This is a genomic window from Amycolatopsis ultiminotia, from assembly GCF_039536925.1.
Classification (GTDB): domain Bacteria; phylum Actinomycetota; class Actinomycetes; order Mycobacteriales; family Pseudonocardiaceae; genus Amycolatopsis; species Amycolatopsis ultiminotia.
On the sequence record NZ_BAAAZN010000008.1, the window covers coordinates 1 to 55389 of the forward strand.

General features: G+C 67.3%; 57 protein-coding genes, 1 tRNA gene and 5 pseudogenes. 41 read left to right on the forward strand and 22 right to left on the reverse strand.

Features of this window, described 5'->3' with window-relative positions; translation table 11 throughout:
- Together ABD793_RS19200 and ABD793_RS19205 are read left to right on the forward strand one after the other, a co-directional pair.
- A partial coding sequence (locus ABD793_RS19200) for a TetR-like C-terminal domain-containing protein (RefSeq protein ID WP_344861808.1) occupies positions 1–386 on the forward strand: 386 nt, incomplete at its 5' end.
- Positions 387–641: 255 nt separating this feature from the next.
- Positions 642–905: a putative quinol monooxygenase gene (locus ABD793_RS19205; RefSeq protein ID WP_344861810.1), complete on the forward strand. Its 264-nt coding sequence runs from the start codon at positions 642–644 to the stop codon at positions 903–905.
- Between the two features lie 81 nt (positions 906–986).
- Here ABD793_RS19205 and ABD793_RS19210 read toward each other — a convergent pair whose 3' ends face one another.
- Positions 987–1298 (reverse strand): hypothetical protein, encoded by a 312-nt coding sequence (locus tag ABD793_RS19210; RefSeq protein ID WP_344861812.1) that lies wholly within the window; start codon positions 1296–1298, stop codon positions 987–989.
- A gap of 182 nt (positions 1299–1480) precedes the next feature.
- Here ABD793_RS19210 and ABD793_RS19215 point away from each other — a divergent pair, with 182 nt between their 5' ends.
- The gene (locus tag ABD793_RS19215; RefSeq protein ID WP_344861814.1) at positions 1481–2299 is read left to right on the forward strand and encodes a hypothetical protein; all 819 of its coding nucleotides are present in this window, start codon (positions 1481–1483) and stop codon (positions 2297–2299) included.
- 65 nt (positions 2300–2364) lie between these two features.
- Here ABD793_RS19215 and ABD793_RS19220 read toward each other — a convergent pair whose 3' ends face one another.
- Positions 2365–2883 carry an Lrp/AsnC family transcriptional regulator gene (locus tag ABD793_RS19220; protein WP_344861816.1) on the reverse strand — a complete coding sequence of 173 codons (519 nt, stop codon included), beginning with the start codon at positions 2881–2883 and terminating at the stop codon, positions 2365–2367.
- A 51-nt stretch (positions 2884–2934) separates the two neighbouring features.
- Here ABD793_RS19220 and ABD793_RS19225 point away from each other — a divergent pair, with 51 nt between their 5' ends.
- The 4 genes from ABD793_RS19225 to ABD793_RS19240 all read left to right on the forward strand — a co-directional run bounded on the left by ABD793_RS19225 (position 2935) and on the right by ABD793_RS19240 (position 5835).
- Positions 2935–4026 carry a Glu/Leu/Phe/Val dehydrogenase dimerization domain-containing protein gene (locus ABD793_RS19225; protein WP_344861818.1) on the forward strand — a complete coding sequence of 364 codons (1092 nt, stop codon included), beginning with the start codon at positions 2935–2937 and terminating at the stop codon, positions 4024–4026.
- A complete protein-coding gene (locus tag ABD793_RS19230; RefSeq protein ID WP_344861819.1) occupies positions 4023–4478 on the forward strand; it encodes a DUF2000 domain-containing protein in 456 nt (151 codons plus the stop codon). The genes ABD793_RS19225 and ABD793_RS19230 overlap by 4 nt, the downstream gene beginning before the upstream one ends.
- A gap of 101 nt (positions 4479–4579) precedes the next feature.
- Complete coding sequence (locus ABD793_RS19235) at positions 4580–4816, forward strand: hypothetical protein (RefSeq protein ID WP_344861821.1); 237 nt, start codon at positions 4580–4582, stop codon at positions 4814–4816.
- A 14-nt stretch (positions 4817–4830) separates the two neighbouring features.
- Complete coding sequence (locus ABD793_RS19240) at positions 4831–5835, forward strand: adenosine deaminase (protein WP_344861823.1); 1005 nt, start codon at positions 4831–4833, stop codon at positions 5833–5835.
- On the opposite strand, the gene ABD793_RS19245 is transcribed toward ABD793_RS19240, so the two are convergent.
- The 6 genes from ABD793_RS19245 to ABD793_RS19270 all read right to left on the reverse strand — a co-directional run bounded on the left by ABD793_RS19245 (position 5836) and on the right by ABD793_RS19270 (position 8433).
- Positions 5836–6117 (reverse strand): site-specific integrase, encoded by a 282-nt coding sequence (locus tag ABD793_RS19245; RefSeq protein WP_344861825.1) that lies wholly within the window; start codon positions 6115–6117, stop codon positions 5836–5838.
- A gap of 317 nt (positions 6118–6434) precedes the next feature.
- Positions 6435–6587: a hypothetical protein gene (locus ABD793_RS19250; RefSeq protein ID WP_344861827.1), complete on the reverse strand. Its 153-nt coding sequence runs from the start codon at positions 6585–6587 to the stop codon at positions 6435–6437.
- 7 nt (positions 6588–6594) lie between these two features.
- Positions 6595–7107, reverse strand: a complete 513-nt coding sequence (locus ABD793_RS19255; RefSeq protein ID WP_344861829.1) for an amidohydrolase family protein — start codon at positions 7105–7107, stop codon at positions 6595–6597.
- A 167-nt stretch (positions 7108–7274) separates the two neighbouring features.
- On the reverse strand, positions 7275–7448 hold the full coding sequence (locus ABD793_RS19260) for a hypothetical protein (protein WP_344861830.1): 174 nt from the start codon (positions 7446–7448) through the stop codon (positions 7275–7277).
- Positions 7449–7587: 139 nt separating this feature from the next.
- Positions 7588–7998 carry a nuclear transport factor 2 family protein gene (locus tag ABD793_RS19265; RefSeq protein ID WP_344861832.1) on the reverse strand — a complete coding sequence of 137 codons (411 nt, stop codon included), beginning with the start codon at positions 7996–7998 and terminating at the stop codon, positions 7588–7590.
- Between the two features lie 15 nt (positions 7999–8013).
- The gene (locus ABD793_RS19270; RefSeq protein ID WP_344861834.1) at positions 8014–8433 is read right to left on the reverse strand and encodes a VOC family protein; all 420 of its coding nucleotides are present in this window, start codon (positions 8431–8433) and stop codon (positions 8014–8016) included.
- Between the two features lie 130 nt (positions 8434–8563).
- On the opposite strand from ABD793_RS19270, the gene ABD793_RS19275 reads away from it, so the two are divergent.
- Both ABD793_RS19275 and ABD793_RS19280 read left to right on the forward strand, forming a co-directional pair.
- Complete coding sequence (locus ABD793_RS19275) at positions 8564–9559, forward strand: Lrp/AsnC family transcriptional regulator (protein ID WP_344861835.1); 996 nt, start codon at positions 8564–8566, stop codon at positions 9557–9559.
- A 285-nt stretch (positions 9560–9844) separates the two neighbouring features.
- Positions 9845–10672 (forward strand): hypothetical protein, encoded by an 828-nt coding sequence (locus ABD793_RS19280; RefSeq protein WP_344861837.1) that lies wholly within the window; start codon positions 9845–9847, stop codon positions 10670–10672.
- Positions 10673–11846: 1174 nt separating this feature from the next.
- Here the strand turns inward: ABD793_RS19280 and ABD793_RS19285 are convergent.
- The 3 genes and pseudogenes from ABD793_RS19285 to ABD793_RS19295 form a co-directional block, all read right to left on the reverse strand.
- Positions 11847–12951, reverse strand: a pseudogene (locus tag ABD793_RS19285) (IS3 family transposase); the annotation flags it as partial.
- A 234-nt stretch (positions 12952–13185) separates the two neighbouring features.
- A complete protein-coding gene (locus ABD793_RS19290; protein WP_344861839.1) occupies positions 13186–13695 on the reverse strand; it encodes a VOC family protein in 510 nt (169 codons plus the stop codon).
- Positions 13696–13744: 49 nt separating this feature from the next.
- Positions 13745–14407, reverse strand: coding sequence for a GntR family transcriptional regulator (locus tag ABD793_RS19295; protein ID WP_344861841.1), 663 nt, complete (start codon positions 14405–14407; stop codon positions 13745–13747).
- Positions 14408–14632: 225 nt separating this feature from the next.
- Between ABD793_RS19295 and ABD793_RS19300 the strand changes: the two genes are divergently transcribed.
- From ABD793_RS19300 to ABD793_RS19320, 5 genes are all read left to right on the forward strand, one after another.
- Positions 14633–16810: an alpha-ketoacid dehydrogenase subunit alpha/beta gene (locus ABD793_RS19300; protein WP_344861843.1), complete on the forward strand. Its 2178-nt coding sequence runs from the start codon at positions 14633–14635 to the stop codon at positions 16808–16810.
- A 21-nt stretch (positions 16811–16831) separates the two neighbouring features.
- Complete coding sequence (locus ABD793_RS19305) at positions 16832–18097, forward strand: dihydrolipoamide acetyltransferase family protein (RefSeq protein ID WP_344861845.1); 1266 nt, start codon at positions 16832–16834, stop codon at positions 18095–18097.
- 110 nt (positions 18098–18207) lie between these two features.
- Positions 18208–19359 carry a 3-hydroxyacyl-CoA dehydrogenase family protein gene (locus tag ABD793_RS19310; protein WP_344861847.1) on the forward strand — a complete coding sequence of 384 codons (1152 nt, stop codon included), beginning with the start codon at positions 18208–18210 and terminating at the stop codon, positions 19357–19359.
- Positions 19360–19435: 76 nt separating this feature from the next.
- The gene (locus tag ABD793_RS19315; protein WP_344861849.1) at positions 19436–20584 is read left to right on the forward strand and encodes a serine hydrolase domain-containing protein; all 1149 of its coding nucleotides are present in this window, start codon (positions 19436–19438) and stop codon (positions 20582–20584) included.
- Between the two features lie 102 nt (positions 20585–20686).
- Entirely contained in the window at positions 20687–21439 is a 753-nt protein-coding gene (locus ABD793_RS19320) for an SDR family NAD(P)-dependent oxidoreductase (RefSeq protein WP_344861850.1), read from the forward strand.
- 48 nt (positions 21440–21487) lie between these two features.
- Here the strand turns inward: ABD793_RS19320 and ABD793_RS19325 are convergent.
- Positions 21488–21797, reverse strand: a pseudogene (locus tag ABD793_RS19325) (IS5/IS1182 family transposase); the annotation flags it as partial.
- Between ABD793_RS19325 and ABD793_RS19330 the strand changes: the two are divergent.
- Positions 21795–22611, forward strand: a pseudogene (locus ABD793_RS19330) (IS481 family transposase); the annotation flags it as partial. The pseudogenes ABD793_RS19325 and ABD793_RS19330 overlap by 3 nt on opposite strands.
- Before the next feature lie 245 nt (positions 22612–22856).
- Here the strand turns inward: ABD793_RS19330 and ABD793_RS19335 are convergent.
- Positions 22857–23132 (reverse strand): hypothetical protein, encoded by a 276-nt coding sequence (locus ABD793_RS19335; protein ID WP_344861852.1) that lies wholly within the window; start codon positions 23130–23132, stop codon positions 22857–22859.
- 266 nt (positions 23133–23398) lie between these two features.
- On the opposite strand from ABD793_RS19335, the gene ABD793_RS19340 reads away from it, so the two are divergent.
- The gene (locus ABD793_RS19340) at positions 23399–23809 is read left to right on the forward strand and encodes a peptidase inhibitor family I36 protein (protein WP_344861854.1); all 411 of its coding nucleotides are present in this window, start codon (positions 23399–23401) and stop codon (positions 23807–23809) included.
- Between the two features lie 28 nt (positions 23810–23837).
- Here the strand turns inward: ABD793_RS19340 and ABD793_RS19345 are convergent, their stop codons facing one another.
- Positions 23838–23987, reverse strand: coding sequence for a zinc-binding dehydrogenase (locus tag ABD793_RS19345; protein ID WP_425548725.1), 150 nt, complete (start codon positions 23985–23987; stop codon positions 23838–23840).
- Here ABD793_RS19345 and ABD793_RS19350 point away from each other — a divergent pair.
- The 3 genes and pseudogenes from ABD793_RS19350 to ABD793_RS19360 all read left to right on the forward strand — a co-directional run.
- Positions 23971–24189: pseudogene (locus tag ABD793_RS19350) on the forward strand (hypothetical protein); the annotation flags it as partial. The gene ABD793_RS19345 and the pseudogene ABD793_RS19350 sit on opposite strands and share 17 nt — an antisense overlap.
- A gap of 13 nt (positions 24190–24202) precedes the next feature.
- A complete protein-coding gene (locus ABD793_RS19355) occupies positions 24203–24634 on the forward strand; it encodes a condensation domain-containing protein (protein ID WP_344862474.1) in 432 nt (143 codons plus the stop codon).
- A gap of 56 nt (positions 24635–24690) precedes the next feature.
- Complete coding sequence (locus tag ABD793_RS19360) at positions 24691–25929, forward strand: MFS transporter (RefSeq protein ID WP_344861856.1); 1239 nt, start codon at positions 24691–24693, stop codon at positions 25927–25929.
- Positions 25930–25976: 47 nt separating this feature from the next.
- On the opposite strand, the gene ABD793_RS19365 is transcribed toward ABD793_RS19360, so the two are convergent.
- A complete protein-coding gene (locus tag ABD793_RS19365; protein ID WP_344862476.1) occupies positions 25977–27191 on the reverse strand; it encodes an aspartate aminotransferase family protein in 1215 nt (404 codons plus the stop codon).
- Between the two features lie 320 nt (positions 27192–27511).
- On the opposite strand from ABD793_RS19365, the gene ABD793_RS19370 reads away from it, so the two are divergent.
- The gene (locus ABD793_RS19370) at positions 27512–28156 is read left to right on the forward strand and encodes a DUF2461 family protein (RefSeq protein WP_344861858.1); all 645 of its coding nucleotides are present in this window, start codon (positions 27512–27514) and stop codon (positions 28154–28156) included.
- Between the two features lie 586 nt (positions 28157–28742).
- Positions 28743–29273, forward strand: a pseudogene (locus ABD793_RS19375) (GGDEF domain-containing protein); the annotation flags it as partial.
- A gap of 235 nt (positions 29274–29508) precedes the next feature.
- Here the strand turns inward: ABD793_RS19375 and ABD793_RS19380 are convergent.
- Positions 29509–29958, reverse strand: a complete 450-nt coding sequence (locus tag ABD793_RS19380) for a hypothetical protein (protein ID WP_344861860.1) — start codon at positions 29956–29958, stop codon at positions 29509–29511.
- A gap of 266 nt (positions 29959–30224) precedes the next feature.
- Entirely contained in the window at positions 30225–30800 is a 576-nt protein-coding gene (locus ABD793_RS19385; RefSeq protein WP_344861862.1) for an AAA family ATPase, read from the reverse strand.
- Here ABD793_RS19385 and ABD793_RS19390 point away from each other — a divergent pair.
- Positions 30799–31131, forward strand: a complete 333-nt coding sequence (locus tag ABD793_RS19390) for a hypothetical protein (RefSeq protein ID WP_344861864.1) — start codon at positions 30799–30801, stop codon at positions 31129–31131. The genes ABD793_RS19385 and ABD793_RS19390 overlap by 2 nt on opposite strands.
- Before the next feature lie 51 nt (positions 31132–31182).
- Here the strand turns inward: ABD793_RS19390 and ABD793_RS19395 are convergent, their stop codons facing one another.
- The gene (locus tag ABD793_RS19395) at positions 31183–32619 is read right to left on the reverse strand and encodes an SNIPE associated domain-containing protein (RefSeq protein WP_344861866.1); all 1437 of its coding nucleotides are present in this window, start codon (positions 32617–32619) and stop codon (positions 31183–31185) included.
- Between the two features lie 614 nt (positions 32620–33233).
- Between ABD793_RS19395 and ABD793_RS19400 the strand changes: the two genes are divergently transcribed.
- The gene (locus tag ABD793_RS19400; RefSeq protein WP_344861868.1) at positions 33234–34289 is read left to right on the forward strand and encodes a tyrosine-type recombinase/integrase; all 1056 of its coding nucleotides are present in this window, start codon (positions 33234–33236) and stop codon (positions 34287–34289) included.
- Positions 34290–34684: 395 nt separating this feature from the next.
- On the opposite strand, the gene ABD793_RS19405 is transcribed toward ABD793_RS19400, so the two are convergent.
- Positions 34685–34757 (reverse strand) — tRNA-Lys (locus ABD793_RS19405).
- Positions 34758–35557: 800 nt separating this feature from the next.
- On the opposite strand from ABD793_RS19405, the gene ABD793_RS19410 reads away from it, so the two are divergent.
- The 14 genes from ABD793_RS19410 (at position 35558) to ABD793_RS19480 (ending at position 47541) form a co-directional block, all read left to right on the forward strand.
- Positions 35558–35893: a hypothetical protein gene (locus ABD793_RS19410; RefSeq protein WP_344861871.1), complete on the forward strand. Its 336-nt coding sequence runs from the start codon at positions 35558–35560 to the stop codon at positions 35891–35893.
- 291 nt (positions 35894–36184) lie between these two features.
- Positions 36185–36649: an SDR family oxidoreductase gene (locus tag ABD793_RS19415; RefSeq protein ID WP_344861872.1), complete on the forward strand. Its 465-nt coding sequence runs from the start codon at positions 36185–36187 to the stop codon at positions 36647–36649.
- Between the two features lie 288 nt (positions 36650–36937).
- Positions 36938–37684, forward strand: a complete 747-nt coding sequence (locus tag ABD793_RS19420) for an HpcH/HpaI aldolase family protein (RefSeq protein ID WP_344861874.1) — start codon at positions 36938–36940, stop codon at positions 37682–37684.
- A complete protein-coding gene (locus tag ABD793_RS19425) occupies positions 37681–38412 on the forward strand; it encodes a CoA transferase subunit A (protein WP_344861876.1) in 732 nt (243 codons plus the stop codon). Before ABD793_RS19420 ends, ABD793_RS19425 begins: the two co-directional genes overlap by 4 nt.
- Positions 38409–39080: a 3-oxoacid CoA-transferase subunit B gene (locus ABD793_RS19430; protein ID WP_344861878.1), complete on the forward strand. Its 672-nt coding sequence runs from the start codon at positions 38409–38411 to the stop codon at positions 39078–39080. The genes ABD793_RS19425 and ABD793_RS19430 overlap by 4 nt, the downstream gene beginning before the upstream one ends.
- A complete protein-coding gene (locus ABD793_RS19435) occupies positions 39077–40234 on the forward strand; it encodes a thiolase domain-containing protein (protein ID WP_344861880.1) in 1158 nt (385 codons plus the stop codon). Before ABD793_RS19430 ends, ABD793_RS19435 begins: the two co-directional genes overlap by 4 nt.
- Entirely contained in the window at positions 40231–40629 is a 399-nt protein-coding gene (locus ABD793_RS19440; RefSeq protein WP_344861882.1) for a Zn-ribbon domain-containing OB-fold protein, read from the forward strand. The genes ABD793_RS19435 and ABD793_RS19440 overlap by 4 nt, the downstream gene beginning before the upstream one ends.
- On the forward strand, positions 40626–41549 hold the full coding sequence (locus tag ABD793_RS19445) for a cupin domain-containing protein (RefSeq protein WP_344861884.1): 924 nt from the start codon (positions 40626–40628) through the stop codon (positions 41547–41549). Before ABD793_RS19440 ends, ABD793_RS19445 begins: the two co-directional genes overlap by 4 nt.
- 41 nt (positions 41550–41590) lie before the next feature.
- Positions 41591–42943 (forward strand): MFS transporter, encoded by a 1353-nt coding sequence (locus tag ABD793_RS19450; protein ID WP_344861886.1) that lies wholly within the window; start codon positions 41591–41593, stop codon positions 42941–42943.
- Positions 42944–42964: 21 nt separating this feature from the next.
- Positions 42965–44182, forward strand: a complete 1218-nt coding sequence (locus ABD793_RS19455) for an MFS transporter (protein WP_344861888.1) — start codon at positions 42965–42967, stop codon at positions 44180–44182.
- Positions 44148–45146: a cyclase family protein gene (locus tag ABD793_RS19460; protein ID WP_344861890.1), complete on the forward strand. Its 999-nt coding sequence runs from the start codon at positions 44148–44150 to the stop codon at positions 45144–45146. The genes ABD793_RS19455 and ABD793_RS19460 overlap by 35 nt, the downstream gene beginning before the upstream one ends.
- 34 nt (positions 45147–45180) lie before the next feature.
- On the forward strand, positions 45181–46125 hold the full coding sequence (locus ABD793_RS19465; protein WP_344861892.1) for a DUF6282 family protein: 945 nt from the start codon (positions 45181–45183) through the stop codon (positions 46123–46125).
- A 61-nt stretch (positions 46126–46186) separates the two neighbouring features.
- The gene (locus ABD793_RS19470) at positions 46187–46972 is read left to right on the forward strand and encodes an IclR family transcriptional regulator (RefSeq protein ID WP_344861894.1); all 786 of its coding nucleotides are present in this window, start codon (positions 46187–46189) and stop codon (positions 46970–46972) included.
- A 365-nt stretch (positions 46973–47337) separates the two neighbouring features.
- Positions 47338–47541 carry a hypothetical protein gene (locus ABD793_RS19480; protein ID WP_344861896.1) on the forward strand — a complete coding sequence of 68 codons (204 nt, stop codon included), beginning with the start codon at positions 47338–47340 and terminating at the stop codon, positions 47539–47541.
- 15 nt (positions 47542–47556) lie between these two features.
- Here ABD793_RS19480 and ABD793_RS19485 read toward each other — a convergent pair whose 3' ends face one another.
- Together ABD793_RS19485 and ABD793_RS19490 are read right to left on the reverse strand one after the other, a co-directional pair.
- Positions 47557–48162 (reverse strand): response regulator, encoded by a 606-nt coding sequence (locus ABD793_RS19485; protein ID WP_344861898.1) that lies wholly within the window; start codon positions 48160–48162, stop codon positions 47557–47559.
- A complete protein-coding gene (locus ABD793_RS19490) occupies positions 48159–49334 on the reverse strand; it encodes a sensor histidine kinase (protein WP_344861900.1) in 1176 nt (391 codons plus the stop codon). The genes ABD793_RS19485 and ABD793_RS19490 overlap by 4 nt, the downstream gene beginning before the upstream one ends.
- A 142-nt stretch (positions 49335–49476) precedes the next feature.
- Between ABD793_RS19490 and ABD793_RS19495 the strand changes: the two genes are divergently transcribed.
- The gene (locus ABD793_RS19495) at positions 49477–50922 is read left to right on the forward strand and encodes an alpha/beta hydrolase (protein WP_344861902.1); all 1446 of its coding nucleotides are present in this window, start codon (positions 49477–49479) and stop codon (positions 50920–50922) included.
- Positions 50923–50946: 24 nt separating this feature from the next.
- Here ABD793_RS19495 and ABD793_RS19500 read toward each other — a convergent pair whose 3' ends face one another.
- Entirely contained in the window at positions 50947–51732 is a 786-nt protein-coding gene (locus ABD793_RS19500; protein WP_344861904.1) for a hypothetical protein, read from the reverse strand.
- Positions 51733–51910: 178 nt separating this feature from the next.
- On the opposite strand from ABD793_RS19500, the gene ABD793_RS19505 reads away from it, so the two are divergent.
- Genes ABD793_RS19505 through ABD793_RS19515 form a run of 3 tightly spaced genes read left to right on the forward strand, consistent with a single transcriptional unit; the run spans position 51911 to position 55343 of the window.
- Complete coding sequence (locus tag ABD793_RS19505; protein ID WP_344861905.1) at positions 51911–53617, forward strand: AAA family ATPase; 1707 nt, start codon at positions 51911–51913, stop codon at positions 53615–53617.
- A gap of 3 nt (positions 53618–53620) precedes the next feature.
- The gene (locus ABD793_RS19510) at positions 53621–54469 is read left to right on the forward strand and encodes a DUF7192 family protein (RefSeq protein ID WP_344861907.1); all 849 of its coding nucleotides are present in this window, start codon (positions 53621–53623) and stop codon (positions 54467–54469) included.
- Positions 54470–54491: 22 nt separating this feature from the next.
- Positions 54492–55343: a LysR family transcriptional regulator gene (locus tag ABD793_RS19515; RefSeq protein WP_344861909.1), complete on the forward strand. Its 852-nt coding sequence runs from the start codon at positions 54492–54494 to the stop codon at positions 55341–55343.
- Positions 55344–55389 lie beyond the last annotated feature (46 nt).

The following is a 55389-nucleotide window of genomic DNA, read 5'->3' on the forward strand; positions in this document are numbered from 1 at the left end:
TCGCCGCGGTCAGGGGCTTGACCGATCCGGCGGCGCGCTTCACCGCAGTGGGACGTGCCTACCTGGCCTTCGGACTCGGCAACCCCGAACTCTTCGACCTCATGTTCCGAGCCACGGAACTCGATCGTGACGATCCGGCGCTCGCCCGAGCCCACCGCGAATCCTTCTCGATCCTCGGCGACATCGCATCCGAAACCGCAGAAGGCAGTACCGGGAACCCCACGGACGTCTCCCTGCTGGCCTGGGCAGCCGCCCACGGCCTGGTGCTCCTCGTACAAGGCGGTGCACTCCAGTCACTCACCGGACTCACCACCCCAGACGAGACAGACGCAGTGGCACACCACCTCACCGACACCTTCACCGCACTCGTCCAGCCGCCACATTGAGCCCCCGACGTTCCAGACTCCGGCTCAGCCGAGTCCTCGCTGCTTACTCGACCGAGATACCCGCCAGCGTCGCCAGCTCCGCGCGGCGCAATCCGGGAACTCGACGGGGTGCGTGGTGCGCCAATCCCACCGTCGCGGGATCCAGCCGGTCCCGCCACGCCCGCAAGTGCGGTAACTCCCACCGATGCTTCCGGCGGCTCAGCATTGGCTCCGTGAACAGCGCGACGATGCTGTTCGGAGCCAGGAGGAATCTGCATGACCACCACGTCGAGCCACTGCGTCACCGTGCTGTGGGAAGCCCAAGCCAAGCCAGGGCGGGAAGCCGGGATGAAGGCGTTCATGACCGACCAGATCACCGCATCGCGTGCCGACGCGGGCAACATCGACTACGAGGCCCACGAGGTCGAGGGGCAGCCAGGCGTGTTCATCTCCTCGAGCGCTGGGAGACCCGGGAAGCCCTCGAAGGCCACCTGCAGGCACCCCGCATGCAGGAATTGGTTCCCCAGCTCCTGGAACTGATGGCCGGCACCGTCGAGGACGGGATTCGCTTCCTCAAACCGTTCCGCCCGGCTCGCTGAGACGACTCGAAACCGAAGCAGATCATCGCCGAGGGCTGCCGAGCGGCTGTCCGTAGCGGAGGAACGCACGGCGGTGCCGCGGACGGGTCCTTGGTGGTCCACAGCACCAGTGCGGGTGGTCATCATGGGCAAAGTCGAATCCGGCCTCCTGGAAACTGCTGGTGAGCAGCATTCCTTGGCCCGCGCGCTCGTCCGGATAAGCCCGCGCGATTCTAGTAGCGGCAACGAAAAGCCGCCTGAACGGCCGGAAAACCCCGGTGATCCGCTTCGCTTTCATGTCTGGTTTTGGGACAATGGGAGCAGCCGCGATCACCACGACCAGCAGTTTCAACACTCGATGACCTCGACACAGTACGGGTCGGGATCGAGGGCAGCCACCTAAAGTCCTATGTGGACTCATAACCGGACTGGCGGCTCGCGAAGCGGTTCCACGACGACCTCACCGCCGACCTTGACGACGGCCCCGCCACACTCGACGCCGCCGCACTGGCCGAGGTCGCCGACCACGTCGGCAACGTGATCACCGACGGCGGTCACAACCAGCCCAAATCCCTGATCGAAGCCTTGGTCGCCAAGGTCACCATCACCGGCCCGAACACGCTCACGCCCGTGCTCCGTATCCCCCAACCCCGCAACGCAAACGAGACCGCACCCGCCCTACCAGCGGAAACGGCTCTGAAAGGAATGGTTCGCACAATGACTACATCGGTGGACCCAACGCTCAAGCACGCGAACCGGCGCGACCTACTGGTCGAAGGTCCAGAGATCCAGGTCAGCCCGGTCAGCGAGATCCTGCATCGCCACGGCGTTCCGGTGCGCCGCCGTGGCTTGTCCGAGGAGCAGATCGACGATGCCGTGCGGCTTTACAACCAGGGGCAAGGATCGCCGCCCGCATGGACGTCGCTGCTGGCACCGTTGAGCGTGGCGGCACGATGCGCGACACCCAGGGACAGCCCCGGGCAGGTGCAGCGCGATGACCGCCACACCATCCACCCCGACACACACCGCCGCCCAGCCCCGCGAGCACAGTCGCGGACGGATCGGCCATGCCGAACCACCCCATTCACAACCCTGCCGCACTACGAGCTGGGTGGTCGGCTACAGCGCAGCGAGCTGGTGCCGGGTGCGGCACTGCGCATCCGCCAGCTGGCCGGGCGGTGCCGAGGTGATGACCACCGCGACCGCGGCCGTTATCCAGATCATCACCTCGGCGTCGCCAACCCGAGACCACGGAGCTCGTGCACCGTCGACGCCTTCTGGGGACCTGCCCAGACCCCCAGCTGCGAACCGAGCACATCCTCGGTGTGGTCACCATCGGTGGCCGGCTGCGGATGACGGAACTGACCCACGACCCCGTCGCACAGCCGGCACCAGCGGCCGACTCGAGCCGTCGGAATCTCCTAGCTGCGGCTCGTCCGGGTGGTGCGTCCACTGTTCCGATCGACTTCTCCAACCATGCCGATCGAGCGGAGATTTTCCAGCGAGCGTTTCTGTCCCTGGGTGAAAATGATCGAACTGCGGAACTGGGTCACCTCTTTGCGGTTGCTCAGCTTGTCGACCAGGAACGAGTGCAGCTGCTGGACATCGCCGACGCCGACGTGGAGCAGGAAGTCGTCACCACCGGCCAGCACGAAGACCGCTATCACTTCGGGCATGGCCATGGCATCGTCGTAGAACCGCTCGATGAACTGGCGGCTGAGTGGCCGGACCTGGGTCGATACGAGCGCCTGCACCGGACGCCCCAAGGCCACGAGGTCGACGTCGGCGTGAAATCCGGTAATGATGCCCCGTCGTTCCAGCCGCCTGATGCGCTCGGAGCAGGTGGAGGCCGCCACGCCAACGACCTCGGCGAGGTCCCGCAGCGGGATGCGGGCATCGCGCTGAAGCTCATCCACGATCTGCGTGTCAATCCGATCCATGTTCGACTCATTACCCATATATCGAATATACCTGCGGTCAGCTTGACGCTGATGGCTCGTCCGTCCAGCCTCGACGCTGTGGCTCGAACAGATCGCGTGCGTGACGCACGACAGAGCGAACATGAAGAGGTCCGGATCGTCCGCGGGACGCGCACCGGGGCGACCATCACGGTGGCGGTGTACTCCACCGAGCGAGGGCCGGCCATCGGCGGGTGTCGCATCATGTCCTACCCGAGCTGGCGCGAGGGCGTCCGGGATGCGCTGCGTCTCTCCGAGGCGATGGCGATGAAGAGCGCGCTTGCCGGGCTGCCCTACGGCGGCGGGAAGACGGTGGCGGTCCTGCCCGGGGGAGGGCTGGACACCACCCGGCGTCTCGACCTCATCACCGACATCGCGGAGGTGGTCGCAGGGTTTGAGGGGCGCTACATCGCCGGACCTGACATCGGTTCGACCCCGGACGACATGGCCCTCATCCACCGCCTGGCACAGGGCAACGCCTTTTGCCGGCCAGAGGCCGAGGGCGGCAGCGGCAACTCCAGCGCTGCGACCGCTCGCGGAGTGGTGGCAGCGCTCATTGCCGGTTTTCACCACCGCTACGGAGTCAGCTCCATCGCGGGGAGCAAGATCGGCGTGATCGGTCTCGGGCACGTCGGGCATCTGGCGGCCGAGTCGCTGGCCCGGGAGGGGGCGCGAGTGATCGTGACCGACATCGACTCTTCGCTGCGTGCGGATGCCGAGCGGAACGGGCTCGAATGGGCGACCACGGACCTGCTGCGCGATGAGCTCGACGTGCTGGTTCCAGCCGCTACCGGCGGGATGCTGACCCGTGAGACCGCCTCCACCTGCCGCGCCGGGTTGATCGTGGGGCCGGCCAACAACCAGCTCGCAGACGACAGCGTGGACGCGCTGTTGCACCAGCGGAGCGTCACCTGGGTACCCGACATGCTCGCCGGCGCCGGAGGCATTATCCATGCCGTGTCCCGCGAGAAGCTCGGACTGGACGCCGAGCGAACCAACGCCGTAGTCGGCCAGATCGGCGACAAGGTGGGGCAGCTGCTCGCCTACGCCCAGGAACGGCACGTCACGCCTCTGCAGGCCGCCCGGGAGATCTCGTCCGACACCGACTCGAAGGTGAACGCATGACCGCCGCCGCTTCCGCCGCCGAACCGGGCAGCCGTTCTGCTGAGCTCAAAGTCGTTTTCGTTGTTCGCGAGGGACTTGCGGCCAATATCGCGGTGAATGCCGCTGCGGTACTCGGCGTGAGCATCGGCATCGCCGGCGAACTGCCGCTCGGCTCCGGGGCCGTCGACGCCTCAGGCACCCGCTATGCCGGGATCGTCACGACTCCCATCCCGGTCCTGGCCGCCGCCGCGGAGGACCTGAGAACTCTCTTCCAGAAGGCATCGGCACAGGAAGACAACCGCGTGCTGGCGCTGACCGAGGTTGCCCGGCGCGCACGCACCTATGACGCCTACCTCGCAGACCTCGCGCGGGCCACCGACACCGATACCGACATCGTTGCGCTCGTCATTGCGGGCCGACGCAACCAGGTCACCAAGCTGACCAAGCGCCTGCCGCTGCTGGGGTCCGGGTGAACCTCTCGAGATTCGCTCTCAAAGACTGGATTCACCGATACAGGGCGCGATGCCGGCGCAACATCGCTGGTTCCGATGTGGAGGCTCCGACACTGCCCGAGTTGCTGGAACTCGCCGACGAACAGGCGGCGGCGTGGTGGCGGTCGTTGACGTTGGGTTATGGCCATCCATTCGGCCGTCCCGAACTCCGCGCGGGGACAGCCGGTCACGACGGTGTCGAGGCCGACCGGGCCTGCGTTCTTCCCCGCGCGCCGACACGCTGCGCGGGCGGCTTTTCGGTGGCGGCTGGCACCTCCCACCACGATCGCCGAGCGGCGCACGCCGGCACCGACCACTGAACCGAGAGGCCGACATGTCCTTCATCGACACGCTCCCCAAGGCCGAGCTGCACGTACACCTCGAGGGCACTCTCGAACCCGACGAGATGTTCCGCCTCGCGGCACGCAATGGACTCGTCCTGCCGTGGGAGTCGACCGAAGCGCTGCGCGCCGAGTATTCCTTCACCGGCCTCGAGCACTTCCTGCGCCTGTACTTCGAGGGGTGCAAGGTCCTGTGCCGCCGCGAGGACTTCTACGACCTCACCGCGGCATACCTTCGCCGCGCCGCCTCGCAGGGTGTCCGCCGGGCCGAGATGTTCTTCGGCCCGCAGAGCTTCCTCGAACGCGGCATCCCCGCCGCCGAGCAGCTCGGCGGGATCACCGACGCCATCGCCGACGCCAGCACGGACCTCGGGATCGACGGCGCGCTGATCATCACCGCCCAACGCCACCGCACCGAGGCCGCCGCTCTGGAACTGCTCGAGGCCGTGCGTTCCTTCCAGGACTCGATCCTCGGGGTGGGACTCGGCAGCGCGGAGGCAGGCAACCCGCCGTCGAAGTTCACCCGCTACTTCGCCGCCGCCCGCGCGCAGGGCTACCGCCTGACCTGCCACGCCGGCGAAGAGGGCCCGCCCGCCTACATCCGCGAAGCCCTCGATCTCTGCCACGTGGAGCGCATCGACCACGGCTACACCGCGGCACAGGACCCAGACCTCGTGTCCCGGCTGGCCGACGAGGCCATCCCGCTGACCATGTGCCCGCTGTCCAACCTGCGCCTACAGGTCACCGACGACCTCACCACCTACCCGATCGTGGACTTCATGAAGGCCGGCGTGGTCGTCACGGTCAACTCCGACGACCCGCCCTACTTCGGCGGCTACCTCAACGAGAACTACACAGCGCTCGAGCAGCAGCTCGGCCTGGGCGCGGAGAAGCTGACCACGTTGGCCCGCAACAGCTTCCTCGCGTCGTTCGCCGACCAGGGTCAGATCGACCAGGCATTGTCGGCGGTCGCGGAGCACGCGGCCGCCGCACGGTGATCACGGCGTCGTCGACCTCTCCCTCCGCTCGCTCCTCAGGTCGCGTTCAGGGACGCCGGCGGCGATAGCTTCGGTGGCGAACCCACGGCGCAGGCTCTGCCCGCCCCATAGGTGCGCGTCGTCGAGCCGGGCCGCGTACGCGCGGCGTTTGATGATCTCGGCGATGGAGTTGCGGTGCCGCAACCGCATCCACCAGCAGCGCGTGATCGCGGGCGTCGGCCAGCGATTCCTGCGGGGACCGGGCCGCCAGCCCCGCGGCTCCTTCTTCCAACGCGACTTCATCCGCAAACAACGCGACACAGGACTCCCCGCCATGAACCAGCCACACAGGGATCCACATTAGACCGGACAGATTGTCGGACGAGTCATCATTCCAAGGAAATGTCGAGAACCCGGCACCGGATGAGCACCGAGACGGTGGCCAGCGTATTGGACTCCCTCGGTCGGCCACCCGATCAGAGAATCGGGCGATGCACCGAGTTCCTGGCATTCATCGGACAGCCATCTTCCATTGAGACGAACAGGCACCACGTCCATTGGCGAGCCGCGCCCGGGTACTGGGAAAGGACGGCCTGCACGTGGTCGGCGAATTGGCGGAGTCATTGCCGCCAAGGTCGATCGGGGTCTTCCAGTGGGGTCGGGGTCATGGTGGCGACCCGCTCTACTACCGCAACGACGACGGTCTCGCGGTCGCCGACGTGGTGGTAGATGACGGCCGGAGCGGCGCTCACGGCGGCAGCGAGCTGTCTCATGGTTCAGTCATCGAGTCCGCGGGTTCGGGTCAGGTCGAGAGCCGTAGATGGCGCGGAAACCGTTGCGCACCAAGATCTTCACCGACTCCGCGGACTGCGCGTGGCAGTTGAAGAACACCCTCTCCACGGCCGCCTCGTGCGCGGCGCGGGCTTCGGTGTCGCTGTACTGCGCCATGTGCGAGCCGCCCTCGACGAACTCGTCGTCGTTGCTCAGCAGGAGCTTGACGTTGCCGAACCCGACGGTCGCCATCTTCGGCACGAAAGCCGCCAACCCGTCGGGACTGCCTTCGGCGTCGTACTTGTCACTGCCGTGGCCTTCGCAGTGGTTGTCACGTTCGACGGACGCCGCCCGCAGTCGTGGCCCGGCGACGCACCCCGCCGCCACCTCGTCCGGCAACCAGACCTCGGTGTCCTCCGGCAGGATCGAGCCCGCCGAGTACGCGCTGATGAACCCGAGCAGCAGCCCGGCGTTGCGGGCCGCAGTCTCGCGCAGTTCCTCGGGCGAGTGCTCCCTGAGCACGTACGACAGGATGGAAGCCCGGCTCCGGTGAGCCGACACCCGACGGGAACGTCAAGTGCGAGTGGCCCCCGACCAGACCGGGCAGCACCTCGCAGCCGCTCTCGTCGATCACCACGTCCCCCGGTTCCCCGGGAAGGTTCGGGGCGACCTCGGTGATCCGGTCGCCGTCACGGCCACGTCGGCGGGACGAGCCCCGGCTCGCCCGGCGTCGGCCGCCGGACTGTCACAACCTGCCATTTCGTACGCCCGCCGCCGTACCGCTTGGCATACTGCTCGGCAGCCGTGCGGTCGCCAAATCGGACCTCCTGCCTGCGGTCCACGTGCACGATCCTGACAGCCATGGCCCTCCTCCGCTCCGAACCGATCGCGATTCGACATCAGCCAGGGTCATCTTCGCGCGCATGTTCGACCAGTGGTGGTCGTGGCCAACATGCCTGCGGAAGCAGGACAGCGGGGCGGTTGTCGTTTACCGGCCAGCCGTCAGTGCCCGTTCCAGAAGGTGTCCCAGGCGGCTTCGTCCGCGACGGCTTCCCAGTGTTCCGCCAATTGGCCCGGTCCGCTGAAACGCCAGAAGCCCGCCACTGTCATCTCGAGGTTCTCGCCGTTGCGCGACGCCGTCATGACCTGCGACACGACGGCCCAGTTGTCGTCGGCGGAGTACTCGATGGACGCGCGCCGCAGGGTGCCGCCGCTCAGGTGGCGCAGCAGGGCGATGTGGCCCTTGAACGCCTGGAGCCCGACGAACGTGCCTCCGATTGGGCCGTGGCCGGCAGTGTGCGCGACAAACGGCTCCGTGATCGCCTCGTCGAGGAGCGCCGGGCCCTGGCCGGTCAGCGTCGGGCTGTAGATGCGCTCGAACAGCTTCGCGTGTGGGTGGGTGGTGGACAACATGTCAATCCTCCTTCGTCAGCGTCCCAGCAGCAGCGGGTTCACGTGCTTCGCGGTCAGGCCACCACTGCCGTACGAACGGGTGAGGATCTCCAGCTGGTGCCCGTTCGGGTCGTCGAAGTACAGGCCGCGGCCGTCGTCGAGGTCGTTGATCTCGCCGGGGATCCGGTGCTGCGGGTCAGCCCAGTGCTCGAGGCTCCGCTCACGTACCCGCGCGAAGATCTCGTCGAACTCGTTTTCGGTGACCAGGAAGGCGTAGTGCTGCTTCTCGATTTCCCGGTCGACGGTCATGAAGTCGAAGGTGGTGTCGCCGCTGACCTGCAGGAGGACGAAGTGGCCGAGTCGCGCTGGGGGCTCGAAGCCGAGCATTTCGGCGAAGAACTTCGCAGCCTCGTCGGCGTCGCGGGTCGAAACGATGTGGTGGTTCAGGACAGGCACGTCAAATTCCTTGCTCTCTGGATGAGCTGACAAGTCCATCGTCCGCGCGGGTAACGGTGATCCGCCGCTCGTAATAGCGAAGTGCCCTACAAGCTCCATCCCAGTCCCACAGTGAGAATAAACTGCCAGTATGGACATCGTCGATCAGAAGATCCTCCAAAGCCTCATGCTCGACGGGCGGGTGTCGATGCGGCGCGTCGGAGAGGTCGTCGGCGTGTCCGAGCAGACCGCCGCCCGCCGCTACCGGGCGCTACGCAACGCAGGAGTCCTGCGGGTCCTCGTCCGCCCGGCCGCGGCTTCCGACGCCAGCCGCCTGTGGCTCCTTCGGTTGCAGTGCCGCCCGGACGCCGCCGCTCGCCTCGGTGCCCGGCTCGCCGCCCGCGACGACGTCGGCTGGGTCGCGCTGCTGTCCGGTGGGTCCGAGCTGCTGTGCACGACGAGCCTGCCTGCCGACGCGGCCTGCGGCACCGGCGTGCTGCCCCGGCTTTCGAACACCGCCACCGTCCTGTCGTTCGCCGCGTACTCGGTGCTGCAGTCCTACTCCGGCGGACCGGCCGAGTGGTCCGGGTTCGACACACCCCTCACCGCTGACGCGCAACGCCACCTGCTTGACGGTTGCGAACCCACCCGCCGCGTCGCGCACGGCGAGGTCCCGGTCGAAGACCTCGGCCTGCTGCACGAGCTGAGCCGCGATGGCCGGGCCAGCCAGGCCGCGCTAGCCCGCGCACTGGACTGGCCGATGAGCCGCGTCGCCACCCGCCTGCGGGCGCTGCTCGACAGCGGCGCGGTGGACGTCGACGTCGACTACCTGCTCGAACCCTTCGGCTTCACCACCTCCGCGCACCTGTTCCTGCAGGTCGCGCCCGGCCGGATTGTCGCGGTGTGCGAGGCGCTGTCCGCGAACCGGCTCACAACCTGGGCCGCCGCGATCTCCGGCTCCGCCAACGTCGTGGTCTCAGTGACCTGCCGCACCAGCAACGAGCTCTTCGCGTACGTGACGGAACAGATCGGCGCCCTCGACGGCGTTCTGCACGTCGAGACCCTGCCCCTGCTCACCCGGCTCAAGCAGGCGAACACCCGCGTCGTCAACGGAAAGCTCGAAGCGCCGCCGCTCGTGACCGGCTGAACGTGGTGAGCACCGTGAGCGCGGCCGTGACCAGGAAGGCGGCGCCGAGACCGTAGCGGGCCGCGACCGCGGCCAGTGCTACCGGTCCGATGACCGAACCGCCGCCGGTGACGAGGAACACCGCGCCCAGACGTGCCCGGTGCTTCCCGGAACACCTGCCTGCCCACACCGCCAGCAGGCCGCCGAACGCGGCGAGGACCAGCGCGACGAAGACGCAGTAGCCACAAACAAGGCCCTGCCCAGCGAAAAACGCCAGCCAGGGCCACTAAGGAAGGTGTTCGCACAATGACCAATTTGGTGGGCCGCCAGGGGCTCGAACCCTGGACCCGAGGATTAAAAGCCAGCGGGTTCGATCGCGGTGATCTTGAAACTTGTTCCAATCGCGGAGCTTCTACCTGCGAGTTTGCTGCTATTGACGCTATGTTTGTGTATGCAAACGGTGATGCTGGGCTCGTTATGTCTCTGTTCTTCCTGCTGCGCTCAGAGCGGGGTGAATATGCCGTGTTACCTGGTATTTTACCTCGACTGATGCGCGGTCGGCGGCTGGTTCGCGTCTTGCGGCGAATTCGACACGGGATCTGTGGTCCCCTGCTCTGCCATGTGGGTGGCAGGCGCACATCCTTGGTGGTGGCAGGTGGTATGTGGGGCCTGCCCTGCTCGGGAGACGACATCATGAACACCCGGTCGACGAAACGTCGTATCCGCGCCGCGGCCAAGCGCACCGGCGAGTCCTACACCCGCACGATTCGCGCCAAGGAAGCTGCGCGAGATTCGCGCGAGGAGTTGTCCGGCGCAGCTTTGGCTTTGGCGAAGCCGAATCTCCTGCTCGGCGTTCGAGTCGAAGCCACCCGGCGTGGTAGCGGTCGCGAGACCGTCTACACGGGAGTGATTGTGTCCAGCGCGGTCACCCGGCGCCTGGACATCCGCTGCCGGGTCGCGCTGCTGTCCGTCCCTGACTGGCACGGTTCGGAGAGTGTGGTGGAGATCGACAGCGCGAAGTGGGATCTGCGGCCGACGCCGGAGGAGATCGCCGAGGTCGCGTTGCGTGGTGAGCGACGCTGCTTGAGCACAGCAGGACGTAAGCCAACGCGGTCTACTTGCGCCCCGCAATAGTGGCCGTCGGGTCCAAGCCGTCCCCGAAGATGCGCCGTGCGAGCGCCGAGTCGCACTCCGCGCGAGCACGCTGCCGGCGCCGGACTCGCGGTTCGTGTGGCTGCCCAGCATCCTCGGCACAGACGACATCACACTCGCTTACCAAATCGTGTCGAAGTTGTATGGCCTGTCTGAGAGATCGCGCGGGTGGGAATCCGGTGCACTGACTGTTACCTCGGTCTGCCGACCACGTGACGAGCTGGTGGACTCTTGCGAACGACTGGTGGCCAGCACAGCGGCCACGCTTCCCGCCGAACCTGTCCCTGCCGACGGCGTGCGCGCTGTGCCTGCTGCCGAGCTGAGCTGGCCAGGCGCTGGCTTCACCCACCTGGCGCTCCGGGAGCAGTTTGATGACGTGCTGCCGGTCCCGACCCTCACCGACGAGACCGGCACCATGGAGATGATGGCTCCTCTGCCCGCGCCGTCGTTGAACGATCCGACGCTCGCTGCCCACCACGGTTTGTCCTGGCATGTCGACATCACTTGGGCTGGTAGTCATCTCATTCGCGGTCGCCATGTCTTGGGCAGCGACCTGTTCAGCGCCAAGACTCACAATTGGCTCACGCTGGCGCGCGTCAGCCGCATCGGGATCTCGCACCGTGCTGAGCGCTTCGACTTCGTACCGGCCGGCATCCAAGCCGTCAACCAGCTTGCCCGGCCCATGCTGCGGAACCTCAGCCTGGCCAGCTATCTCGACGCGAAGGCCGCCGAACACGGTATGACCACCCGCACCAGTGATGCCGGGCAACGCACAGCCGCGCTGACCCGGATGCTCGGCGGCCGGCCCAAATTCACCGCGCTGTTTGGCGGCCCGCTACCTCCCGCGTTCCGCGATCTGCTCCCAGCCACCTCCTCTATCACGGAGTCCTATCCGGATGGAGACGGTGTCATTTTGCGCGTTGGAGAAGGGGTGCTGAGCTTCGCCGGTGTCGTCGCCCGCACCGACAGGCTGCCCGATCGGGAGGTTCGTGGCGAGCTCGACCGCGCGTTGCGCGCGCGGGTCCTGCGCCGCGAGCTGGCATTGCGCTGCGCGGTGTGCCAGAGCAAGCAGTTCTTGGTCGTGGACAAGCTCGGCCAGACCTGGTGGCGGGACCCCGGTGATTGCCCAGGCTTTGTGCGAGTTGGTTATCGGTGGGGTGCAGGCGGCGGCGTAACCGGGCGGGGTCTGGTTGCCCAGGCTGGAGTGCCTGCGATGGTGGTTGTATTCGTCTGTCGAGTCGGTGATCACGCCTCTGGCCTGGGTCAAGGACCAGAACAGGGTGATGTTGAGGCATTCGTCGCGCAGTCGGCTGTTGAACGACTCGACGTAGCCGTTGAGCCAGGGCTGGCCGGGTGGAATGAACGCCAGGCCGACCCGTTCTTTGGCCCACCCGCGCAGTGCCGCGCAGCCGAACTCCGGGCCGTTGTCGCTGCGTAACACGGCCGGATAGCCACGCTCCAGGGCCAGCAGGTCCAGTTCGGCGATGCGGTCCTCAGCGGTGATCGAGCGCTCGATTAGGCCGCCGAGGCATTCACGGGTACGTTCGTCCACGATTGACACGATCTTGACCGATCGCCCGTCGGTGGTGGCGTCGAACTGGACGTCCACCGCCCACACCTTGTCCGGTGCCTCCGCGGCCGGGACCAGGCCCGGAGTGGACACGCCGGGGCGTTTGCGGCGCAGGCGCTGCGGGACCCGTAAGCCCTCCTGGCGCCACAGTCGTTGGATCTTCTTGTGGTTGACCTGCCAGCCCTCGCCGCGAGCGTCGTGATAGGCCCGGCGGAAGCGCCACCGCGGATGCGCTCGCGCGTCGGCCTGTAACCACGTCCGCAGCGCGGCGTCCGGGCCGGCGATGGTCCGGGCCTGCGGTGGGCGGCGCTGGGTGCCACGGTTCTGCCCGGTCACGCGGCAGGCGAACGTTCACTTACCCCGAGAACTCGCGTGAGGTGGTGCACGGCCGCCCGGCGGCGTTCCGGGCTCGGAAGTTTCCCTTGGCGATCTCGTTCAACCCCGCCTTCTCCAGCTCCGCGTCGGCCAGCAGGCGTGTGAGGGTGGCGTTCTCGCGTTGGAGATCTTTCAACCGCTCGGCGTCGCCGGCCTTCAGTCCGCCGAACTGGTTGCGCCAGCGGTCGTAGGTGGCCTCGGTGACCTGCAACTCTCGGCAAACCTCCGCGACGTCCTTGCCCTCGGCCAGGATCTGGTCGGCCCGGGTCAGTTTCCGGACGACCTGTTCGGGCGTGTGTCGTTTCCTCGTGCTCATCGGGATCGAGCCTTCCCGCCCACGGCACGGGCCGCAAGGCGCACACTCTGCCCGGATCAATCCAGAGGGGTTACGTCACCGGACCAGTTCCGACTTGCCGTTGGCTGTGACGTTTTGCGTGTCCGACGCGCTGGCCGTCATGGTCAACCGCGGTCTTTGTGAGACGTCAATGGCCACGACACTGGCCATTGACGTGGACCCACTGTGATCGGGCTTCGGTAAACCGCTTGGTCCTCAGATCTTTTCGCTGGCACGGCGGCGTGAAGGAACCTCGATCAGCTCGGCGATGACGCCAAGAAGGTCCTCGGTCTCGAAATAGGCGTAACCGCCGTCGCCGTCAAGCCCCGTTGCTCGCCCTGTCTGGATTGGGTCGAACCCATCCGCCTGCATGGCGGCGGTCGCTTCGGCGATCGAGCCGACATAGAACCCGAAGTGGTGCATGCCGTAGCCATGGCGTGCAATCCACTCGGTGTAGATGTTGGGGCCGTCAAGGCTCTCAATGAGCTCAATCTGTGGGTCTTCTCCGACGAAGGCGAGGATCATTTTGTAGTCGCTCGGTTCACCTCGATACGTGAGCCCCTCGACGTTGTCCGGTCCGTACGTGAAGATCGACCAATCGTCTCTGCCGAGTAAGAGACTGTACTGGGCCATTGCCTCTCGCAGATCCGGAACCAGCAAGCCGACCTGAGCGACCTTCACTGATTGAAGTGTCTTCGGGAGGCGGCGTTCGGCTTGACCTGTCATGCGCTGCTCCTTTCGGAGTGGTTAAGGCCAAAGTGCGGCGGCGTCATCGTCACCTCTCGAAGAGCTCGGGGTGCAACGCCAGCTTGACTTTCGTACGTCGGATGTGGGTCTCGAGGATCGATGTTGCGGTCGCGATGTCGCGTGTTCTGATCGACTCCACAAGCAGGTCGTGCTCGGCGTCGATGATCCACGCCTCGCTGCGGCCGAGCCGAGTGAATGCGCGGCGGTAATGCTGCGTGGTGTCCCAGAGCCGCTCGATCATCGTCGCGAGACGTGGCGCCTGGTGACCACTGTAGGACGTCCAGTGGAATTGCCGGTCGAGGACCAAGAACTGCTCCACGTCGGTGCACCGGCTGATCTCCTGCTGGATTGCCGCCAGGGACTCGATCGCGCGGTCATCGAGTCGAGGAATGCTTTCGGCCAGCAGCAGCGGTTCGATGCGCTCGCGGATGGTGTACGAGAGCTCGCAATCGTGCAGGTCCATGCGAGAGACCCACGCGCCCGCGTTCGCCCGCAGGGTCACGAGTCCTCTCGATTCCAGGATGCGCAGTGCCTCGCGCACGGGCAGCCGGCTCGCGTTCAGCTCCTCGGCGATCTCGTCCTGGATGATGCGCGTTCCGGGGGCCAGCTGGCCCCTCAAGATCCGGTCGCCGATGACGTCGGCGATGCGCTGGCTCGCCACCGGAGAGGTCGAGGAGGGCGTGTCGGTCACCGTCGTTGCTCCCGCCTGGGTCGAGTCGCTGTGTGGACAGGACCCTAGCCCGTGCACCGAGCCCGGCGAGGCAGGTGAGCGGAGAAGTGAGACCGTCATGAAATTCTTGCAATGGGATCCAATCGGTGGCTATATTGACCTGGAAGTCCACGTACACCAGGTTCTACGCAGGCTCGCTACCATCAAATGGATACATTGCTAGGTTGTCAAGGCGAAGGAAGCTCTATGTCGACCCGCAAGAAGCTCTCGGCGCAGTCTCCGTGGGTCGAGGTAGCGACGACCGCCGGCGATTGGAAGGTCCTGGACCCCGATCTGCTGCTGCAGATGTTCGCCCAGACGCTGTGGGTTCGTTCGTTCGAGGAGTACGTGCTGGAGCTGGCGGCGGAGGGGCTGGTCCACGGCCCGGCGCACTCGAGCATCGGTCAGGAGGGCGGAGCGATCGGCTCGATCTTGCCGCTGCGCAGCGATGACTACGTCAATGGATCCCACCGCGGTCACCACCAGTTCCTGGCCAAGGCCTTCGGACACGTCATCGAGCCCAAGAGCGGGACTTTGCCGGAGATTACGGAGGACGTACGGACGGTTCTGCGCCGCACACTCGCGGAGATCTGCGGATTGGCCGACGGCTACTGCCGAGGACGCGGTGGCTCGATGCACCTGCAGTGGAGCGAAGCCGGAGCGATGGGCACGAACGCGATCGTCGGTGGCGGTGTGCCGCAGGCGGCGGGGTTCGCTTGGAACATGGCCCACTCGGGCTCCGACGCGGTCTCGGTGACCTACTTCGGCGACGGAGCCGTCAATATCGGTTCGGTCCTGGAGACCTTCAATCTCGCGGCGGCCTGGAGGCTGCCGCTCTGCTTCTTCATCGAGAACAACCAGTACGCCGTCTCGACGCCGCTCGCGAAGTCGACCGCTGAGCCGCGTCTTTCGGGCCGTGGCCTCGGGTTCAACATCCCCAGCTGGCGCGTTGACGGCATGGACACCTTGGCCGTGCACACCGCGATGACCGAAGCCGTCGAGCACATGCGGGCGGGCAAGGGGCCGACGATCATCGAGGCCGATCTGTACCGCTTCTTCCACCAGAACGGCCCGTACCCGGGTAGCGCCTTCGGCTACCGCGACAAGGCGGAGGAGGCGTTGTGGCGCAAGCGAGACCCACTCGCGCAGCTGCGTAAGCAGGTCGTGGCGCGAGGGCTCGTGACACCGGAGGAGGCGGATGCGGCCGCCGCCGAGATCGGTGCGGTGATGCGGGAGATCGGCAACGGCTTCTTCGAGCCGGTCGTCGGGGGCAAGCCGGGCGAGCGGCGAGTCATCCCCTCCCTCTGGCCAGACGTGAGCTTCGTCGATGTGGACATCCGCGGCGATCTCTCCGAGCTCGACGGCAGCCGATACGAAGAGGCTGACACCTTCTCGGGCGAGCTCGGAGAGCGCCGCTTCATCGACGTCGTGTCAGACGTCATGGCACGTCGCATGGAGACGGACGACCGGATAGTCGTCATGGGTGAGGACGTCGACGGGCTCAAGGGCGGCACCAACGGCGCGACGCGCAGGCCCCTCGAGCTGTTTCCTGACCGGGTGCTCGGAACGCCGATCAGCGAGAACGCGTTCGCCGGCCTCGGCGGAGGCATGGCGCTGGACGGGCGCTTCCGGCCGGTCGTGGAGTTCATGTACGCCGACTTCATGTGGGTCGCAGCAGACCAGCTCTTCAACCAGGTGGCCAAGGCGCGTCACATGTTCGGTGGTCACAGCGCCGTGCCCTTCGTGTTGCGGAGCAAGCTCGCCGCGGGAACGGGATACGGATCGCAGCACTCGATGGACCCGGCGGGAGTTCTGACCTCGGCCCCTGGGCTTCGGGTGGTTGCCCCGTCCAACCCGTTCGACTATGTCGGGCTGATGAACACCGCGCTTGCGTGCGATGACCCGGTCGTCGTCCTCGAGCACGTCGACCTTTACAGCTCAAGGGGCACCGGACCGGCGAACGACCTCGACTACCGCCTACCGGTAGGCAAGGCCGCCGTGCGGCGACAGGGTGACGACCTGACGGTGATCTCATACCTCTCGATGGTCGGGCACTGCCTCGATGCACTCGACCGAGTGCCGGAGATCTCGGCCGATCTCATCGACCTTCGGTGGCTGGATCGGGCGTCGCTCGACTGGGACACCATCACGGCGAGCGTCCAGAAGACCAACCGCGTACTGATCGTGGAGCAGGGGGCTGTCGGCACGTCCTACGGCGGATGGCTCGCCGACGAGATCCAGCGCCGGCTCTTCGACTGGCTGGATGCCCCCATCGAGCGCGTGCACGGTGCCGAGGCCTCGCCAAGCATCAGCAAGGTCCTGGAACGGGCCGCGATTGCCAGGACCGAAGAAGTCGTCACGGCGCTGCGCACGCTCGTCTCCTGACCAGCAGAGAAAGAAACCGACATGGCTGCACTGATGCGAGTTCCCGAGGTTGCCGCCGGCGCCTCCGAGGCGATCCTGTCCGAGTGGCTCGTCGACGTGGGCACCCCTTTCGCTGGTGGTGACGCGATCGCAGTCCTTGAGACCGACAAGGCCGTCGTCGAGGTGGAGGCCGAAACCGACGCGGTCATCCTTCGCACACTTGTCGAGGGCGGAGCCATGGTCGAGGTCGGGTCGCCCATGGCGGTGATCGGGTCGGGCGACGAGGTGGACGCGGACGTCGACGCCCTGCTGGCCGAGCTGAGCATCGGCGAGATCACCTCGACCCCCGCGGAGTCACGCCGGGAGGTTTCGGAAGCTGAGGCCCAGGCCGTCGAGTCACCCACGACTGCCTCGGGCGAGAAGCCGCCGACCAGCCGGGTGTTCATCAGCCCCATCGCCCGAAAGCTGTTGAGCGAGGCGGGTGTCCCGATCGAGGTCCTGGTCGGAACGGGTCCCGGCGGACGGATTATTCGCAAGGACGTCGAGTCGGCGATCATCGCGAGTGCTGAGGAACGCGCGGCCGAGCCCGTTGTGCCGGTGGCTCGGCCGGCCCCGACGGTTCAGCAAATCGGTCACCGCGACGAGCCGCACTCCCGGATCCGACGTGCCATCGCCACGAGGCTAACCCAGAGCAAGCAAGAGGTTCCGCACTTCTACGTCAAGCGAACGGTTCGGATCGATTCGCTGATGACGTTGCGAGCCGAAGTCAATCAGCACACGATGACGAAGATCTCTGTCAACGACTTGCTGATCAAGGCCATCGCCGTGGCGCACACCCGCGTGCCGGAGGCCAACGTCATCTGGACGGACGACGCATTGCGCTACTTCGACCACGTGGATATCTCGGTCGCCGTGGCGTCAGAGCGGGGCCTGGTCACGCCAGTACTCCGGAACGTCGCAGGGCAGTCGGTCGGGGCCATCTCAAGCGCGGTCAAGATGCATGTCGAACAGGCCAACAGCGGGAAGCTTCAGCAGCAGGACCTCGAAGGCGGATCGATCAGCATCAGCAACCTGGGGATGTTCGGAGTGGACGAGTTCAGTGCCATCATCAACCCGCCTCAATCCGCGATTCTCGCTGTCGGTGCCGGACGTCCGGCACCCGTCATCGTCGACGGGGCACTGGCGATCGCGACCTGCATGGAGCTCGTCTTGTCAGTCGATCATCGGGCTATCGACGGCACGCTCGCCGCGCGGTGGATGGATACGCTCGTGACGGTGCTCGAACAGCCGATGACCTTGCTGGTCTGAGCCGGATGACAAGGAAAACTGAGGTGTCCCGTCCTCCAGTCAGGGTCACATCGATACGTGGGCGCTTGACGACATGCTCTCCGACCAGGATCCGTGTCACGGACGAGACCGTGTCCCCGCACCTGCAACACCTTCGACTGCCGATCGACGTCGGTGTTGGTGGACCTGTTGCCCTCACCGGCATGTGGCATCAGAGTTCTGCTTATCTACGCGACGAGCGACTCTCTCACAGCACTGACGTCGATGTTGCCGTCGCGGCCGAAGGAATCAAGGCTATTCTCGGTGTCCCGCTGAAGGTATCGGGCAATCTGATCGGCATCCTGTTCGCGGCCCATCGATCTCAGCGCACCTTCACGGCGATCATCTTCAGGGGTGGGGGGCTGGAAGAACTGGCCGCGGCCTTGTACGACGTGCTGGTCATTCCGGCGGTGATCCTGGATGCCGACGGCGAGCTCCGTGCTTCGGTCGGTTTTCCCCAAGGCCCGGAGAGCCTCCCGAGAGTGCCTCCACGCGATCCCGAGGCGGGGACTCCGCAGACCGATCGCGAGGGAGAGTGGACGGTCATCCCTATCGATGCCGTTCATGATCTGCTCGGGGTGCTGGCGTTGAGCCATCCCGCGCCGCTCTCGGACGTCAACGGTCGGATTGCAGCACGAGCCGCGACGGTCGCAGCCCTCCTTCTGTCCTGGCGCCGGTCCGTGGCGGAGACAAGCGATCGAGACCGCCGCGCCTTTCTGATCGAGGTGGCCTCCCGGCCGCCCGGAGTGAAGCCCGCGCACCTGCCGTCGGTCAACTTCGCCAACCCGCCGGACGGCGGGGACGTCCCGGGCCAAGCCACTTCTCCCGAGACCGTCACTCATGCGCTCGCGCTCATCGCTGAGGCCTTTCGGTGCCTGGAAGAGGGCGTGGCAACTGCAGAGAGCATAGATGAGATTGCGCGATCGACCTTCGGGATCCGGCTCGGAGAATTCGGTCCGATACGGCTGGCCGACATGGGCGGTCTCGACACCTACGCATCCATACTTACCTATCTCGCACAGACACTCGGGGAACGGTTCGCAGTTCCCGCGCTCTTACAAGAGCTTTCCGAGCGGGGAGATGTAGGCGTAAAGAGCGGCCAGGGTTTCTTCTCGTACGCGGACGGTGAAGGCGCGGCGCTCTCTTTCGCGCGTGACGCTGCGCTTGCTCGCCGACTGGACAACGGCGGACAACCAGCGAACGGACCAGCAACGTCGACAAGCAGGCAAGAGACGAGTCAATGATGGATTGAGTTGATTCTTCTCTCGGCCGATACGGTTGTGTCGGACACTCGTATTTCTACTCAAAGGAGAGTAAGCCATGACAGACAACGTTCGCGGGACCGCAGACGGCCGCTTCGACAAGGTCCGCTCGCTGCTCGCGGAGAACATCCGATCCGGCGTGGAGGTCGGCGCTTCGGTCGCCGTCGACCTGCACGGCGAGATGGTCGCCGACCTGTGGGGCGGGTACGCGGACGCCGGCCGCACCAAGCCATGGTCGGCGGACACGATCGTCAACATGTGGTCCAGCACCAAGACCGTGACCGCCCTCGCAGCTCTGATGCTGGTGGACCGTGGCGAACTTGACGTCTTCGAACCGGTCGCGACCTACTGGCCCGAGTTCGCCGCGAACGGCAAGGAAGCCGTCGAAGTGCGGCACATCATGTCCCACACTTCCGGCGTCTCCGGGTGGAACACTCCGTTCTCGATCGAGGACATGTTCGACTGGGAGAAGTCGACGAGCCTGCTGGCAGCGCAGGCGCCGTGGTGGGAGCCGGGCACCGCCTCCGGCTATCACGCCTCGAACATGGGACATCTGATCGGTGAGGTCGTGCGACGCGTCAGCGGCAAGACGCTGAAGGAGTTCGTGCGCACTGAGATCGCCGAGCCGCTGGGAGCCGACTTCCAGATCGGAGCGCTGCCACGCGACGACCATCGCGTGGCGGAGATCATCCCGTTCAAGACTCGAGCCTTCGACCTCAGCCTGCTTCCGCCTGGCAGCCCGATGGAGAAGACTTTCTACGGTCCCGAGGGAAATCCGAACTCCGCGAACACCTTGGAGTGGCGACGAGCCGACCTCGGTGCGGTCAACGGTCACGGCAATGCCAAGTCGATGGCTCGTATTCTGTCCGCCATCTCGCTCGGTGGCACCGTCGACGGCGTCAGGCTCCTCGGCCCGGACACCATCGACCTGATCTTCCAGGAGCAGGCCAACGGCGTCGACCTCGTCCTCGGGGCGCCCCTACGCTGGGGTATCGGTTACGGCCTGCCGCAGCCCGAGACGGTACCTTCGATCCCCGACGACGGAAGGATTTGCTTCTGGGGCGGCTGGGGTGGCTCCATGATCATCATGCACCCCGATCGTGGGCTCACGATCTCGTACATGATGAACAAGATGTCCGACGGCACCATCATTTCGTCCGACGTCGCCAACACCTACATCAGCGCCATCTACGACGGCCTCGCATGACGCGTACGGCTCGCCTGAAGCGGCTGGCTTCTCGGTGGCCGTCAAGACCTTCAAGCCTTCATCCGGCAGCTGATCAACGCGAGCGGGAAGGTGAGCTGACTCATGGATCTTGGACTCACAGGCAAGGTCGTCGTGCTGACGGGAGCCTCTGGCGGGATCGGACGTCACACGGCGGTCAGGTTGGCCGAGGAGGGCGCCACAGTGGTGGCCGTCGATCGGGACGAGGCGGTACTGGAGGGGCTCGTCTCGAAGCTCCCCGGCGCCGGTCACACCCACATCGCGGCGACACTGACGGGTCAGGCAACTGCCGAGGCGGTCATCGGGCAGGTGCTACGAGAGCACGGCCGCGTGGACGTGGTCGCCCATCTCGCCGCGATGCTCGACGCGATCCCGGTGCCCGAGGTGAGCGAGGAGCAGTGGGACCAGCACATGAACGTCAACGTCCGTGCGACGTTCTTCCTTACACGGGCGGCAGCTGAGGCGATGAGGACCGACGGTGTTCAGGGGCGCATCCTCATCATGTCGTCGGGTTCGTGGCTGTCCGGCGGCATGTCGACCCGCTTGCCCTACGCCACCTCCAAGGGCGCGGTGACCACCATGGCACGCAGTCTGGCCAAGGAGTATGGGCCCGCGGGCATCTGCGTCAACTGCATCGCGCCCGGACTCATCGATACCGCCATGATGAGAGAGGGCCTGTCGTCAGAACAGCGGGCCGCGATGGAGGCCGCGACGCCGTTGCGCCGTTTCGGACGTCCGGAGGAGATCGCGGACACGACCGTGTACCTGTGCGCCGACCGCGCCTCGTTCGTGTCGGGCGCGACGATCAACGTCTCAGGGGGCAACACACTTTACTGAGGGATGTCTCGTAGCTGATCTTGTGTTTGGTGGTGCTGGTGTTGCGGTTCAGTCCGTGAGGAAGATGTTGTGCAGGTGCGCGATTCCGGACACCGTGTCGTTCAGGGTGCCGGCGGCGCGGCGGTAGTCGCGCAGGATCTTCCAGCACTTCATCCGAGCGAGCGCGTGTTCGACGCGGGCGCGGATCGTGCGGTGGCCGGTGTTGAGGCCTTTCTGCCAGTCCGGCAGATCGCCGCCGTCACGAGGTGTGCGGCAGGGCCAAGGTCCCGCCGACGATCGCCATCGCGTCGATCCGGCGTTTGCGGACCGGTGCGAGCGCCAGCAGCGGTCCGATGGTGTCGATAACCCGGTGCGCCGCCAGCCGACCGCAACGCCGGTCGAGACTGTCCGTCAGGTCGAGATGATGCGGCGGGAGTGCAAGTGGTCAGCGTCCCGGATCGCCTTCGAGCTCAACGAACGCGGAGTCACGATCAGCGACAGAACGGTGAGCCGGCTCCTCCTGCAGCTCGGGCTGAACAGGCGACGACTCCTCGATCCTGACGACGACTCCAACCGCAAACCCCGCACCATAGTGACCAAACGGCCTGGGCACATGATCCATGTCGACGTCAAGAAGGTTGGACGTATCCCCGGAGGTGGAGGATGGCGGGCACACGGCCGTGACTCCGAGCAGGCCCGCGCCGCGGCACGATCAAAGAAGAAGACGGGCAAGCGCGGCTATGTCTATCTGCACTCCGCCGTCGACGGTCACACCCGGATGGCATACACCGAACCTTTGCCAGACGAGAAGGCTGCGACAGCCGTTGCCTTCTTGCACCGAGCCCGTGCCTGGTTCGCTGCGCACGGCATCACGCACGTCGAGTAGATCATCACCGACAACGGTGCCTGCTGCCGCGCCGATGCCTTCGCTCGTGCGTTGCTGGGCGTGAAGCACAAGCGGACCAAGCCCTACACGCCCAAGCACAACGGCAAATTCGAGCGCTACAACCGGATACTGGCCGGAGAGCTGCTCTACTCGCGCACCTGGAACAGCGAGGCAGGACGGTCAGCGGCAGTTGCCGTGTGGAATGTGCACTTATAACTATCACCGACCTCACGGCACCGCCGACGGTAGACCGCCAGCTTCGCGTGAGCTCGTCGGCGTAACCAACGTCATGGCCTCATGCAGCTAGCGGAACAGGTGGCCGAAAGGTCTACAAGATTCGGAATCGGATCGTTCACGCGAAAGATGATCCCAAGTACTCCGATGTCAGGGTTCTGCTTCCAAGCAGCCGAGAGGCGTACGCATTGCAACCGGATATTGATTTAGTACGACTGCTGGCGGTGGAGGTAGTAGCGGACAGTCAAGTTTGAGGTATCTACTCAGCTTCCTTCTGGCTAAGAGAAGTACGGTGCCCATGATTCATTTAATGCATGATTAATGCGGAGCTTTATTGATGGATGTATATTGATTTCTGAACGACTTGTTCTGGCTACCCAGGTAGACCGCCAGACCTGGATGACGCAGGACGAAGGACTGCAGCTGCGGTCCGACGGAGAGCAAGTGCTGCACCGTGTCGTGGACCGGGTCGTCGACCAGAACGAGGTCGGCCAGGATGCTCTCGCCGACGAGGCGCTCCAACCCCCCACCGCCCATCGACATGTCGATACAGAGCCGCGGACGATACGCCAGACGGACGGCTACGGCGTTCATGCTCGGCTGCGGCAGTCCCAGCTCGCGCCCGACCCGCACAATGTCCCCCGCCTCGATCCGGGGGGACGGCCCCTCTTCGCGCCACCTGACTCCCTGGCTATAACTAAGGGTGGGCTAATTCGAGTGTCATGGCAGCGCAACCATGGCGCGTACCGGGTGCGCGGAGCAGTGCTCGCAACACGAATACCCCTGCCCTTGCCGATCGCGCCGACCTGTGCGACCGTATGTGACATATCGATCCAATCTGTCTCATACTGGGGGATAGCATGCGGAAGGTCCTGGCTGCGGCGGTGGCGGTGGTGGCGATGTGTTTCATCGCGCCTTCGGCGTCGGGCGCGGATGCGCCGACGGGGAAGGCGCGGAATGGGAAGTGTGAGGCGGGTGAGTTCTGTCTTTACTGGGGCGCGGCTCAGCGGGGGGCGGTGTCGGACTTCCGCGGGTCGGTGTCCAGCTACGGGTCGAGCCAGCCAGGCTGCTACGAGTTCAAAACGCCCAAGGCTCCCGGTCACGGGCAATGCGTCAAGAACAACGCGGTGTCAGCGCGGAACCTGACCCATAAGACCGTGCGCGTCTACTTCAACAGCAACTACCGGGGCGCCTACGACACCATCAAACCAGGCCAGTCGGTCCCGCTGCACAAGACGTTCGTCAACAACGCCTCCCATAAACTGCTCTGAGCCGCGCCTGGACCGGCTACGCCGGTCTTCAGTGCACCAGCGCGACTTTGCCGCGCGCGTGGCCGCCCTCGCTCAGCGCGTGCGCGGCAGCGACTTCGGCGAGCGGGAACGTCCCCACGAGCGACATCCGCACTCGGCCGTGCTCGGCCAGCTCGGCGGCGATCGCCAGACCGTGCACCGCAGGCTGGTCAGGCGGGCCCAGCGTCCTGCAGGTCGTCGAGGTAGCGGAACCACATGTGGATCCGGGTGAAATCCGCATCGCGGCTCGCGCGTCTGGGGTTTCGCCTGGCGAGGTGCGAGTCCGGTCCGGCGTGATGCAGGAGATCCGGCCGGCGACGTTCCCGTTTCGCACTGGCTACGACGCTCCCGGCGTGGTGGATCCTGCGAGCTGATCTGTCTGGTGACCCGACGGTGGAGCAGTTGCTGCGGCGGATTCGGAAGACCGACCTGGCGGCTTTGGAACATCACGCGTATCCCTTCGACAAGGTAATCGAGCTGGTGAATCCGACGCGCTCGATGTCGTACAACCCAGGCATTCAAGTATTGCTCGCCTTTCAGGTGGGTGAACTCGTACCGCCCCGGCTTCCCGGCGTCGTCGCCGAAGCACAGCAACTCGACGTGGGGATCGCCAAGTTCGCCCTCACGTTCGAGTTGACCGAGTGTTCCACAGAGTCGTCGGAACCGGACGGGATTACCGGCCATCTGGAGTTCGCAGCGGATCTGTTTGACCAGAACATGGCTGAATGCATAGTGCAAGAGCTGCGAAGTCTGCTCACGTTCTTGGTGCGGGAGCCCGCGCGGCAGCTGGACGAACTGGACTGGTGACGGGAGCTAGGGGATTGGTGCACTCCGACGAGGCTCCGAAAGGTTCCGTCTCTCGCTTGGCGAAGATCGTCCCGCCGCTGTTGCTTCGCATTCCATTCCGGCGCTACTGGACGGCGCAGACGATCTCCTACCTCGGTGACCAGGTCACTTTTGTGGCGTTACCGCTGATCGCCGTGCTCGCGTTGGACGCAAGCGCCGGGGAAGTGTCGATCCTCTCGGCGGCCGGAACGCTGCCAAATCTGCTGTTTGCCCTGCATGCGGGTGTCTTCGTGGACCGGTTCGGACGACGGCGGAAGCTGATGATCGCGACCGATCTGCTGCGCGCCTGTCTGTTGGTGACGGTTCCGGTGGCCTACTGGGCGGGGCTGCTGTCGATGGCGCACCTGTATGTAGTGGCATTCCTGACCGGGGCGCTGGCAGTCGTGTTCGGGATCTGTGCCAACAGCTTGTTCACCGCGCTGGTCGACCGCCGGGATTTCGTTTCGGCGAATTCCCTGGTGAAAGGCAGTTACTACTTCTCGTGGGCGGCGGGCCCGTCGGCGGGCGGGGCGCTGGTGCAGGCGCTGTCCGGGCCGATCGCCCTGCTCGCGGACGTGGTTTCCTTCCTGGGGTCGGCTTTGCTGCTCCGGAGCATCACGCCGGAGGAGCCGCCGCGGGCGAAGACGGGGCGCGACCATCTTCGGGAGGGCTTCGCGTTCATCCGCCGAGTACCCGCCCTGCTGGCGAAGTTCCTCGTCGACGCAGGACTGAACTTCTTCTACACCATCTACTTCACGCTGCTGCTGCTGTTCGCGATCGACGAGTTGCACCTGCCCGCGGTCGCGACCGGTTTCATGCTGGCCGCGGGAGCAGTGGGTGCCTTGATTGGGGCGATGGTGACGACGCGGGTGACCAGCCGGATCGGCGTCGGGTGGGCGTTCCTCGGCGGAGGATTCCTCTACCTCGGCGCGTTGGTGCTCGCGCCGATCGCGCACGGGCCCGTCTGGCTCGCCACCGGGTTCCTGGTCGTCGCGGAGCTGCTGTCCGGGATCGGCCTGATGGTCTGCGACATCGCGGGTAGCTCGATTCAGCAGGCGCTGACCCCGGATCGGGTCCGCGGTCGAGTCCAAGGGGTCTTCATGGTTTTCAACAACGGTTCCCGCCCCCTAGGCGCGCTTCTCGCCGGGGTGCTCGGCACCTGGCTCGGGCTCCGGACGACCTTCCTCGTCGCAGTGCTCGGCGGCCTCGTCTGTGTGCTGTTGGTAGTGCCTTCCTCGATCCGGCGGATGCGGGAGCTGCCGGAGGAGGCGGCTTGACGCTTCCTTCCCTGGGGCAGCTTCCGCATCCGCCGAACCTGCCTGGATCAGGCCGGCGCGAGGTCTGCCGCAAGGTCGTGCAGAGCGCTCGCGTACGCGTCCACGGCTTGCTCGGTGTGCGTCACCGAAAGGGTCCACTCCTGGTCGCGGTTCGGTGCCGTGAAGACCCCGCGGTTGAAGCAGTACAGCCAGAACAGCCGGCTCAGGTCGGTGTCCCGGTTGGCTTGGAAGCTGCGGTAGTCGGTCACCTTCTCCGCGGCGAAAGTGACGCAGCCCTTCGCTCCCAGCCCCAACGAATACCCCGGCAAGCCGAACTCGTCGAGGACCTTGTTGCAGGCTCCGATTAGGCGGTCGTTGAGCCGTTCGACATGCCGGTACGCGTCGGGGGTCAGCACGTCCGTCAGGCTGGACCGCGCCGCGGCCATGCCGAGTGGATTTCCGTTGTACGTCCCGACCTGATAGACGCTCCCGTCCTTCACCACGGACATGACGTCTTCGCTGCCGCCGACCGCGCCGAGCGGGAAACCGCCACCCAGTGTCTTCGCCAGGGTCACCATGTCCGGCCGAACCCCGAACCGTTCCACGGCGCCACCGGCCGCCAAGGTGAGGCCGGTCTTCACTTCGTCGAAGATCAGGATGACGCCGTGGCGTTCGGTGATTTCCCGTACCGCTTCGAGATAGCCAGGCTCGGGGAGGATTAGCCGCATGTTCATGGGGGAGGCCTCCATGATCACGCAGGCTGGCTTGCTCCCCTCCTTGGTCGGCTTTTCGATCCTGTGTTCCATCGATCGAGCGTCGTTGTACGGCACGGCGAAGGTAAGATCGACGGTACTCCGGGGAATGCCGGCGCCGTAGGGAACCGAAACGAGAGCGTCGGGCTCGCCGATTTCTTCGTATTCCCCCGCGATAGAGACCATCACCGAATCATGATGACCGTGGTAGGAGCCGAAGATCTTCATGACCGGTTCCCGGCCAGTGTAGGCGCGAGCGATCCTGATCGCATCCATCGTCGCTTCGGAGCCGGAGTTAGTGTACCGCCACTGCGGGATCTGCCACCGGCGTTTGAGTTCCTCGGCCACGACGACAGAATCCTCGGTAGGCGCCGCGAAATGGGTCCCCTTCTCGTAACGCTCCCGTATCGCAGCACCGATCACCGGGTGCGCATGCCCCTGGATCATCGAGCCGAATCCGTTGTGGAAGTCCCACAGGGCGTTGCCATCGACATCCCAGGCCTTCGGGCCTTTCCCGCGATCGAGATATATGGGCCACGGGGCGCGAAACTGATAAGATGAGGAGGCTCCTCCGGAAAGTGATTACGTAGCGCGGTCGAGCATTTTCGCCGATTCGGTGGTCCGGCGCCTGGTTTCTTCGTCTTCCCGATCGAGAAGGTCCAGTGGTCGATTGCGGTCTATTCGAGCCGTCGTCTGAGTCACGATAGTAGCGCCCTTCGGTCACCGGTTTACCACAAGCTAACAGGGCTCAAGCGTGGTGAACCAGTGTGCAACTGTGGAACGGTTTTCAGCGACGCTCCAGCGGTGGCCCGCGGCTGCGGAGCGCGACGTGGTCGGGGATACTGACTCGTATGCACCGTGACTTTTTCGGATGGCCGGAGGCGGCCTTCGACGTGCTCCTGCGGCTCGAAGGCGATCCTTCGACGGCGGCGCGAGAGTCGCTGCGGAAGGACCGTGAGCGGTTGGTCCGGCAGCCGATGGTCGCGCTCATGGACGCGCTCGCCTTCCGCTCCGAATTGTTCGAGGATCACTCGGTCTCGGGTTTTCGCAGTACGCCATGGTGGTGGCAACATCAGTGCGCGGTCGTGCGCCTCGCCAAGAACGTGGAGATCGGGCTGCGCTTCGACCTCGATGGTCTACGCCTGCAGGGAGCCTGGTGGTATGCGACCCCGGGACAGGTGGAGCGCTACCGGGCCTCTGTGGCAGACGAAGCGTCTGGCTCCGTTCTCGCGAACGGTGTCGGGGAACTGGTGGACGGCGGCTACGAGATCACCGGCGAAAAACTCAAGCGAGTCCCCCAGGGCTTCTCGGCTGACCACCCGCGGGCAGAGCTCCTGCGCCACCGGTCGTTGCTGGCGGTCAGGGAACTCGGCTGTGACGACTGGTTGCATTCCGCTGAGGCGTTGAACCGGGTATGGCTCGCGTGCCGGGAGTTGGAACCCGTGCTTTTCTGGCTGGCGAAACATGTTGCCCCGCCCGGCGCGGAGGACCGCTGACCGCTTGCCAGAGCGATCATGGCAAGTCTGGCGTCACAAAGACTCTCGACCTGCCTCAAGTCCCTTGTGCGTGCTGGAACTGGGGGAAGAGCTGTGTCGGCGTGGACGAGGTCGGCGTCGGCGGGGCTGGGGGTCTGCTCGCCCGGGGTGTGGAGGCGGGACGGGGGTCGTCAAGCGGTGCGGGCAGGAGGATCAGGTGGATCTGCCGGTCGCGCGTTGTCAATGTTGTCGGGTGCGTTGCTGTCGTGGCTGACCGGTTCCCGTGGCGGCGGGTGATGGTGGTGTGCGATCTGTCCGGGAGGGGCTGGTCACAGTGATCGCGGTGCCGATGGCGCCGTTGCCGCTGCCGGCGGTGGTGCTGGTGCAGCTGGCGGAGGCACCGTTCTCGGCGGCGCAGGGTGCGGTGATGCCGTCGCGATCATCCACTGCATCACGGCCATCAAGCACGTCCGCGAATTCTTGGGCAGCCAGTCGGACAGTCTGCTCGAGGCCACGCGGCGCGCCGGTGCGTGTTCGTCGCCCTCGCGCTGCTGTGGTGGCCACCGACCGCCTTCCTCATGATCATCCCGATGCTGGCCCTGCGCCAGTGTGTTCTGCTCGACCAGCTGCGCCCGGACGCTCGGATCGATCACCGCACCGGCCTATTGCACGCCGTCGCCTGGCAAGAGCAAGCCAAAGCGGAACTCGCCCGCGTCCGCGCGGAACACGCGCGGGTCGCGATCCTGATGATCGATCTCGACTGGTTCAAGACCATCAACGACACCCACGGTCACCTCGTCGGCGACGAAGCCCTGCTCAAAGTCGCGAAAGTGCTCACCACCTAGTACGGCGAGGCGACAGCGCCGGCCACTACGGCGGCGAAGAGTTCGCCGTGCTGCTGCCCGGGGTCGATGAAGCCGAAGCCCGCGACATCGCCGAACGCATCCGCACCCGGATCCACGCCTTGCACCTCAGGGACCCCAGCGACCAACCTGTGCCCCTCACCGCCACCATCGGCGGCGCCGTATACCTCGATATCCCCGAACACAGCATCGAAGGACTGCTCCGCGCCGCCGATGCCGCCCTCTATGCCGGCAAGACCGCCGGACGCAACCGAGTCGCTCTCGCCGCGCCTTAAGGCCGCATCGGCGCCAGCCCGTCACCGCCGCACAGTCCGGTCACCAGCTAGTTCTGCTCGGAAGAGCGCATTCAGTCGGGGATGGGCAGGTTGGCTAGCGTTTGAAGACTCGGATTCGGGATGGAACCGGGACAGAGGAGCGAGTCGGCTCTCATTAGGGGGAGGGTGGGCGCCGGACCCCCGGTCCCACCGTAGCCGGATTGCCAGGCCGAACAGGTCCGTTGACCTGTTTTGCTCACTTGGCTGTGAGTGATCGGTTACGGTGAAAGAGCGAGCAGACCCCGGTCAGGTCGGCTCGAGAACCGGTGCGCAGCTCGGTGGCTGATGCGAACGCACGAAACCGGCTCACCTCGTTCCCGTCGCGGCGACGTAGCCATGCCTCCCACCAGAACAGCTGCCCTGGCGCCGGGAACTCAGCCGGCGGATCGGTCCACAACGCCGCGATCGACGCCGTCCGCGCGGCCCGGACACGATCCACGAGATCCCGGTTGCGGGGCTTCGCGGCATCCGCGGTTTCGACGTATTGCGTGATCCGGTCCAGGAAGTGGGTGAGCTTGCCTTGCGGGACGAACACGGTGGCCCGTTCCACGGTGACGCCGTCGCCGAGATCGACCTCCTGCACCGCACGCAGCTCCGGATGGAGGGTGCCTTGTCGGGGATCGAGTTTCTCCAGCGCGAGCTGCACCCCCGGGGAAGCTCTCGAAGCTGACGTAGGCGCCGTCGATCGCGCCCTCGACCTGCACCTCACGCTGACGCCGGCGCACTTCGGCGTCAGCATCGACCTGGCGCAGGGCGTCGTACAACTGCTCGCCGTGTTGGCGCCGGTCCGCCGGCACGGGTGTGGCTGGGCCGTTGATTGCACGCGGTGGCGGTGAGTAGTCAGCGGCCTGCGCCGGGACCGGGATGAACAGGTGCGGGCGATCGCGAGGTTCGGGCATGATTTTCCGCGGGTCAGCCGAGCAGGTGCCGGTGCCGCTCCTGCAGCGCCGCGCAAATGCTCGTCGTGGTGACACGTCCGTCGTCGGTCAGGATCGCTTCCTTGGCCGCCAGATCCGCGGCGATGGTGATCTCGCCGTGGCTGAGGCCGTCGGCAGCAGCGTCGACCTTCGACCAGCTCAGCTGGTCGGTGGGGACGTTGGCCAAGCGGGTCCGGATCACGTCGCGCACGACCTCGCCGGCGGGCAGCGGATAGTCGTTCACGGCGTCGAACCGGCGGAACATCGCTCGGTCCAGTAGTTGCGGGTGGTTGCTCGTGGCCACCAGCAGGCTGTCCGAGGTGTCGACTGCAAGGAACTGCAGGAACGAGTTCAGCACCCGTCGGATCTCGCCCACGTCGTTGCCGGCGGCGCGGTCACCCGCGAGGGCGTCGACCTCGTCGAACAGGTAGACGCCGCGGGTCTGCGACAACGCGTCGAAAATCAGCCGTAGCTTCGCGGCCGTCTCTCCCATGAACTTGGTGATGAGCCCGTCGAGCCGGATCATGAAAAGGGGAAGCCGCAGCTCGTCGGCCAGTACATGTGCCGACATGGTCTTTCCGGTTCCCGGTGGGCCGGTGAGCAGCAATCGCCGCAGACGTTGGAAGCCCGTGCGACCTCAGGCGGTCGCTTTGGCGTTGCTCCAACAGCACGCGTTCGAGGCGTTGCCGGACACCCTCGTCCAGCGCCAGGTCAGTGAGGAGGTTCTGCGGGTAGGTGACCGTCAGCAACTGCGCCAGTTCGCCGCGCGGCTGGACCACCGGGACCGGACGCGCCGCCGTCGCGTTGCGGCCTTGCTGGATCCGCAGAGCGTCGACAAGGTCTCGCAGATCCTGGGCGAACCGGTTCTGTCCTTGCCGCGCCGCACCGGCGGCGACCTGTAGAGCTACCGAGTAGAAGCGGGTGTCGTCGCCTTCCGCATGGCTTTTACCTGGTCAGCCGTGGCCACGACCGCACCTCCCTCCGCGAGTAAGCACTGTATTCGACCATAGCGCTCCCGGCAGACGGTGCAGCCCAGTAGACGTCCCAATGCGTGGCTGGTTCATCACCAGATCAGCAGAGCCGTCAGCGGCGATCCGGGTGCTGCAGGAATGCAGGCCTGTGTCACGCGGCAGGGGCGGCGCTTGCTCCGAGACTCTGGCGGTATTCCATGGCTTCGGGGTCGTCGCGGTAGTCCAGGAGATTGCCGGTGAGGTTGACCAGCAGAGTTTTGACCTCTGCCGGGTGGCGCGGAAGTACTCCCGGCGCCGGTTGACCCGGTTGAGACGTCGGTCCTCGAGCTGGGCGTGCAGCTGGTGCTCGATGCCGACGGCGTCGGAAGAGAAGAACAAGGCATGCACGTCGAAGCGGAACGGCACGGAGGCGGAGCCGAGCTCGCGTACCCGCTCCATCGGTTCGAGGCGGCGGGTCATGCCGATCTTCACGACGCCAGGCCCGAACGAGCCGATGTTGCTGATCACGTAGACGTAGCCGGCGCGAATGTTCGCCTCGCGCTGCTCGATGCCGTCGAGGGCGGCTGTGATGTCGGCCAGCTTGGCCTCGAGGTCGGCGATGCCCTGCAGATCGCCGCTGTCGCGGAGGGCGGCGATGGCGTTGACGTAGTGATTTTGCTCCTTGAGCAGCCGCTCGTGCTCACGGCGATACTCGGCCAGGGCTTTCGCTTCCTCGCGCAGCGCGGCGCGGTGCTCACGCTCTTCCTCCTTCTCTTGTTGCTTTTTCGCCAGGTAGTCGGCGGTCAGTTCGAGCTCCCTGAGCCGGGTCTGGTGGTAGGCGGGGCTGATCCGGATCGAGGCCATGGCACCGAGTTTCTCGATGGTGCGGACCGCGGTCTCCAGGCGTTTGATCGCCGATGGGAGGTTGCCGGCTTTGAGCACGCGGACACAATTCTCCGCTTCGGCGTTGTAGGCGCGCAGCATCAGCTTCGACAGGTCGCCGACGAACTTGCGGCCCTTGGCCACGGAGTTGTTGTACTGGAACGTGTCGGAGGACTCGACGGCGGTCTTCGCCTTGGTCATGTCCTTCACCACGGTCTTGAGCCGGTCGAGCTCAGCCTTGTATGCCTCGGCGTCGGCGAGCACGTGCCGGTATTGGTAGATGCCGACTTGCTGTAGCAGCCGGGCGTCGTCGGTCTCGACCACTTCGGCGCGTAGCCCGGCCAGCTGTGTCTGGAACCGGGCGAGGTCGCTGGTCATAGCCGCGGTTTCCTGCCGGTAGCGGTCCTGCTCGGTTTGCAGCTGCTGGGTCAGCGCGGTGATCTCCTGCTGCCGCTGGACTGCGTCGAGAGCGCCCAGACGCTGCAGTTCTAGGCGCAGCGCAGCGTTTTCCCGCAGCGCCGCGTCGAGTTCTTCCTGCCGTTTGCGACCACCGAACACCCGCGTCTCCCCTCGTCGGTTCCGGACCTGGCGAAGATGGTTCTCTCCGTCGCCGCGTTGCACCCTCCGCGCCGCCCAGTGCCCGAAAGCGTTGATCTTGTTCTCTGGATCTGGAGTCTGCCCGGCCGAGAGCCGGCAGAGGTACCGCCGCACAGGCGTTGGACGGCCCCTCACCCGCGACGGTTGGCCATGGCGTCGGCATCTCGGTAGGGCCTGGCCGGGGTTGCGTGGTCGGGCTCCACGGGTGTCCAGTCGCTGGCATAGACGATCGAGTGGAGTGGTCGGGAATCGAGGACGAGCATGTCGACGCGTGGAGTATTCAAGAGGTGTGGGTGCCGGAAACCGGGAAGCAGTGGGGAGCGGAGTGTCCTCGCCTGGATGAGCAAGGGCACGGATCGTGGTGGTTCACGGCTGAGGGGCCCGTCACGGATGACGGTGCGCGTTCGCGGGTGCGTCGTGGCGGGTATGCGACCGAGGAAGCGGCGGGTGAGGCGCGGAATCGCACGTTGGCGGCGGCGAAGGGAATCGGGTTGACGACCGGTCAATGGCTGGATCGTTGGCTTGCGGGCAGTCGACTGCGGCCGAGTACAGTGCGTGCTTACCGAGGGCATGTGGTGGGCTATTTGAAGCCGCGGCTGGGGGATGTGCCGGTGGCGGCGCTGAGTATTGCCGACGTCCAAACAGCCTTCACCGCGATAGCCGGTGAGGCAGGGATTGGCGGCAGGCGGCTTGCTCCGGCATCGGTGGCCCGCATCCGTTCGACGCTGAGTTCAGCATTGACCACCGCCGTCCGAAAGCAGGTTATTGCGCACAATCCGGCCAGAGGAAGGGAGATCGAGCTTCCGAAGGCGCGCAAGCCGCGGCCTCTGGTGTGGACTGATGCGCGCGTGGCGCATTGGCGTGAGACTGGCCATACGCCTGGGCCGGTGTGCGTGTGGACCCGGGAGCAAACTGTTGAGTTTCTGCGTGCCATTGCTGGGGAGAAGCGCTATCTCTATTACCACTTGATTGCGGTGACGGGTTTGCGTCGTGCTGAGGCGGCGGCGTTACGCGAGACCGATGTGGATCTTCGTGGCAGCGAGGTGTTTGTGGCGCCGCGACCAGGTCGGCAGGCGAACGACGACGGCGAGCTCAAGAGTCCGACCAGTGCTCGGACGTTGGCGCTCGACCACGTTACCGTCGGTTTGCTCAGGCGCTACATCGCTGTCCGTGGTGACGTTCCCTCCGCCGAGGACGGGAACCGCTACTTGTTCAGCGCTCCGGACGGGGGGCCTCGTGGGCTGAGTTTGTTCTCGCACGAGTTCAAAGAGTTACTTTATGGATGCACGAGTCTTCCGCCGATCCGGCTGCATGACCTCCGGCACGGCGCTGCGTCGCTGGCCTTGGCTGCGGGCAACGACCTCAAGGACATCCAGGAGATGCTCGGGCACGCCTCACTGTCTTTCACGGCCGACTACTACGTCTCGGTCTATCCCAGCCGGAGGCACGGTACGGCCGAACGGATCGGAAGCTTCTTGTTCGCCACGAAACCCAACCGGCTCGGCCGGGCCAGTCGCCAGGTCCGCTGCTGCCGGCGTCTAGCCGGGACGTCCCGTGCCCGCCACACAACCAGCGCCGAGGGTCGGCAACGGATCACAAATCCGCGGGAAAAACCGGGAATCACTAGTTGACTGCCGGTTTGACCAGCGAAAACGCTGAAATACCGTCGTATCGGTGTCTCCGATTGGGCTCGGTTGCTCAAGCCGTGCTCACTGGCTCTACGCGCAGTGCCGGTTCGGACACACCTCAGGGCACATAACGTCACGGCGTGCCAGCGGTCGGCCGCGGCAATTGGCCACGTGCTGCCGATTGCCGCGACCTATTGTCATCAGGCTGTCTACCTGCAAAAACAGGCCTAGTGGCACGGCGCCGGGTGGCGCTGGGAAATCGTCCGGGCCGCGGTCGATTTGTCACGGCTCGGACGCGGAGATCTCAACCCGGTCACGCTGCTGGACACACGTGACCCGCGGACTTCTCCGATGATCATCAAATCCAACGTTCCCGCAGGTCAACCCGCTAAAGTGAGTGGGCCGCCAGGGGCTCGAACCCTGGACCCGAGGATTAAAAGTCCTCTGCTCTACCAGCTGAGCTAGCGGCCCTCGTGTGCAGCTTACCGGCTGGGTTCTTGCTTGGTGCGTGGTGGTCGGGTGAGGTGTCGGGGTGGGGGCGTGTTCGGGGTGTCGGTAGTGATAATCGTTGCTGGGTGTCCTGGGATGTGTGGGTGTGGCACAGAAGCAGCACTGGTTTGTGCGTGCTGTGGGGGTTCGTTGGGGTCGTGTGGGGGTTCAGGGTGGGGTCATGGTTGCAGAGGTTGTGTTCGCGCCTGGATGTGGAGATGGCGGGGGATTGCGGGCTTGGTGTGCTGGTTGGCTCGTTGACTGGGTTTCCGGTCTTGCTGCTGTTCGGCCTCGGAAGGGCGGGACGGTGGCCGTACCAGGGGGCCTTCATCGTCGGCGGTACTACGGATCTGTGGATGGTGGGGTCGGTGTGGGCTCCGGCTCGCCGGCTGGGCGATTTCGGGGTGGCGGTGAGTATCGCGCCGAGCGAGCATGGTCTGGCCGCTGGCCGCTGGCCGCTGGCCGCTGGCCGCTGGCCGCTGGCCGTGTCGGTCGGGGGTATCGGCGTGTGGGCCTGTGTGCTGGCGTGCCGGGCACCAGCTTGGCGACGGTGGCACCGCCGCTGCGTTGCCAGTTGTTGGTCGTGAGCTGGACGTACCCTCCTGGCCTCGCGTGATCGCCCTCCAGGGCAGGGCGCCGGGTGCGGCGCCGTTGCCCTCGCTGGAGGAGTTGGCGGAGCAGGTGCGGTCGCAGCTTCGGTTGCCGAGTCCGGTGATCGTGTCGAGTCCGGCGGGGACGCAGCTGGTGGGGCTGCCGACCTGGCTGTGGCTGGACCGCGCGGTGTGGCAGCCGCAGTCGGCGACGGCGTCCGTGTCGGCGATATCGGTGACCGCTACCGCGACCCGGTCTCAGCGGCTTGGGCGATGGGTGATGGCAGCACCGTGACCTGCATCGGGCCCGGCACCCCATTCCCCGTTCATGGTGATCCGCAGGCGGCCTCGCCCGATTGCGGCCACACCTACCAACGATCCCCGGGCGAGCGGTTCCTGGCCACGGCGACGGTGTCGTGGCGGATCACCTGGGCTGGTGCCGGGGCCTCGGGCGCCTTCCCGGACATGACCACCAGCGCCGCGGCGTCCTTCCGGGTCGCCGAGGCCCAAGCGCTGGGCACCGGATAGGCCGGACTGCCCTTTCCCAACTGAATCCGTTTTCGTTTTTCCGGACCGCGTGTTCGCGCCGGCATTTCTTGCCGGATGAATACGTGCTGCGGGCGAGCTATTTCTGGAGGGCTTCTCGTGACCAGCACAGGCACTCCCGCACGCGACCGGTGAACCCCGGCAGGTGTCGTGGCTGGACCGTTCCGGCTCTCCCTCGCCGTCGGCTCCGGGCCGCGGGCGACGTCGCCGCGGACCTGGCGTCCGAGTCCAGGCGTGCCGCGGCCGAGGTCCTGGATCGATACGGCCGGGTCGATGTCCTGGTCCACTGCGCCGGCGGGCCGTTCACGCGGTCAATGTGGAGGCCTCGTTATTACTGCGAAGGCATTCGCGCCGGGGATGGCGGTACGGCGGTTCGGCCGCATCGTGTTCGTCGCTTCCGACACGCTGTGGTCCCCGCCCGGTGGCGAGTTCCTGCCTTACGTCGGGAGTAAGGGCGCGATGCTGGGCGTCGTCCGCACGCTGGTCGTGGACCTGGGCACCGGCGGAATCGCCGTGACCGCGGTGCCGCCGGGTCTCACCGACATGCCGATCGCGCGAAGTGTCAACGATGCTGGTCAGATCGAAGCGGTTGTCGCCACCCAAGCAATGAAGCCGGACGACGCAGCTCACGCCGTCGCTTTCCTCGCTTCTGACGGCACGGAAGCGCGTCCTGGTCGTCGACGGCGGCTCCACCATGCGGTGGACCCCGGTGCCGCCTTGCGGCGCACTGCGTGGTGATCAGCGGTTCCGGCAGGTTCCCGGGATCTGTGGTTAGCGCCGGGACTGGCTCGCGTCGCCTGTCGCTCGCAATCCCGTGCCACCACAGGAAAAGAGCTCTCTGAGTTCAGGCTGCCCGGTTCGCGGCCGGCCGTTCCCGTCTTTGCGGTTGCCTCTTGCCTGGCCGGCACATGCGTGCGATGCTACATATCGCGAACAGGCTGTTCGTATAACGAACTCGCTCGGCTTCGAACTCACCACCGGAGAGCGCGTATGTTCCAGAAGTTGCTGAGGTCCCCAGGCCCGCCCGTGATCGGGACGTTCGTCAAGATCCCCGCGTTGGAGATCGCCGAGATCATCGGTGGTGCGGGCTTCGACTTCGTCGTGATCGACACCGAACACGCCCTGCTTTCGGTCCGCGACGTCTACTCGCTGATCGTCGTGTACTCCCGGATGGGCGTGGCCCCGCTGGTCCGGATCACCGACCACGGCTACGGCGACGCCCAGCGTTACCTCGACGCGGGCGCGGCAGGCATCCTCGTACCGCACGTTTCCGATGCCACGCAGGCGAAGACGGTCATGCGGCAGTTCCTGTTCCCGCCCGAGGGCAGCCGCGGGATGGGCTACGCGGCACGCGCCGCACAGTGGGGCGCCCTCGAAGGCGGTGTGGCCGAGTACGTGCGCGCCGGCCAGGAAGACGTCGCCCGCATCGCGATGATCGAGGAGCAGGGGGCGGTCGAGGACATCGAGGGCATCCTGGCCGCGCCGGGGCTCGACGCCGTGTTCATCGGGCCTGGCGACCTGTCGCTCAGCATGGGCGTGCCCGGTGGTTCGCCCGCCGTGCACGATGCCGTCACCGGGGCGATCGAAGCCGCGGTCCGCGCCGGTGTTCCGGTCGGCACCGTGGTGGCAGGCGAGGACCAGATCCGGTTGCGGGCCGAGCAGGGCTGCCGGTTCATCCTGGTCGGCAACGACACCGGCATGATCTCCGGTGCCGCGCGCCGCGCGCTGGCCCAAGCGCGGCAGGCCGGTGCCCGGCCGGTGAGCGTGCCGTGATCGACAAGGTGCGCTCCGGCGCGGTGGCCGCGCTCACGGACGTCCACAGTGGAGCTTCGATTGCGATCGGCGGGTTCGGCCAGACCGGGGTGCCGGTCGACCTGATCGACGCACTCTGCGAGCGGGACGTGCGGCAGTTGCACATCATCGCCAACAACGGCGGCCAGGGCCTGTCCGGTGAGCGCGGCATCGGACGGCTGCTCGCCGAGAACCGGGTCGCCCGGTTTTCCTGCTCCTTCCCGGTGAACCCGGCCTTCTTCCGGCGGTACTTCGACGGCGAGGTCGAGATCGAGCTGGTGCCGCAGGGCACGCTCGCCGAGCGGCTGCGGGCGGGGGGTTCGGGCATCGGCGGCTTCTACACCCCCACCGCGGCCGGCACCATCCTCGCCGACGGTGGGTTCGTGATGCGCCACGACGCCTCCGGTGCGCCGGCCCAAACCCTGCCGACGAAGGAGAAACGGGTCATCGACGGCCGTACCTACGTGCTCGAATCCCCGCTGCGGCCCGATTTCGCGTTGGTCAAAGCCCACCGGGCGGACCGGTACGGCAACCTCCGGTTCCGGCTCGGCGCCCGCAACTTCAACCCGCTGGCCGCGATGGCCGCGGGGACGACCGTCGTGCAGGCCGACCTGCTCGAGCGCGCCGGATCCCTGCCGCCCGACGACATCCACCTGCCGGGTGTGTTCGTCGACCACCTGGTGGCGACCGAACCGGAGGTTGCGAGGTGACCACTGTCCTGCCGCCCGCCGGGCTGAGCCGGGCGCAGCTCGCCCGGCGCGTGGCCGACGACCTGCGCGACGGCTGGTGCGTGAACGTCGGCATCGGCGCACCGCTGCAGTTGCCGGCACAGGCCACGCCCGGCAAGGAAATCATCTACCACTGCGAACACGGACTGCTCGGCGTCGGCCCGCCGCCCGAAGGCGAGCCGGACCCGGACATCACCGACGCCGGCAAGAACCCCGTCACCCTGCTCGAGGGAGCGGCGGCGTTCGATTCGTCCCTGTCCTTCGCCATCGCCAGGGGCGGCCGGCTGGACCTGTGCGTGCTCGGCGCGCTGCAGGTCGCCGAGAACGGCGATCTGGCGAACTGGCTGGTCCCCGGCGGCAATCCGGGGGTGGGCGGCGCGATGGATCTGGCCGTGGGCGCGCGCCGACTCTGGGTCATGATGACGCACCTCGACAAGCAGGGAAACGCCAAGCTGCGCAAGCACTGCACGTTCCCGCTCACCGGGGCCGAGGTGGTCGACCGCGTCTACACGGACCTGGCTGTGTTCGAGTTCGCCGGCGGGGTGCTGACCCTGCGCGAATGCGCCCCCGCCGTCACCCCGGACCAGCTCGCCACGCTGACCGAAGCCACTTTCACCGTCGATCTGTGGACCCGAGGAGAACTCGAATGACCAGACAGGTGTCCGCGCGGATAGCCGGGGCCTTCGAACATCCGCAGCGCAAGATCCCCGGCAAGACCGTGCCCCAGGTGGTCGCCGAGGTCGCCTACGGCGCACTCGCCGACGCCGGGCTGGGACTGGCCGATGTGGACGGTTTCTTCTGCGCCGAAGTCCCCGGCCTCGGCTCGATCGGGATGGCCGACTACCTCGGGCTGACCGATCTGTCCTATGTGGACGTGACCGAAGGCGGCGGCGCGTCCTACGTGATGCACGCCGGGCACGCAGTGGCGGCGGTGGCGGCGGGCAAGTGCCGGGTGGCGCTGGTCGCGATGGCCGGGCTGCCGTTGTCGGCGGGCCGCTCGGGCGGCGCCGAGCGCGGTCCGGAGCATCCTTACGAGTCGCACTACGGCGTCACCGTCCCGGCCGGGTACGCATTGGCGGCGCAGCGGCACATGTACGAGTACGGCACCACCTCCGAGCAGCTCGCGGAGGTCAAGGTCGCGGCCGCGCACCACGCGCAGTACAACCCGAACGCGGTGCTGCGCAAGCCCGTCACGATCGCCGACGTGGTCGGCTCGCCGCTGATCTCCGACCCGCTGCACCGGCTGGACTGCTGCGTCACCACCGACGGCGGCGGTGCGCTGGTGATCGTCGCCGAGGACGTCGCCCGCACGCTGCCCGGCCGCACGGTCAAGATCCTCGGCCATGGGGAGACCATCAAGCACAGCGCGGCCGGCGGGATCGACCTGACCTACACCGGTGCCGCGATCTCCGGCCCGCGCGCGTTCGCCGAGGCGGGCCTGACCCCGCGTGACGTCGATTACCTGTCCTGCTACGACTCGTTCACCATCACCGTGCTGATGAGCCTGGAGGACCTCGGCTTCTGCGAGAAGGGCAAGGGCGGGGCGTTCGTCACCGACGGCACACTGCGCGGGCCGGACGGATTGCTGCCGTTCAACACCGACGGCGGTGGCCTGTGCAACAACCACCCGGACTTCCGCGGCGGCATGGTCCGCACGATCGAGGCGGTCCGCCAGCTCCGCGGCGAGGCCGCGCCGGAGGTCCAGGTGCCGGGCTGCCGGATCGGGCTGGTCCAGGCGCACGGCGGCAGCCTCGGCTTCCGCACCGCCGCGGCGACCATGCTGCTCGGAACGGAGGACGCATGAGCGTCGAAGACCCGGTACTCACCCGCTTTCAGGAAGGGCTGGCCGCGGGCAGGCTGGACCTGCCGCGCTGCACCGGCTGTGCGGCGCTGATCTGGTACCCCCGGGCCCGCTGCCCGCACTGCATGTCGGAAAACCTCGGCTGGGAAGCACTTTCCGGCACCGGCACCGTGTACTCCTACACGGTCAACCGGCGCGGTCAGGGAAAGTACGCCGGAGCGGATCCGTTCGTGATCGCCTACGTCCAGCTGACCGAGGGCCCCCGTGTGCTGTCCCATGTGGACATCGAGGGGACTCCGTGGATCGGCCTGCCCGTCCGGTTCGTCCACGGACTGGACGAGGACGGAGAGCTACAGCTGAGGTTCGAGCGAGACCCGCACGCGAAGGAGATCCGATGACCTACGCCAAGGACGACCTCCGGTCGGCGCTGACCACGACCAGCGCCCCGGCCCCGCGCGCCACCGGGCCGGCCGCCGCGCCGGAGTTCCTCGACTTCTCCATCACCGCACCCGACGTGGTCACGCCGGGTGGCAGCAGGCAGTGGATCGTACGGGGCCAGAACTTCGTGCTCATCCACACCGAACCCGTGCCCGGCGACCTGATCTTCTCGGGCGAGCTGGCTTCCGAGCAGGTCGTGCTGGTGATCGACGAGAGCAGCGGCATCCGCGGCTCTTCGCCGGATTCGGCCGACGCACACACCGTGAACGGGCCCGCCCTCGTGGTCGTCCCGCCCGGCGCCAGCGAGCTCGTCAGCACCGGCAGCGGCCAGATCACCCAGCTGATCCAGTCCGACGAGCTCGACTGGGCCGCCCGTGCGTCCAATGCGGGCAGTTACGCCCAGCCGCATCCCCACGTCGCACCGCTGCAACCCTGGCCAGAGCCGGTCGGCGGGTACCGCTGGCGCACCTACCGGATGGCCGACGTGCCCGACGACCCGAAACGCTTCGGCCGCATCTTCCGCACCCGTGCGTTCATGGTCAACTTCATCCGGCCGAACAACGGGCCGCGCAACCCGCACAAGCTGTCCCCGCACTTCCACGACGATTTCGAGCAGTGCAGCCTGATCGTCGCCGGCACGTACGTGCACCACATCCAGACGCCGTGGGGCACCGACGCCGACCAGTGGCGGCCCGAGGACCACGCCCGCGTCGGCAGCCCGTCGGCGACCGTCATCCCGCCGCCGACGGTGCACACCTCCCAGGCCATCGGGTCCGGCGTCAACCACCTGATCGACATCTTCTCCGGTCCCCGCCACGATTTCTCCGCCCAGCCCGGTTGGGTGCTCAACGCAGACGAATACCCGGCACCACGCGATTGACCCCCTGCTGTGTCTGACCTTCAGTGTCGAAGGGAACGTCCATGTCCTCCACCACCGGCGAAGTCCCGGCCACTTCGCTCGATCCCGTCTTCCGGGTGCGCAGACGCCGGGCGATCACCAGCGCCTGGGCCGGCTTCGCCATCGACTCCTATTCCATCTACGTGGCGTCGACCTCGCTGCTGCCCGCGATGGCCTACTTCCAGGCCGACCTGTCCACCGCGCAGCTGTCGGTGTTCGTCGGCATGACCTTCGCCGCGACCCTGCTCGGCAGGCCGGTCGGCGCGCTGCTGTTCGGCCACTTCGCCGACCGGATCGGCCGGCGCAGGGTCGGCTCCATCACCATCTACGGCTTCGGTGCGATCTCCTTGCTGATCGCCGTGCTGCCGGGCGCCGAGCAGGTCGGCGCCGGGCTCGCCAGCGCACTGCTGATCGGGCTGCGGTTGGTGGAGGGCATCTTCCTCGGCGGCGAGTACACCGCCGCCACGCCGATGGCCATGGAATACGCCACGCCCGGCCGCCGCGGGTTCACCGGTGCGCTGATCCAGTGCTCGGCCAGCGGGGGCCCGTTCGTCGTCGCCGTGCTCACCTCGCTGGTGCTGCTGTTCTCCCCGAACGCAGGGCTGCACTCGCCGTACGTCCAGTGGGGCTGGCGGATCCCGTTCCTGATCGGCGCCGTGCTGGCCGCGTTCGTGGCCTGGTTCCTGCGGCGCCGGGTCGAGGACTCCGATACGTGGAAGGAGACGACCAGGGCCAAGTCCCCGCTGCGGGCGATGCTCAAGGGGGCTTCCGGACGTGCGTTCGTCCAGTCCTACATCATCATGACCGGCGTCTTCTTCGCGGTGAACATGCTCGGCAGCGTCATGCCCCAGTTGTTGCTGGCCAACAAGGGTTACACGGCTTCCGACCTGGCGCACACCCAGCTGATCAACGCGTGGCCCGGCATCGCCACCTACCTGTTCTTCGGCTGGCTCAGCGATCGCATCGGCCGCAAACGCGCGCTGTATCTCGCCGCGACGATCGCCATCGTGGCGACTCCGATCACCTACACCTTGCTGGGCAACGGATCCGTGCACGGCTGGGGCAGCCTCACCCTGCTCGCCGCCCTGACCAACGTGTTCTCGCTCGGCGCGCTGGGCGTGCTGCCCGCCTACATCAACGAGCGCTTCGCCACGGCCGTCCGGTCCTCGGGCTGGGGTGTCGCCTACAGCACCGCCGTCATCATCCCGGCGTTCTTCTCCTACTACCAGCTGTGGCTTTCCCACCTCGTGCCCTTCGCCTACACCGCGGGGATCCTGGCCGCGCTCGGCGGGGTGCTCATCCTGTTCGCCGCCATGTCCGGTCCGGAGACCCGCGGGGCCGACCTGAACACCGTGGGCGGCAAGGTCGCGTCATGACACTTCCTCCGAAGGCCAGGTATGCAGCCGGACCGCAAGACCACGCGCACCGCCGTCGCCATCTTCGTCCTGCAGACCGCGGGCAGCGGGGTGGCGGTGTACGGCATCCCGATCTACATCGCGGCATTCCTGCGCTCGGGCACGGTGGCGCCGGCCGAGCTTTCCCTGGCGAGCACGGCGTTCTTCCTGGTGGGTGCGCTGTCCGGGCCCGCGTTCAGCGCGGTGGGCCAGCGTCGCCCGAACGCAGTCATGTCCGGTGCGGTACTCGGTGGCGCGGCGGCTCTCACGGCGATGGCCGTGCACCCCTCGGGCCCGGTCGTCGTCGGCTCGTTCGCGGTACTGGGCGCGATCTTCAACGGCGGGCTCGTCGTCGTGGGGACCACGGTGCTGGTCCGGGTCTTCGACGGCAGGCCGACCTCCGGGATGGCGCTGGCGACCTCCGGTTCGTCGGCGGGCGGCATCCTGGTCTCCCCGCTGCTGGCCCTGCTGCTCACCGCGCAGGCGGCCACGGGCCGATCGTTCCTGGTGGTGGCGACGGGATTCCTGGTGATCAGCGGGCTGGCGCTGCTGCTCGGCAGGCGGGCCGCCGCGTCGCCGGGCGTGGCAGGCACCCCGGCCGTCCCGGCGACGGCGGCGGGACGGCTGTCCGCGCACTGGCCGCTCGTCCTCGCGTTCAGCCTGGTCAGTGCCTCGCAGCTGGGGGCGACCTCCTACATCGTGGCGACCGCGCTCTCCCGGAACTTCACGGGCGCCAGCCTGGCCGTCTCGGTCGCCACCGCGACGGCGGTCGGCTCGCGGTGGCTCGGCAGCGCCGGGATCCGGCGCCTCGGCCTGAGCCGGTGGACGATGACCAGTTTCAGCGCTCAGGCGGCCGGGGTCGCACTGGTCGGGCTGGCGCCGGCCGGCTGGGTGCTGTTCCTCGGCGCCGCGCTGATCGGCCAGAGCCTCGGCAACACCATCCTGATCCGCTCGCAGGTCGTCGTGGACCTGTTCGGGATCGACGGCTTCGCCGGGAAGTTCGCCCGGTTCCAGACCTGGACCTCGCTGGGCTCCGCGGCCGGCCCGCTGGTACTGGGGCAGCTGTTCGCGCTGTCGCACGACTATCTGCTCGCCTATCTGGCGCTGTTCGTGCTCAACGTGGTGGCCGTGCCGTTCCTGCGGCCGTGGATGCGCCAGCTCCGGGCACAGCACGAGAGGAAGGCCGATGAACCCCAGCGCACCGACAGTCCCGCGCTATGAGGAACTGCTCCGCCGCACCGACGCCCCGCCCGGCTCGTCCTGGTACCTCTTCGGGCCCGACGACCAGCTCGGCACGCTGAACTTCCTGACGCCGGCCACGGCGCGCGACGGCGCGGCGCTGGTCCGCCGCGGCCGGGCGTTCAACCTGGACTACCCGCTGAACACGTTCGTGCCCAGTCTCGCCGGGACCCGTCCACCGACCGAACACCACATCTTCTCCAACAACTCCAACCACCGCGACGACTGGCTGGACTCGTTCTACCTCCAGTCGACGTCCCAAGTGGACGGACTGCGGCACATTCGCCATCCCCGGCACGGTTTCTACGGTGGTGTCGAGGACGCCGAGGTGGCGGTCGGCATGCCGGCCCTGGGCATCCAGCTGCTCGCCGAGAAGGGACTGGTCGGCCGGGGCATCCTGTTCGACGCCGTTCGTCACTTCGCCGAGCTCGGCGAGCCGCTGAAGCCGGACGCGCCCCGTGGCATCACCCCGGCCGACCTCGACGCGATGGCCGCACGCTTCGGTGTCGAAGTGCGTCCGGGCGACATCCTGCTGCTGCACACCGGGTTCGCCGAGCACTGGATTCACGCCACCCCGCAGCGCCGCTCGGCCCGCACCGGTGGTCCCGGACTGCACCAGTCCGAGGAGATGCTCGCCTGGCTGTGGGACCACCGGATCTCCATCGCGGCGGCGGACAACGGCGGCCTGGAGTCGTTCCCGGTCGACCCCGGCTCCGGCTGGGTCGATCCGGACGAGCCGCCACCCCCGCGCGGGCCCTCCCACAACGGGATGATGCACCGTCCGCTGATCGCCCTGCTCGGACTCATCATCGGCGAGCTGTGGAAGCTCGACGAGCTCGCCGAGGACTGTGCTGCCGACGGGGTCTACGAATTCCTGCTCACTGCCAAGCCGCTCAACCTGGCGGGCGGGGTCGGCTCCCCGCCCAACGCCATGGCCGTCAAGTAGCCGACCGCACGCAACCGAAAGATTGGACCCCCTCGTGACACAGACGATCAGTGAACTGTGGGACCCGGAACTGGACGCCGACCGGCAGCAGGCCGACCCGGAGGTCGACGAGCTGCTGCGCGGTGCGGTGGACCTGCACACCCACCCCGGGCCGAGCCCGTTCCCCCGCCGGATGTCCATTTTGGACGCGGCGACGGACGCGGCGACGGTCGGATTCCGGGCCCTGGTGGCGAAATCGCACCACCACAGCATGCAGACCGACATCCTGGCACTCGAACAGGCCGGGCTGCGCGAGACCGGGGTGAAGGTCTACGGCGGCGTCGCGCTCAACCGCACGGTCGGCGGGCTCAACCCGTACGCCGTCGAGCTGGCGCTGCGGATGGGCGGGCGGATCGTCTGGTTCCCGACCATCTCCTCGATCGCCCACCTGGAGTTCCACGCGCACAACCACAGCGGGTTCCCGGTCGCCGGGGTACCGCTGCGGCCGAACGAGCCGATCAGCGTGCTCGACGAGTCCGGCAAGCTGAACGCTGCCACGCGGGACATCCTCGACGTGATCGCCGCGGAATCGGCGATCCTGAACTGCGGGCACCTGCCCGCGGCGGAGATCGACGTGCTGATCCCGGGCGCGCTCGAAGCGGGCGTGACGCGGATCGTGGTCAGCCACCCCGAGTTCGTCCTCGGCGCCGAGCCGGAGCGGATCGGGCGGTGGGCCCGCCAAGGCGTGTTCGTGGAGCACTGTCTGGCGATGCTGACCGGCCGGGAGCCGAAGCCCGACCCGTTCGCGAAGATCGCCGAGTTCTACCGGGCGGCCGGGCCCGGCCAGACGATCTTCTCCTCCGACCTCGGGCAGAAGGGAAATCCGCTGCCCGTCACCGCCTACCGCCGGATGGTGCGCGTGCTGGTGGACGGGGGAGTCGCGCCCGAGGACATCAAGCAGATGACGGGTGGTAACGCGGGCGGGCTGCTGTCCGTCTGAGCCGGGCACCCTTGCTGGGTATAGTTCGGATCGGCGGAGCGAAACGAGGAGCGGACCAGTGGTGAACGGCGGCACCGGCGATATCCAGGCGGTGCACCGCGTCGCGGAGATCCTGCGGCTGTTCACGCTGACCAGCCCGCGGGTCACCGTCGCCGAAGCCGCCGCCACCATCGGCCTGAACCGCACGACGGTGCACCGCTACTTCAGTTCCCTGGTACTGGACGAAATCCTGGAGCGCGCACCGGACGACGCGACGACATACATGCCCGGACGCCTGCTGTTGCAGGTCGGTGCCGTCGCGCAGGGCCAGCGGCGGGTGCTCGACGTCGCCCCGCGGCACATGGGTGACCTCTCGGTCGGTACCGGGCTGACCGTGGTGCTGTCGCTGTGGGGCGCGTCCGGGCCGGTGGTGTCGCTGGTCTCGGAGACCGGCACCCACCCGATCCTGATCACCGTCCGGATCGGTTCGCTGCTCGGCTGGGACTCGGCGCAGACCCGGTTGTTCGTGGCCCTGTCGCGCAACGCCGACCGGGCCGAGCGGTACCTGGGCCGGCTGGCGGCCGACGAGCGAAAGCAGCTCGAAGGCCTGCTGCCGCCCTGCCGCTCGCGAGGGCTGAGCCGGACCCCGGTCCCACCGATAGACGGTGTGGTGCTGGCAGCGGCAGTCTTCGACGAGCACGACGTGGCGGCCACGGTGGCGCTGGTGGGCACCACGTCGTCGCTGCCGGCGAAGGCGCCCGCGATGGAGGACGCGCTGCTGCACACCGCCTCCGCGATCACCGCGGACCTGGGTGGCACCGACATCCGGGACCTCGTCCTCACCACCCCGACGGTCGAGGCGGACTAACGGGCGAGACCGCGTCGGTGCCGAAGGCCGGGTGAACACCTCAGGTAATCGATACGATCACGTAGAGTGCCGGCCTGTTCGCGGCGAGAACTGGCGGAGCGAGGAACGACGCGTCCTGCATAGTGGCGGCCAGTACTGCAACGACAGTTGGCGGTGTTGTGGTAGATCATCTTGGTGGTGGTCGATCTGGTGATGGGCCAGCTGTCTCGGGTGCATGAGCGGATCGGGGCCGGTTCGTGCGGTCGGTGAGATGTCGCCGGATGGGATGCCGCGGCTGCTGCGCTGGGCGGACTGGGACGTCGACGGCGTGCGCGACTACCTCGGCGAGCCGGGCGCCGGTGCGCACGTTCCGGCAACCGGTCCGGATGGACAATCCGGCCCTGGCGACGATCCCCCGGACGCACATCCACTGCACGGCCAACGCGTTGACCGACGCGTTGCCGGTACGGCCGGTCCCGCCCGTGCAGCCCAACGGAAGTCCGGCGCGCGTGTGGGAACTGCCGACCGGCCACGACTGCATGATCACCAAACCGGCCGAACTCGCCGGCCTGCTCCGGAAACTCGACTGACCGCGGCCACGATCCTCAAAGCCAGCCCTTGGCATCCGCGAGCCGGGCGGCTTCGGCGCGGGTGCGGGCCTGGGTTTTGCCGATCGCCGAGGACAGGTGGTTGCGTACGGTGCCCTCGGACAGGCCCAGCGTACTGGCGATGTCCGCGACGGTGCCGCCGTCGGCCGTGGTGCGCAGAACGTCGGCTTCCCGGTCGGTCAGCGGGCTGGCGCCCTGTACGAGCGATTCGGCCGCCAGCGCGGGATCGACGAAGCGCAGTCCGGTGTGGACTCGGCGGATCGCGTTGACCAGCTGTTCGGGTGGGGAGTCCTTGACCACGAACCCGGCGGCGCCCGCGGACATCGCCCGGGAAAGGTAGCCGGGCCTGCTGAAGGTGGTGCAGATGATCACGCGGCAGGCGGGCAGCGCGTGGTGGAGTTCGGCGGTGACGGCCAGTCCGTCCCGGCCGGGCATCTGCACGTCCAGCAGTGCGATGTCGGGCGTGGTCCGCCGGGCGGCCGCCAGCACCTCGGTGCCGGAGCCGAGTTCGGCGACCACCTCCAGGTCGGATTCGAGGCGCAGCATCGAGGCCAGCGCACCGCGGATGAGGGCCTGGTCGTCGGCGAGCAGGACGCGGATCACCGCGGGCCTGCCTCGGCCGGCGATGCCGGTCCGCGAGCCAGCACCCGGAAACCGCCGCCTGGGCACCGGCCGTGCTCGACGGTGCCGGAGACGGCGGCGAGCCGTTCGGCGAGGCCGGTCAGGCCGTGCCCGGCCGTCGTCTCGGGAACGTCGGTGCCGTTGTCGCTGATCTCCACCCAGTCGTGCCCGAGCCGGATGGTGCAGCTCTGCGCGTCGGAATGCCGCAGCACGTTGGTGACCGCCTCTCGGACCACGTAGCCGAACACCGGTTGCAGTTCGGACGGCACGTCGTCGGCCACGGTGGGCAGCTCGGCCCGCACGCCGGCGGCGCGCAGGGCGATCCTGGCGCCGGCGATCTCGGTGGCCAGCGTCACCGTGCGATAGCCTGAAACAGTCGCCCGGACGTCGGAAAGTGCTTGCCGCGAAAGGCCTTCGAGTTCGCGGATCTCACTGACCGCGGGGCCGATGTCGTCGGCGGACTCCAGTATCCGCCGCGCCAGCCCCAGTTTGACGGTCATCGTCGAGAGGCTGTGCCCGAGGATGTCGTGCAGGTCTCTGGCGACCCGCTCGCGTTCCTCGGTCACGGCCATCCGTTTGACCTGCTCACGGGCCACTCTCAGGTGGCCGATCGTGAAGTTCAGCGCGAGGATGCTACCGAGGAAGACCGTGACGAGGACGAGGGTGAGCACCGCAGCCCAGTGCACGGTGCCGTCGCCGAGCAGGCTCCAGCCGATCTGACCGAGCACCGTGGCAGGGCCGAGCAGCAACGAGTAGCGCAGCGGCAGCAGCGTGAGCCCGATCGCGATGGCGTAGGTCAGGTCGGTCAGGTCGTGCGGTGCGCCCAGTACGAACGTCGGCGCCGAACCGAGCGTGAACAGCACCGCCACGAAAGCAATCCGCGTCCGCGGCGGTGACACCGGTCCGTACCACAGGGCGAGCACGCAGCTGAGGCCGTAACCGCCGAGCAGGCCGAGTGCGACACCGGTGCGCAGCGCACCGTTGTCGCCATCGGCGATCGCCATACCGTGAAAGAACAGGAAGAGCACGGCGGTGCCGTTGACGACGAGCGCGGCGACCCGGGCCCGGTTGACCTTCCCGCCACGGCGGTCCTCCCAAAAGCTCCAGTCCGGCCACTGCCACATGGAGAATCCGTCGGAATCGCGCCTGCCCACACCGAGCATATTACGGTTCCCGGTGCGCGATCGCGCTATGACAAATGGCAGGGGTCGGTACGACGCCGGCGTGTTCTGGTCGAGACTGCCGCGAAGGCGCGGCGGCCACCTCATCCCGTGGCCGGACAGGGAGGGAAATCGAATGCGGAGAATTCTGTTCGCGGGGCTCGTCGTCGCTGCGGCGGCGGCCGCGACCTCGGGGGTGCCGGCAGCTGCCACACCGGAAGCGTTGTCGTGGGGCCCGTGCCCGGCCGATGCCGCCGCGCCCGGACTGCAGTGTTCGACTCTGCGGGTTCCGCTCGACTACCGCCATCCGGACGGGCAGCAGATCGACGTCGCGGTGTCCCGGCTGGCCAGTGCGAAGCCGGCGCAGCGCCGCGGCGTCCTGCTGCTCAACCAGGGCGGCCCCGGACTGACCGGGCTGAACTTTTCCGCCACGTTGGTGAAAGCGGGACTGCCACAGCAGGTTCGGGACAGCTACGACCTGATCGGGTTCGACCCCCGTGGCATCGGCCACAGCACCCCGGTGACGTGTGACCTGACGCCGGAGCAACGCGATACGGCCGTGAACCCGCCCTACCCGCACGGCGCGGCTGATGTGGGGAAGGCGGCGGAAACCGCGAAGACCGTCGCCAAGCAGTGCGCCACCTCGAAAACCGCGGCCATCCTGCCGTTCATCACCACCGCGAACACCGCCCGCGACATGGACCGGATCCGGACTGCGCTGGATGAGCCGAAACTCTCGTACTACGGCGATTCCTACGGTACGTACCTCGGCGCGGTGTACACCACGCTGTTCCCGGATCGCAGCGACCGGATCGTGCTCGACAGCAATCTCGGCCCGGAAGGGTACGACCGGGCGGCGCTGCGGAGCCAGGCCGAAGGCTTCCAGACCCGGTTCCCGGACTTCGCGAAGCTCGCCGCGGCCGATCCGGAGAAGTACGGCCTCGGCCGCACCCCGGCGGAGGTCACCGCGAAGTACTTCGAACTCGCCGAGCGGCTGGACAAGAAACCGGCGCAGGGGATCGACGGCACGAGCTTCCGCACGGTCACCTCCGCCTACCTGCGTTCGGAAAGCCTGCTTGGCGACCTCGCCGAACTCTGGCACGACCTCGACACCGACCAGCCGATGCCGCCGGTGCCCGCCGAGGCGGGCGACGGCAATTTCGCCGACGGTTACCTCGCGGTGGCCTGCGGCGATTCCCAGTGGGCCGGTTCGGTCGCGACCTACCAGCGTGCCGTCGCGGTCGACCGGATTCGCTACCCCATGTTCGGCGCCTTCACGGCGAACATCCGGCCCTGCGCGTTCTGGCCGTCCCCGGTGGAGCCGGCAGTGCGGATCGGCGACCGGGGGCCCTCGGACGTCCTGCTGGTGCAGAACCTCCGCGATCCGGCGACCCCGCTGTCCGGTGCGGCGCGCCTGCGGTCGGCGTTCGGAGACCGGGCCCGGATGGTCACCATCGACCAAGGCGGGCACGGGGCCTATCTCTTCGCCCCGAACAAGTGCGGCAACGACGCGGTCACCGGCTACCTGGTCACCGGCAAGCGCCCGGTGCACGACACCTTCTGCCCGGCGCAGCAGCCCTGAGCCGGAGACCGGCAGGAACCGCATTCACGCCCCGGGAAACGCTCCTGGCGCACCGGGCGGCGCCGGGGGCGTCCCGGACGGTGGTGTGCGGATGCCAGTCGGTGGTGGCGGTGCGTGGGTGCCGGGCAGCGGCGCGGGCGTGCCCGGGGGAGGGGTGTGCGTGCCGGGGAACGGCGCGGGAGGACCAGGGGCCCGCGCGTAGCTGCCGGGGAACGGCGCGGCGAAGGCCGGTGGCGGCTGGTCCGTTCGCGGTGGCAGCAGGGCCGTCACCGCGGCCGCGATGGCCAGCAGGGCTGCCGGGATCTGCAGCCAGATGGCCGGGCCTGCCGACACCGTCACGGACTCGTCGCTGTCCTCGTGCGCCACGGCCAGCAGTTCCGCGAAGCCGACCGCGGACATCAGGATTGCGCCGATCAGCAGGCCGGAAGCCAGTGTTGCGAGCGGTTTCGTCCAGGTCCACCGGCCCCGTCCGGCCAGCAGCAGGATGGCCACCAGCACGGCGAACGCGGCGGCGGTCACCAGACCCCAGCCGTCGAGCGGATGTCCCGCTTGCTTGGTCGGTACCGAGAAGGTCATCGACCACGCGGTGATCGTGGTGACGTCGACCTTGGTGTGTGCCTCGGCGTCGAAGTAGCTGCCTTCGGCCAGCAGCCGGTCGGTCGTCGAGGTGAGCACGAGGAACGTGCTGACGATGGTGAGCGCACCTGCCACCACCAACAGCGCCGCGGGCAGCCACGCCGGCACGGACCGCCGTCGCCGGGGCGGCAGCGCGGCAGGCCATGGGCCTGCCTGGTAGGTGGGACCGCTCATCAGGACGAACTCCCTTCCGGTGATCCTCCGCAGGGTGAGTATGCGCGTTGCCGACGGGACCGGTCCCGGCGTCGGCGAGGCAACCATCGGTGATGGCAGCAACGTGCCGACCTTCTGGAGGGCTCGCCCGCCGAACCCTAGGTTGGCTTGACGAGCACACACGTCATGCGGAGGAACCGTGCGGGACAGCACGAAGACGGAATTCACCTCGATCGCCGAGGAGGTCGCTCGCGGTGTGTTCACCCAGAGCAACCTGCTCTGGATGGCGGAATGCGAAATCCGGGCTCGCCTGCCGGAGACCATCTACCAGCACGCACAGGCCCTGTTGCCCAACCTCGCCGCGCTGGCGATCGCCAACGCCACACCGGACCGCGCGGAAATGCAGCGCACCCTCGAAGGAGCGGCGTGGCACCAGCTGGAAGGTCACCTGCCGGACCTGGTGAACCGCACCGCCGACGGCCTGCTGCCGGGGCTGGCGGAGGCGGCGGTGCGGAAAGCGACGCCGGACGCCGCGAAGCTGCGCGAGGAGCTGGTCACCGCGGTGCATGCGGACGTCGACGCTGAGGTGCGCGGGCAGACTGCGGCCGTGCTGGCAGACGTGGTCCGCACCGCGGTCGAGCAGGTTCGGGACGAGGTGGCCGGTTCGCTGGAAAAGCAGTCCGAGGAGACGATCTCCGCGCTGGCCCGCGCGGCGGTCGCCGACGCGACCCCGGACCGTTCCGAGGTCCGCGACGAACTGGTCCGCGAGGGCACGGCCGAGCTGCTGAAGAACGTGCGTTCGGCAGTGCACGAAGCGGCACCCGACGCGGTGCAGGCCGCGGTCGGGCAGATCCGTGGTTCGCTGGTCGACACGGCCATGCGCGCGGCAGGCGACGTGCTGCCGGAGCTGGCTCGCGAGGCGGTGGCGGGAGCGACGCCGGATCAGCAGGTGCTGCACGACGAACTGGTCGCCAAGGTACTGGCCACGGTCACCGAAACCGCCCGCGAGGCAACGCTCTCGGCCGTGCCGGAGATGGTGACCAAGGCGTCCGAGGAGACGCTGAAGACGCTGCGGGGCACGGTCCGGGAAGAAGCCGAGAAGGCCATCGCGGAGTACGCGCCGAACGTGGTCACCGTGGTGCTCCCGCAGGGCAAGAAGGTCGAACTCGGTTCGGACACGCACGAGGTGCTGCCGGAGCTGCTGGTGGCACTGCACGCCCGTTGCCACGTGCTGCTGGTCGGCCCGGCGGGCACCGGCAAGTCCATGCTCGCCAAGCACGCCGCCGGCGCGCTCGACCTGGATTTCCAGGCGCTTTCGCTGGGCCCGACCACGCCGATGAGCAAGGTGTTCGGTTACTACGACGCCAACGGCAACTACCACGACACCCCGTTCCGCCGGGCGTTCGAGCACGGCGGCGTGATGTTGCTGGACGAACTCGACAACGGCCATCCCGGGCTGCTCGCCGAGCTGAACCAGGCACTCGCGCTGGGCACCTGCGCGTTCGCCGACCGGATGGTCGACGCACACGAGAACTTCCGGCTGGTCGCCACCGGCAACACCTACGGCACCGGCGGCGACCGCCAGTACGTGGGAAGGCAGACGCTGGATTCCGCGACGCTGGACCGGTTCGTGGTGATCGACGTGCCGATCGACGAAGGACTGGAGGAACGGATCGCACTGCGGCACGCGCCGTCGCACCAGGACGAGGTCGAGGAGCTCCTCGACGAGGTGCGGGACCTGCGGGAGATGGCCTTGACCAAGAAACTGCCGGTGATCTTCTCGCCGCGGGCGAGCATCGACGGGGCCAAACTGCTGGAGGCGGGCGCCACCGTGGAGCAGGTGCTGCAGTGGCGGGTGGTGCGTGGTCTGTCCGACGCGCACCGCAAAGCGCTCGAGCTGGACTGAGCCATGCTGCCGGTCACCTTGCCGCCACTGCGATCCTGGCGTGAATTCCTGGATGCTGCTTCGGCCCTGCCTTCCATTTCGAACCCGTCGAGCCGTCGAGAGGAACACGGCTGGCACGGTGCCTCCTGGGAAGAGGCGAACCGGCTGGCCGTCGACGGATGGTCGGTGCCACTGGAGGAAACCGACGTCACGGTCGGGGAGCTGCGGGAGAGCGCCGGGCTTTCCCATTCGGTCACCCTGCTCGAGCCGAGCTGGGACGTGACCGGGAGCGAGGTCGACGTCGGCGCCTACCTCTCCGGTGTGCCCGAATGCATGGTGGACGCAGTGCCCCGGCAGGTTTCCCGGCGAGGCAAGGTGATCACCTTCCTCGTCCCCGGCGGTTACGCGAACACGATCGGGCACGACGTGATCATCAACCGTGGCCTGGCGCTGGCCGCGCTGTGCACTGCGATCATCGACGCCGGGCACAGTGTGGAGATCTGGTCCGGGCTGGCCGGAGTCCTGCACCTGCGCAAGGCCGAACAGCGATTTTCCGGCGTGGCCAGGGTGATCGCCGCCGGGGAGCCGCTGGACGTCGGCAGGTTGATCTTCGCGGTCGCGCATCCGGCGATGCTGCGCCGGATGTGGCTGGGCGTGTGGGATGCCCAGCCGAAAGCGGTCGCCTCGGCGATGAACGCGGATTCCTACGGCGGCCCGCCGTACACCTGCCGGGCCGGCGACCTGCCTTCGGAGATCCACGATCCGTACGTGTTCCCGTATCTGACCACAGAGGACCGGCAGTGGGACGACCTGGCCACGGCGTTGTCCTGGGCGCGGCAGATGTTCCGCGATCTGGACCTGATCCAGGACTGAGCGCCGGCGGTACCGTGGCGGGGTGGACCTGCGCATTCTCCGGTACTTCCTGGCCGTGGCCGGGGAAGGTCATGTCGGCAGGGCGGCGGCGCGGCTGCACATGACGCAGCCGCCGCTGAGCCGCGCGATCCGGCAGCTGGAGGACGAGCTGGGGGTCGCCCTGTTCGAACGCACCCCGAGAGGGGTCACGCTCACCGCGGCCGGCGCGGTCCTGCACGAAGAGGCGGCCGAGCTGCTCGGCAGGGCCGATCGGCTGCGCAGCCGGGTGGTCGCGGCCGGCGGAACGGCGACGCTCACCGTCGGCACACTGGCGGACGCGGCCGAACAGGTCGGCGGCAGGCTGGTTTCGCGATTCCGATCCCGGCATCCGCACGTGCAGGTCAGCATCCACGAAGCAGATCTCAGCGATCCGACCGCAGGGTTGCGCACCGGCCTCGTCGACGTGGCGCTGACCCGGACCCCGTTCGACGACAACGGGATCAGCATCCGCGGGTTGCGTTCGGTCCCGGTCGGCGTGGTGCTGCGTGCCGACGATCCGCTCGCGAAGTGCGCTTCGGTTTCGCCGGATGCACTGGCCGAGCGTCGCTGGGTTCGTCTCCCGGACGGCATCGATCCGGTGTGGACGGAGTACTGGACCGGTCCGGCGGATCCCGCGCAACCGGTGCGCCGGACGATCCAGGAATGCCTGCAGGCGGTGCTGTGGAACGGAGTGTGCGCGCTGGCCCCGGCCGACCAGCCGTTGCCGGACGGACTCGTCGTGGTGCCGGTCGACGGCCGGGCACCGAGTGAAGTCGTGGTGGCGTGGCCGAAGTCCGGGGGCAGCCCGCTGGTGCGCAGCTTCGTCGCGGTGGCCGTGCAGAGCTGGGGAAGCTGAGCGCGGCCGGCCGAGCGCGGATACGCACCCGGCCGGCCGCTGCGGC

What these genes read in the sequence shown, in the direction of transcription:
- ABD793_RS19450 (WP_344861886.1), top strand. Translation starts at nt 41,591, where the DNA reads ATGTCCTCCACCACCGGCGAAGTCCCGGCCACTTCGCTCGATCCCGTC.
- ABD793_RS19385 (WP_344861862.1), bottom strand. Translation starts at nt 30,800, where the DNA reads ATGTCGGCACATGTACTGGCCGACGAGCTGCGGCTTCCCCTTTTCATG.
- ABD793_RS19445 (WP_344861884.1), top strand. Translation starts at nt 40,626, where the DNA reads ATGACCTACGCCAAGGACGACCTCCGGTCGGCGCTGACCACGACCAGC.
- ABD793_RS19315 (WP_344861849.1), top strand. Translation starts at nt 19,436, where the DNA reads ATGACAGACAACGTTCGCGGGACCGCAGACGGCCGCTTCGACAAGGTC.
- ABD793_RS19390 (WP_344861864.1), top strand. Translation starts at nt 30,799, where the DNA reads ATGGTCTTTCCGGTTCCCGGTGGGCCGGTGAGCAGCAATCGCCGCAGA.
- ABD793_RS19440 (WP_344861882.1), top strand. Translation starts at nt 40,231, where the DNA reads ATGAGCGTCGAAGACCCGGTACTCACCCGCTTTCAGGAAGGGCTGGCC.
- ABD793_RS19370 (WP_344861858.1), top strand. Translation starts at nt 27,512, where the DNA reads ATGCACCGTGACTTTTTCGGATGGCCGGAGGCGGCCTTCGACGTGCTC.
- ABD793_RS19300 (WP_344861843.1), top strand. Translation starts at nt 14,633, where the DNA reads ATGTCGACCCGCAAGAAGCTCTCGGCGCAGTCTCCGTGGGTCGAGGTA.
- ABD793_RS19220 (WP_344861816.1), bottom strand. Translation starts at nt 2,883, where the DNA reads ATGGATCGGATTGACACGCAGATCGTGGATGAGCTTCAGCGCGATGCC.
- ABD793_RS19435 (WP_344861880.1), top strand. Translation starts at nt 39,077, where the DNA reads ATGACCAGACAGGTGTCCGCGCGGATAGCCGGGGCCTTCGAACATCCG.
- ABD793_RS19460 (WP_344861890.1), top strand. Translation starts at nt 44,148, where the DNA reads ATGAACCCCAGCGCACCGACAGTCCCGCGCTATGAGGAACTGCTCCGC.
- ABD793_RS19305 (WP_344861845.1), top strand. Translation starts at nt 16,832, where the DNA reads ATGGCTGCACTGATGCGAGTTCCCGAGGTTGCCGCCGGCGCCTCCGAG.
- ABD793_RS19280 (WP_344861837.1), top strand. Translation starts at nt 9,845, where the DNA reads ATGACCAATTTGGTGGGCCGCCAGGGGCTCGAACCCTGGACCCGAGGA.
- ABD793_RS19260 (WP_344861830.1), bottom strand. Translation starts at nt 7,448, where the DNA reads ATGGCTGTCAGGATCGTGCACGTGGACCGCAGGCAGGAGGTCCGATTT.
- ABD793_RS19455 (WP_344861888.1), top strand. Translation starts at nt 42,965, where the DNA reads ATGCAGCCGGACCGCAAGACCACGCGCACCGCCGTCGCCATCTTCGTC.
- ABD793_RS19320 (WP_344861850.1), top strand. Translation starts at nt 20,687, where the DNA reads ATGGATCTTGGACTCACAGGCAAGGTCGTCGTGCTGACGGGAGCCTCT.
- ABD793_RS19495 (WP_344861902.1), top strand. Translation starts at nt 49,477, where the DNA reads ATGCGGAGAATTCTGTTCGCGGGGCTCGTCGTCGCTGCGGCGGCGGCC.
- ABD793_RS19205 (WP_344861810.1), top strand. Translation starts at nt 642, where the DNA reads ATGACCACCACGTCGAGCCACTGCGTCACCGTGCTGTGGGAAGCCCAA.
- ABD793_RS19250 (WP_344861827.1), bottom strand. Translation starts at nt 6,587, where the DNA reads ATGAGACAGCTCGCTGCCGCCGTGAGCGCCGCTCCGGCCGTCATCTAC.
- ABD793_RS19225 (WP_344861818.1), top strand. Translation starts at nt 2,935, where the DNA reads ATGGCTCGTCCGTCCAGCCTCGACGCTGTGGCTCGAACAGATCGCGTG.
- ABD793_RS19415 (WP_344861872.1), top strand. Translation starts at nt 36,185, where the DNA reads ATGTCCTGGTCCACTGCGCCGGCGGGCCGTTCACGCGGTCAATGTGGA.
- ABD793_RS19335 (WP_344861852.1), bottom strand. Translation starts at nt 23,132, where the DNA reads ATGAACGCCGTAGCCGTCCGTCTGGCGTATCGTCCGCGGCTCTGTATC.
- ABD793_RS19230 (WP_344861819.1), top strand. Translation starts at nt 4,023, where the DNA reads ATGACCGCCGCCGCTTCCGCCGCCGAACCGGGCAGCCGTTCTGCTGAG.
- ABD793_RS19240 (WP_344861823.1), top strand. Translation starts at nt 4,831, where the DNA reads ATGTCCTTCATCGACACGCTCCCCAAGGCCGAGCTGCACGTACACCTC.
- ABD793_RS19265 (WP_344861832.1), bottom strand. Translation starts at nt 7,998, where the DNA reads ATGTTGTCCACCACCCACCCACACGCGAAGCTGTTCGAGCGCATCTAC.
- ABD793_RS19245 (WP_344861825.1), bottom strand. Translation starts at nt 6,117, where the DNA reads ATGAAGTCGCGTTGGAAGAAGGAGCCGCGGGGCTGGCGGCCCGGTCCC.
- ABD793_RS19500 (WP_344861904.1), bottom strand. Translation starts at nt 51,732, where the DNA reads ATGAGCGGTCCCACCTACCAGGCAGGCCCATGGCCTGCCGCGCTGCCG.
- ABD793_RS19290 (WP_344861839.1), bottom strand. Translation starts at nt 13,695, where the DNA reads ATGACAGGTCAAGCCGAACGCCGCCTCCCGAAGACACTTCAATCAGTG.
- ABD793_RS19480 (WP_344861896.1), top strand. Translation starts at nt 47,338, where the DNA reads ATGGACAATCCGGCCCTGGCGACGATCCCCCGGACGCACATCCACTGC.
- ABD793_RS19340 (WP_344861854.1), top strand. Translation starts at nt 23,399, where the DNA reads ATGCGGAAGGTCCTGGCTGCGGCGGTGGCGGTGGTGGCGATGTGTTTC.
- ABD793_RS19510 (WP_344861907.1), top strand. Translation starts at nt 53,621, where the DNA reads ATGCTGCCGGTCACCTTGCCGCCACTGCGATCCTGGCGTGAATTCCTG.
- ABD793_RS19275 (WP_344861835.1), top strand. Translation starts at nt 8,564, where the DNA reads ATGGACATCGTCGATCAGAAGATCCTCCAAAGCCTCATGCTCGACGGG.